The organism is Thermococcus sp. JCM 11816, from assembly GCF_055396515.1.
This window is the reverse complement of sequence record NZ_AP043741.1, coordinates 1,695,123-1,749,465: the sequence shown is the minus strand read 5'-3', so window position 1 is coordinate 1,749,465 and position 54,343 is coordinate 1,695,123. Positions and strand designations below refer to the sequence as shown.

Here is a 54,343-nt window from a genome sequence, read left to right as displayed (position 1 = left end):
CCGCCAGGGACGTACTAAAAGAACTGCTGGAGGGTTAAGCGGGAGAAAGGATATAAACACCGAACACGAAAGTATGGACACCAATCACACGTTACTAACTCAAAAGTGGTGATTACATTGGATCAGGCAATCCCCAATGTTGAATTCGTGGACTTCTCACATCTAGTCGAGACAATACAGCCAGGTGAGACGGTACTGATAGAGCACAGGACATCATACGTCCCAGAATTCACGTTAAAACTGGTCGCAGATTACACCAAGGAGAATGGAGTACCTCTCGTAATAGACGACAATTTTGACACGCTGTACACTCTAATCCTCCACCTCAGGCTCATGGGCGTGGAAGTCGACCTTGACCATGCATACGTCATAAAAACTGGGGGAACTCACAATATCGGAGGAAAAGTCAAGCGGATAGAGTTCCATCCTGACCCGAGGGTGTACCTTAGAAACTACATCAACGCAAGTGCTGAGATTTTGGTTGAGGGAAAAACACCTGCGATAAATCTGGTTCTTGGGTTAGAAAACATCCTTATGATCATGCGCGATTCCAGGGACTTCTACCGACTTCTGCTAAGCCTCCAGAGATACGTTGGGAACAAAAATAGAATTGCACTCTACCTGATAAACAGGAACATAGTCGAGAGCATGATGCCCGGCTTCTTCCTCCCAGAGCTTGAGAGGATAGCGACTACCGTCATCGAAACGAACTCCTACCCCACCGGTGCGATTCTGACGTTTAAAAAGAGTATTAATCCTGCCGTGATAGGCACCACTGTTGGAATAGACGTGGGGGGGATCGTTAGTGGAGAACGAAACCAGAACCCATGATTATTCAAGAATCCCATTTTTCCAAGGCGAGAACCTTAAACCAGGTAGTCTTGTTCTTATTGAAAACATCTCCTCCCCAGGTGCGAAACTGAGCTTCTATGCACTTCTAAAGGTATCCAAGGAAAAAGGGATTCCCCTGATCGTGGAAGATATATTCGACACCCTCCCGATTTACGTAAAACACATTGAGCTGATGGGTTTCTATGTCCCATCGGAAAGCATTAACGTCATTAAAGTGGCCGGGATAGATAGCGTTGGGAACGTCGTGGAAAAGCTCTCATTCGAGGCCGATCCAAACTTCTACATCCCGAAGAAGGAGAGAGCAGTTTCAAAGATTGTCGGAGATAATACTCCCCACATCCTCCTCATTCTCGGCCTGGAACGGTTGTTAATGTTCCAGCGCAATCTGCGTGACCTGTATCCAATAGTGAGGTACTTCAGGGAAAACCTAAACTCCCCGAACAGGGCCACGGTAAGCATCATAGAAACACCCGTCCTGAATAGCATTAAGCCAAACCCATTACCAATGCTCGAATCAGTCGCCTCTTCAGTTATAGAGCTCTACATGGAAAATGAGGCACTGATAGTACGTCCCAAAAAGGCCCTCTCACTATTTACCGTCAATGCTGAGAGGTTCAAAGTCAGCCTGGGCGACATCGTTGAGGTGCTGAGGGAATGGTAAGGATACTCGGGAGGAAACGACATAAAGGGGAAATAATAGCGTCAAGGTACCCCGTTGGAAAGTTCAGGGTCGAGAAAGTCCTAAAAGTCGCGTTCAGAGAGGTTTTGGTGGGGGAAGTCCTCGAAGGGATTATATATCCCGGCTACAAGCTCAAGGGGTCGAGCGTTGGGGTCATCAGGGCTATTGAACGAGAGCACAGAAAAGTTGACTTTGCCGTTGCTGGAGACAAAGTTGCCCTTATGATGGAAAGCCCAACAAAAGCCGAGGAAGGCCAGATTCTTGAGGTTTACCAGTCGTGAGGTGGTTAAGATGATAATCTGGGACGACCACTTCCACGTTGACCCGTACCACGGTCTCTTTCTGGAAGCGGTGAAGCAGTTCCACAGGGCGGGGGGAACACATCTCGTCGTTGTTTACAAAACAGCCCACGACTACGGATTTCCAGGACTTAGGGCTGAGGACTTCATGAAGGCGATGGATTTCCACGTTGAACTCGTCGAAAAGATAAACCGGGAGACGCCGGTTAAGGCCTATGCCGTCGTTGGAGTCCACCCGGCTGAGTTCGACTACCTAGCGAGGCAGAAGGGGCTTGAGTACGCCAAAAACGAAGTTATGAAAGCCCTGGAGTACGCCCAGAAGCTCTGCCTCGAAGGAAAGGCCATAGGCATAGGAGAGATAGGAAGGCCCCACTACGAGGTTCCAGCGGAGATCTGGGAAGCGAGCATAGAACTGATGAAGTACGGGATGAGCTTAGCGAAGGAAGCTGACTGCGCCGTCCAGCTCCACACGGAAAGCTTCAACGAGGAGAAGTTCAGGGAGCTTGGGGAGTACGTGAAGGAAGTCGGGATAAAGCCCCACAAGGTCGTCAAGCACTTCTCCCCACCTCTTGTGAAAGTGGCAGAAGAAGTTGGGGTCTTCCCGAGCGTCATAGCGAGCAGAAAGAACATCGAAGAGGCAATAAAGCAGGGAAACCGCTTCATGATGGAGACCGACTACATAGACGACAAAAGAAGACCCGGAGCCGTTCTCGGGCCAAAGACCGTCCCCAAGAGGACGAAGGCCTTCCTCCAGCAGGGCATATTCACTGAGGAAGACGTCTACAAGATTCACGTCGAGAACCCGAAAAAGGTGTATGGAGTGGAAATAGAGGGGTGAACTCAGGAGAAAAGCTCCAGCGGAGAGTAACCCTCCACAACCTTCTTCACTTCCAGCTCCATCCCGAAGGCGTTTGTAATGGTTCCTTCCTTGGCCGCCCAGAGGCCCGCGGGAAGAACCAACACGTCCCCATCGAGCTCCCTCTCGGCCCTTCCAATCACTACGTAGGCCTTGCTCTCCGGGATTCCGACTATTCCAGCCCTTATGAGTCCGGCGGCGTTAACTCCCTCGTGGAGGATGAGCGTCGGGGCTTCGAGAGGCTCCGCTGGCCCCTCGAGTATAGCAACCTCGTAGTCTTCCTCGACCACATCCTTGTCCTTCAGCAGGAGCTTTAGGAGCGGGTACTTCTCGGGGTCGGCCTTCAGGAGAACGCGCTTTGCCTTTCTAATGTCTTCGAAAGTCGCGGTTGAAAGCCCTCCCTCGACCGTTGAGCCTATGGGAATGCCGCGCTTCTCGGCGAACTCCTTAAAGAAGGCTATCTCCTCGTTGGTGAGCTCCGGAGTGAGTATGAGCGCGTAGTCCCTCTCGGCTATGAACCTCCTAGCCTCCTCCCAGCTCACGGGCTCTCCGTTTAGGAGTGGTCCAGCTAAGTCCTCGGCCCAGGGTCTCATGAAGCGGCAGACGTCGCAGAGGTGTCCGTTCCAGCCCTCCTCAACCCTCGAAGCCCTAACGAGCATGCCGTCGTAGACCTCTATGTTCATCTCGCACGCAAAGGAACACCCGTTGCAGACCGTTTTAACGGGAGTTGTCTTCCACGGGCCGGGCTTGAGGAAGGGAAGCTTCTCGGTTATAGCCCCAACCGGACAGAGGTCTATCATCTCGCCGATGAAGACTCCTTTAGCATCCCCGAGAGTGTCGCCCAAGGGCGGAGAAATCATCGTCTTGAAGCCCCTGAACATGTAGTCAACGACGCCCTCCCCCGCAACCTCGTGGGTGAAGCGGACGCATTGGCCGCAGAGGACGCACTTGTTGTTGTCGAGGACTACGAACGGGTGGCTCTCGTCGAGCTCGAACCTGTTCCCCTCCCCCTCGAAGGCGTCCTGCCTCGCGTTGTAGAGCGTGGCGTACTCCCGCAGCTTACAGCGGAAGACCTCCATACAGCCGCAGCTCATACACCGCTTTGCCTCCTTAAGAACCTGCTCCTCCGTTAGGGGAGGCTCAACCTCCTCGAAGTTCCTCTTCCTGACCTCTGGGTCGAGGAGTTCCACCTTCGCCCTCGGCCTTCTCTCAACGTGCTCGTAGTCTTTCTCGGTGACCTTCTTCCAGTGGTTGTATGGCCTGAGGTCGAAGAGAACCCTGTAAAGGTCTTCATCACTCAAAACTTCCTCGATGTGCTTCTCGGGTTCAAGCAGAACTTCCCTCGCCTTCTCAAGCTTGCCCTTGAGGTAGAGGTCTATCATTATCGCCGCCCTTCTTCCGGTGGCGATGCTCTCTATGACGGTCGAGGGACCGAGGACGAGGTCTCCACCTGCGAAAACTCCAGGAAGGTTTGTCTGAAGGGTTACATCGTCCACAATGGCCTTCCCGCGCTTGGCCTCGATGCCGAGACTCCTTAGGAACTCCTCGTCGCAGTACTGGCCTATCGCCAGGATGACGTTGTCGGCCTTAACGCGGAACTCGGAACCCTCTATTGGTATCGGCCTCCTCCTGCCGCTCGCGTCAGGCTCGCCGAGGCGCATCTTTATCAGCTCGACCTCCTCAACTTTGCCGTCTCCAAGAATCCTGATCGGGTTCGTGAGGAACAGGAACTCGATGCCCTCCTCAATGGCCTCCTCGACCTCGCGCTCGTTGGCAGGCATCTCCGCCTTGGAGCGGCGATAAACGACGGTAACCTTAGCCCCGAGCCTCAGAGCCGTCCTTGCCACGTCCATTGCCGTGTTTCCGCCGCCGACCACTATGACGCGCTCGCCGAGCTTCACTTCTTCGCCAGTGTTGACCTTCCGCAGGAACTCTATGCCGTGCATCACTCCCTCAAGCTCCTCTCCCGGGATGCCCATCCTCCTGCTCTTCCACGCCCCGACGCCGAGGAAGACGGCATCGTACTTCTCCCTTAACTCATCAAGGGTAACGTCCCTCCCGAGGGCAGTATTTGTCTTCACTTCAATGCCCGTCTCGATGACGGTCGCGATGTCTTTGTCGAGAACATCTCTCGGAAGCCTGTAGGGTGGGATTCCATAGCGCATCATGCCGCCCAGCTCGGGCATGGCCTCAAAGATGGTGACCTCGTGGCCCATCGTGCGCAGGTAGTAGGCGCAGGCGAGACCAGCTGGCCCGCCTCCGACGACGGCGATGCGCTTCCCAGTCGAAGGCGGAATTTCGGGCATCCACGGGCCGTGCTCAAGGTCGTAGTCAGCGGCAAAGCGCTTCAGCTGCCTTATCGCCAAGGGCTCGTCAACGAGATTCCTCCTGCAGGCCTCCTCACAGAAGGCAGGGCAGACCCTTCCGAGGACGGCAGGAAGAATGTACTTCTCCTTCATCAGCTTCACGGCCTCGTGGTACTTGCCCATCGCTATGAGCGCTAAATACCCCTGAACGTCGCTGTGGGCCGGACAGCCGTCCTGGCACGGCCCTATACAGTCGCCGTAGTGGTCTGAGAGGATCAATTCAAGGGCGGTCTTCCTCATCGAGATGACTTCATCGGCGAGCGTTTCAACGCTGAGGCCTTCCATAGGCTTGAGGGTGCAGGAGGTTGTAACGCCCCTCGGCGTGCTCACGAGACAGAGACGACAGGAGCCGTAGGGTTCAAGCTCTTCCGTATAGCAGAAGCCCGGGACGTGGGTAATCTCCCTTAGAAACTCTATGAGGGGCTTTCCTTCAGGAACCTCCGTTTCCTTACCGTTCAGGATAATCTTGACCATCACTCCTCCCTCCCGGTGAGAATCTCTATGGCGTTGAAGCGGCACACCTCGTAGCAGGTACCGCACTTGATGCACGCCTCTTGATCGATGAAGTGAGGCTTGAGCCTCTCGCCGCTGATGGCTTTAGCCGGGCAGAAGATAGCGCAGGCGGTGCAGCCCGTGCACTTATCCGTTATTATGACGTACCTTATGAGCGGCTTGCAGACCTTCGCCGGACAGCGGCCGTTTATGTGCTCTATGTATTCTTCCCTGAAGTAGCGGAGCGTCGTTAGAACCGGGTTCGGGGCGGTCTGCCCGAGACCGCAGAGCGAGCCGGCCTTAACCTGATAGGCGAGCCGCTCAAGCTTTTCAAGGTCCTCCTCGGTCGCCTCTCCCCTCGTGAACCTGTCGAGTATCTCCCACATCCTCTTGGTGCCTATACGGCAGAAGGTGCATTTACCACAGGACTCCTTCACCGTGAAGTCGAGGAAGAACTTGGCGACGTCAACCATACAGGTGTCCTCGTCCATAACCACCATTCCGCCGCTTCCCATTATCGCTCCCGTTGCATTCACGCTCTCGTAGTCAACGGGAGTGTCGAAGAGCTCCTCTGGTATGCAGCCGCCGGAAGGCCCGCCGAGCTGAACAGCTTTAATCCTCTTACCCGTCTTCGTCCCGCCGCCTATCTCGTAGAGTATCTCCCTAAGCGTGATTCCCATCGGAACCTCAACGTTGCCGCCGTGCTTTATCTTGCCCGACAGTGCGAAGACCTTGGTGCCCTTGCTCTTCTCCGTCCCAAGGGAGGCGTAAGCTTCCCAGCCGTGCCTTATTATCCAGGGCACGTTCGCCCAGGTCTCCACGTTGTTTATGTTGGTTGGTTTGCCCCACAGGCCCTTCTGGGCAGGATAAGGCGGCCTCGGCCTCGGCATTCCGCGCTTGCCCTCGATGGAAGCAATCAAAGCGGTCTCCTCACCACAGACGAAGGCCCCAGCACCTTCCTTTATCTCAATGTCAAAGGAAAAGCCAGAACCGAGGATGTTCTCGCCCAGAAAGCCCCTCTCCCTGGCCTGTTTCAGGGCTATCTTTAACCTTCTTATCGCCAGCGGGTACTCGGCACGGACGTATATGAAGCCTTTGGTAGCTCCAATCGCGTAGGCGCCGATTATCATTCCCTCGATCACGCGGTGTGGATCCCCTTCAAGGACGTTCCTGTCCATAAATGCCCCAGGATCGCCTTCGTCGGCGTTGCAGACGATGTACTTCTCGTCTCCCTTCGCTTGGCGGGTGAACTTCCACTTCAGGCCGGTGGGGAAGCCCGCGCCTCCCCTACCCCTCAGGCCAGACTTGGTGATTATTTCAATTATCTCCTCCGGATCCATATTAAGGGCCTTTTTGAGGGCCTCGTAGCCGCCTGCCTGGATGTACTCGTCTATGTTCTCGGGGTCGATGTAGCCAGAGTTCTCGAGGACTATCTTCTTCTGCTTGGCGAAGTAACCATCCACGTCCCACGTCTTCCTCTCGCCGTTCTCCCACCAGTCGCGCTTGACTATCCACTCCTTTATGAGCCTCCCGTTGATGACGTGCTCCTCTATGATCCTCGGAACCTTCTTTGGGTCAACGTGGCCGTAGGTTATGATTTCGTCCTCAGTGATTATGTCCACGAGGGGCTCGCGGTAGCACATACCGACGCAGCCGACTATCTTGAGTTTGATGTTGAGGTTCCTCTTCTCCAGCTCCGCCTTAATTGCCTCGTAGGTCTCCCTGGCACCGGCCGCTATACCACAGGAGTTCATGCCGACCGCTATGGCCTTGATCTCAGACATCGAGCTTCCCCTCCTTGAGTTGCTTGACCAGCTTCCTCACCTTGTCGGGCGTGAGCTTGCCGAAGACCTTCTCGTTGATCATTATGACCGGAGCGAGGCTGCAGCAGCCGAGGCACGCAACCCTTTCAAGCGTTACGAGGCCATCCTCTGTGGTCTGCCCCTCCTCTATGCCGAGCTCCTCCTTTAGGGCCTGAGCTATGTTGACGGCACCGTTGACGTGGCACGCTGTCCCGTGGCACACCTTCACCACGTACTTCCCGAGCGGCTCAAAGCGGAACTGCGCGTAGAAGGTGGCAACGCCGTAGACCCTGCTGAGCGGAATTCCAAGGTAGTTCGCAATCTCCTCAAGAACTTCCCGCGGGAGATAGCCGAAGCGCTCCTGCGTCCTCTGAAGAAGGGGGATGAGTGAGCTCGGCTCGGGTGGATAAGAGCGGATGTAATCTAAGCCAGCCCCCATTTTTCTCACCCATTAATCACATGTTAGAGAAATCTGAGCGGTGATGTTTATAAAAGTGCACTAAAGTACAAGTTTTTAACAAAAAGTTTAGAACACTAAGTTCAAATCCCCACAGACAAGAAAAATAGAGCAGACTACAAAACTGATTTTACCACTCTCAAGGTTCCTGGCTTTCCGACCTCTCCTTTAACCTCGAAGACCTTCCCGAAGAACTTCTCTACCACCCAGACGTTCGTGACGAGATGGTTCGTTATCTCGCTGACTCCAACCTCGCCGCCCGCGAAGGCCAGGAACGGTATGAGCTGGTCGCCGAGAAACCTGTCCGCTGCCATTCCCGTCTTCAACGCCTCGATGAGCTCATCGGCGGCTTCTCCGCCTACGACCTCAGCCGGCTTCCCCCTCTTCCCCAGTGCATCCCCACCGAGCCTTAGCTGGTCCGTCTCGGCCCAGACCACTATCCCGCTCCCCGGGCCGAGAGAGCGAGAAACCTCGGTCTCTATCTCAACCGGCGCGCTGTAAACTGCACTCAGCCTCTCCTTAGCTGCTTTAGCCTGCCTCTCCGCGACGTGGGCCGGAAGGTTCGTCGCGTGGCTTATCCCTGCAAACTGTTCTATCCTTTCCCACTTCAGGGCTTTCAAAGGCTTCTTTTCTTCCCAAGGCTCGACCCTACCCACTACCAGCCCGCCACCCTTGGGGTAGTGGCCGCGCCTCTTTATCTCAAGCCCGACTTTTAGGCCCATCCTTTCGAGAGCGTAGAGAGTAACGTGCTTGAGATAATCGACCGGCGGGCTCCAGGGGACGTCCGTCCCTCCCGTTATCTCGAAGCTGCCACCGATGAACGCCATAGCTGGAAGAAGGGCCTGAAGGACGAGCGTAATGCTCCCAGCGGTTTTTATGGGAACCCGTACGTGCTTTGGCTCTGCCTTCCCGGGAATGAACTCCAGCTCGGTCGAGCCGACGCTTGCCCCCTTGACCTTCGCGTTGCTGAGTTCTTTTAGAGCGAGAATACCATGGAGGTGCTGGGGTCTCAGTCCGGGGTTCGGCCTGTTTGCGCGGATGTTGTAAATCCTGACCGGCTTGCCCGTGATCACCGAGAGTGCAACGCTCGTCCTGAGTATCTGACCGCCGCCCTCACCGTAGGAGCCATCTATCTCAATCCACTCCATACTCTCACCCGATAGGTGTTGAGAGCCAGCCCTAAAAACCTGACGAAAGTGTTTTCAGTGAAAAGTCCGACCTTTCACTGGTGGAAGAATGGACGAGCTTGAGTTCTGCCTGAAGAGCATAAGCTACCCCCTCGGCATGCTCCTCGAAGGGAAGGAGCGCAAAGCTGGAGATGTCGTGAGAGTTTCAAGCAAGGCCATTACCCTCCCAAAAGTCCCGTTTGCTGCACTCTGCTACTTAACAGGCGTTGCTCTCTTCGATTCACTGGAATTGGTTGATAAGAAGAGGCTGGCTGAGGACTACGAGGGGTTGGAGACCTTTAAAAAGAAGCTCCTCGCCTCAAAGCTCGGGGAAAGCCTAAAGCCATATCTCACAAACCCGGGCCTCTTTATTTCCCCGTTTGAGAGGCTCTCCTTTGACTGGCTTGAGTTCCAGAGGAGAAAGGAGAAAGTTGAGCCCTATCTTAAGAGACTGAGAGAACTAGTCAAGGAAAGTGGAAGCAGGGATGAATACCTCGAAAGGACTTCGTTCGTGAAGGAACTAACCGTTGATGAGGGACTACTTTTAGGGTATTTTGCGGAGAGCGAAAAGGAGCGCGAGCTGATAATCTCTGCACTCGGAAAGCACAACCCTGACTACCTGGAAATGGCGAAGATGTACTTCAAAGCCCTTCAAGGTTGAGTCTAACTGCCAGCTTAAGGGCTTCTTCCCTCTCCACTTTCCACTTCTCCACGATCGCCTCAACAAGGCGAACGAGTGCTCTAACGTTCTGCATATTGAGCTTTTCAGGGGGATACGCGGAGAAGAGCGAAGGATCAACGTCGACTCCGAGTCTTGAGGAGAGTTCCGCCGAGAACTCCTCAACCGTGAGCGGCGGCAATCTCACGACAACCGCAAAGTCGAGAAAGGAGTATCTCCTCGCGTCTTTGGTCTCGACCACGACTGGATAATCCCTCTCCTCGGCGAGAAGTTCGGCGACTTTCTCAACGGGTGGCTCTCTGAGAAGGAGAGCGTTTTCAGGAAGGAACTCCGAAATGTCCCTGCCAGAAAGGTTCTCCACGAGGGTGTCAACCCCCAGGGAGAGAACCTCCTCGGGCTCGGGAAGACTCCCGGTTTCCTCTTTTTGCGGCGGTTTCTCAACCTCTTTTCCAGCGATTGAAGAGTACAGGCTCTCACTGACGAGAGTTATCTGATACAGCGTTTCAACGCCGTCCAGGTAGAGGATGCCGTTGGAGAGTAGCCTAAGACCAAGCCTGGCAAGTGCCGAGCTAAGGGCCGTCTCGCTTCTCGTTGTTATAGCTTTTCTGTCGCCAACTGGTTCAGTTCCCCTGCTTACCAGCCGGTAGTCGGTAGGGAAGAGGCCCTTCGCGTTGAAGAACTCCTCAAGGACCTGCTTGGCCCTCTCCTCACTGACGGCATAGATTCGGACGAACTCAACGCTGTCCCTCTCGTCCACCCCTATGAGGACGACGGCATCCCGCCGCTCCTTTGGAAGGAGTATGTTCTCCATTTTCACCGCCTTCGAGAAAATTGGAAGATTAAAGGCTCATGGCGCCGAGAAGCTCCCCGTTGTCGATGTTTATTATCTGCACTTCCCTCTTTCTGGTATCGAGGAGAGCAACGCTCTTCACCCCAGTTACATAGCCGCAGACCTCTCCAGGGTTCACGAGGACGGTTCTACCAACTTCCTGTATCTCGTACCTGTGGGTGTGGCCAACGACAACGACGTCATAGAGCCTGCTGTGGGCGAGGGCCTTGACCAAAACCTCGTTCGTACCGTGCGTTACGGCGATCTTCATCCCATCGGCCTCAAGCTCTATCAGCTCGTCGTATATTCCAAGCGCCTCGTAGAGACCCTTTCTCTCGCCGTCGTTGTTGCCAAAGACGCCCTTGAGAGGTGCTTTAAGTTTCTTAAGCTCCCTGGCAACGAAGGGCGCAACGTAGTCGCCCGCGTGTATAACCAGGTCAACGTTCCTCTCGTTGAAGAACTCAACCGCCTTCCTTATGGCCGGCAGGTTGTCGTGTGTGTCGCTCATAATCCCGATCAACATCTCTGACTCACCTGGAGTAATTTAGGGAGAAGGCTTATAGGGTTATCGTGAACTGCCCTGACAGAATGATCAAAAATGGCCAGCCAATCTCGGTTCATTCAGGCCCAAATGTATTCGGGAAGATTTATTAGACGACGTGACAATCCTTGGAAAGGTGCAAATCATGTTCACGGGTAAAGCCCTCATAGCCGTCAAGGTCATGAAGCCATTCGGAGACTGGAAGAGCGGAGATATCGTCCTCGTGGAAGACTGGAAGGCGAGAGAGCTCTGGGAAGCGGGGGTAGTTGAGATAGTTGACGAGACGGACAAGATAATCGGCGAGATCGATAAGGTCATAGCGGAGGAAAGGGAGAGCGAGCCCCTGACTCTCCTTCCGGAGGGACTCTACGAGAGGGCCGAGTTCTACGCCTATTACCTCGAGAACTACGTGAGGCTGAACCCAAGGGAGAGCGTCGATACTATAAACGTCAAACTCACCAAACTTGCGAACCTGAAGAAGAAGCTGAGGGATCTAAAGCTCATAAGGTTCAACAAGATTCTGAAAGCCGTGATGCTGAGGCCAAACAGCCTGGAACTTCTCTCGAGGCTCGCGCCCGAGGAGAGAAGGATATACCTCCAGATGTCGAAGATAAGAAACGAGTGGCTCGGTGATGCCTGATGGACAGGGAAGAGATGATAGCACGCTTTGCCAAGTTTCTGCGGGAGTACGTTGACGATGAGGGCAACGAGGTCTACATAAACCGCCTCAAAGACCTCCTCACGGTCACACCAAAGCGCTCGCTGGCAATCGACTGGGCACACCTTAACTCCTTCGATCCCGAGCTTGCCGATGAACTCTTAAACAACCCGGAAGAGGCCATAGCGAGCGCCGAGGATGCCATCCAGATAGTCCTGAGGGAGCCGCCTCTCCTCGTGGAGAGAGAGTTTAAGGTCCACGCCCGCTTCTACAACCTTCCAAAGACCCTCCTCGTCAAGGAGCTCGGGAGCGAGCACATAAACAAGCTCATCCAGGTAGAGGGAATTATCACCCGTGTCAGCGAGGTCAAGCCCTTCGTTGAGAAGGCCGTTTTCGTGTGCCGTGACTGCGGCAACGAGATGGTGAGACTTCAGAGACCCTACGAGAACCTCGTTAAGCCGGCCAAGTGCGACGCCTGCGGAAGCAGAAACATAGAGCTTGACGTTGATAAGAGCCGCTTCCTCAACTTCCAGAGCTTCCGTCTCCAGGACAGGCCGGAGAGCCTTAAAGGCGGCCAGATGCCGCGCTTCGTTGATGCAATACTCCTTGATGACCTCGTGGATGCAGCCCTTCCCGGCGACAGGGTTCTCGTTACCGGCGTTCTGAGGGTCATCCTGGAGCAGAGGGAGAAGAGGCCGATATTTAAGAAGATTCTTGAAGTAAACCACATTGAACAGCTCAGCAAGGAAATAGAGGAACTGGAAATTTCTCCCGAGGACGAGCAGAAGATAAGAGAGCTGGCAAAGAGAAAGGACATCGTTGATGCCATCGTTGATTCGATAGCTCCAGCCATATGGGGCCACAGGATAGTCAAAAAGGGGATAGCTCTGGCACTCTTCGGCGGCGTCCAGAGAACCCTTCCAGACGGGACGAAGCTGAGGGGAGAGAGCCACGTCCTTCTGGTTGGAGATCCTGGAGTAGCCAAGAGCCAGCTCCTCCGTTACGTCGCCAATCTGGCTCCAAGGGCTATTTACACGAGCGGGAAGAGTTCATCGGCGGCGGGCCTATGTGTTGCACCGGATTCAATAATCAAAACGAATCTTGGACAGTTCAAAATAGGAGAGCTGGTTGAAAAGGCCATACCAGAAAAAGTTCAGGACTACAAGAGCGTTAATGCCGAAAAGCTCGGACTCTACATTAAAACACTGGATGGTGATATGAGAGTCCTTAGACTGTGGAAGCTCAGAGCCCCAGAGAAGCTGATAAGAATAGAAGGAGACGGATTGAGTATTACAGTGACACCCGAGACCAAGCTCCTGACTCCCAACGGATGGGTAGAGGCCAGAAACGTCGATGGAGAAGTCGTCACTGAAAATGGCCCAGTCAAGGTCTCCAAACAGGAAATTGAATCTCCCCACGATTACGTCTATGACCTCACCGTTGAAGGTTCCCACAGCTTCATAGCAAACGGTTTCGTCGTCCACAACACTGCAGCAGCAGTGCGCGACGAGCTCACTGGCTCCTGGGTGCTGGAAGCAGGTGTTCTGGTATTAGCCGATGGTGGGTTTGCCTGCCTCCACCCAGACTCCCGCGTTCTCGTTGATGGGAAATACCAGCGCATAGAGGATCTTTTTGAGCTCCAGAAGTCGTACAAAGCGCGCTCGGGCAACGAAATCGTAGACATTCAGGAGAAGAACATGGAAGTAGTAGCCCTCGACCTCTCCACCCTAAAGACAAGAAAAAGCACAGCCACTATAATCCGCAGGAAGCCGTGGAAGGGCGACTTAATCCGCTTAAAGCTGCGCTCAGGCAACGAGATAACTCTAACCCCCGACCACCTGCTGATAGACGGAAACACGCTGGAGTGGAAAGAGGCGGGGAAGTTCAAGGTTGGCGACAAAATACAGGCCGTAGATGAGAACCTGAACCCAAAAGCCGATGAGATCATCTCAATTGAACGCGTGTCCTACGAAGGCTATGTATACGACCTCTACGTTCCGGGAGAGCACAACTTCATCGCAGAGGGGATAATCGTTCACAACTGCATTGACGAGTTCGACAAGATGAGCGACCGCGACAGGAGCGCGATACACGAAGCGCTGGAGCAGCAGAGCTACCACCACGACTTTGAGCTCCTCTTAGCTGACGGCAGGAAGGTAAAGATAGGAGAGCTCGTTGATAAGCTCATCGAGAAGAACCGCGATAGGGTGATACTCGGCAAGGACACGGAGATACTTCCCGTTGAGGACATCGAGCTTCTGGCTTACGATCTCGAGAAGAGGGAGATAGTAAAGGTCAAAGCAGACAGGGTTAGCAGGCACAAGGCCCCAGAGAGGTTCATAAAACTCCGCTTCTCGAACGGCAGGGAGATTACTGTAACGCCCGAGCACCCGGTTATGGTGTGGGAGAACGGGGAGATAACCGAGAAGCCCGCCGAGAAGATCACACCCGGGGACATTGCTCTTGGCGTTCTCAGGTATCCCATTCAAGTGGATGGAAAATTTAAAGAACGCTACAGAGACATGAGAGAAGCCGAAGATTACCAGGATTATCTCTACTCTCGAGGAGTGGTCTCGAAGATCAAGAGAACTGGCATATACTTCACTGTTGAAAAGGCCAGGAGAGCCCTTCCAAGGGAGCTTGTAAAACCGCTGATCAATGCAGGCAAGATACTCCGAGTAACACAGACACCAAAAGAGCGCGCCAGCTTCAATCAAAAGCTCGTGAGGGAAAACATCATCGAAGGTTATCTTCAGAGGATTATAGAAAGGATGGATGAGCTTGAGAGGCTCTCCAGAGAAGACCCCGCGAAAGCCCTTGAACTCCTGCCAAAGACCCAGCTTTACTATAAGTACGGGATAACGTACGGAAAACTCAAAAAGCTCGCAGAAGCCAGAAATTCCTGGGCAGAGGGCATAATACAGAGTGCGGTTGCGGAGAGAATCTCCCTCGCTAAGAGGGAGCTGGAAGAGTTCTTCAAGTGGTGGAACGCCAACGTGAACTTCCTGAAGGTGAAGTGCGTCGAGGAGATCAAAAACGACCGCTGGGAGTGGGTCTACGATGTTACGGTTGAGCCGCACCACCTCTTCGTCTCCCATGGATTAGTCCTCCACAACACAATCAGCATCTCCAAGGCCGGAATTACCGCAACTCTGAACTCAAGAACGACCGTCATAGCGGCGGCCAATCCAAAGTTCGGAAGGTTCAACAGACACAAGAGCCTCCCGGAGCAGCTCGACCTCCCGCCGACCCTTCTCAGCCGTTTCGACCTGATATTCCTGCTCCTCGACGAGCCCGACGAGAAAGTAGACGCCAGCATAGCCGAGCACATCCTCAAGGTCAGAAGGGGCGAAGCTGAGGCGGTGACGCCTAAGATACCCTACGATCTGCTCAAGAAGTACATAGCATACGCCAGAAAGAACGTTCACCCTGTTCTGAGCAGAGAGGCAATGGAGGAAATAAAACGCTACTACGTCAAAATGAGAAAGGGCCTGCGGAGAGGAGATGAAGACGGCGTCCAGCCAATACCGATTACCGCCAGACAGCTTGAGGCCCTCATCAGGCTCAGCGAGGCCCACGCGAGGATGAGATTGAGCGAAACGGTGACGAGAGAGGACGCGAGGGCGGCGATAGAGATAATCGAGGCAATGATGAAGACGATAGCCGTTGACGAAGAGGGCAACCTTGACGTCTCAATCCTCGAAGTCGGCAAGAGTTCAAAGAAGATAAACAAGATTGAAAAGCTTGTGGACATCATAAAATCCCTTGAGAGCGAGGGAGAGTTCGGAGCGCCGGAGGAGAAAGTTATAGAGGCCGCCAAGCAGGCAGGGATAGGAACCAAGGCGGACATCGAGAAGCTCCTCAACGAGCTGAAGAGCGACGGCAGGGTCTATGAACCGAGAGCTGGATTCTACCGCGTCATCTGACAAAGGTTATAAAGCGAAGTGAAGAGGTAAGTAGGAGGTGAGAAAATGAGCGAGAAGGTAGACTTTTACGACTTTGAGAAGCTCCTCGATAAGGCTTATGAAGAACTCCCGGAGAACGTCAAGCACCACCACTCACGTTTCGAGGTGCCGCCGGCACAGGTCACGATAGCCGGAAACAGGACGATCATAGAGAACTTCGTGGACATAGCCGAGGCCATGAACCGCGACCCGAACCATCTCCTCAAGTTCATCCTGAGGGAGGTCGCTACCGCTGGAACCCTCGAGGGCAGGAGGGCAATTCTCCAGGGACGCTTTACGCCGTACCTCATAGCAAACAAGATGAAGAAGTACCTCAAGGAGTTCGTTATCTGTCCCGTCTGTGGAAGCCCAGATACGAAGATTATCAAGAAGGGCCGCTTCCACTTCCTCAAGTGCGAAGCCTGTGGTGCTGAAACACCGATCCAGCACCTCTGAAGTGCCTTTTCTCCACTTTTTGTATCACTCTCGGTGAAAAGAGAGTTGTGAAAAACGCTTTTAAACTTTACAAATAACAAAGGTCAGCAAAAACAGGGGGAGTTCTCATGAGCATGGAGGAGAAGCTCAACGAGCTGTATGAGAGGAAAAAGAAGATTCTGGAGATGGGTGGCGAGAAGGCCATCGAAAAACAGCACGCAAAGGGCAAACTAACGGCCAGGGAGAGGATTGAAAAGCTCCTTGACCCGGGAAGCTTCGTCGAGATAGGAATGTTCGTAAAGCACCGAGGAACTGAGTTCGGCCTCGACAAGAAGGAACTGCCCGCCGACGGCGTCATAACCGGCTACGGAACCATCGACGGAAGGCTCGTCTTCGTCTACGCCCAGGACTTCACGGTTATGGGCGGTTCCCTCGGCGAGATGCACGCGGCGAAGATAAAGCGCATTATGGAGCTGGCCCTCGAGGCAGGGGCTCCGGTCATAGGCCTCAACGACTCCGGCGGAGCGAGGATTCAGGAGGGCGTTGACTCGCTCAAGGGCTACGGCGAGATATTCAAGATGAACACCCTTCTCAGCGGTGTGGTCCCGCAGATAACGGCAATCATGGGCCCCTGTGCTGGCGGAGCGGTTTACAGCCCGGCAATAGGAGACTTCATCCTGATGGTGGACAGCGATTCCAGCTTCATGTTCATCACCGGGCCGCAGGTCGTCAAGGCCGTTACGGGCGTTGAGGTGACCCCCGTCCAGCTCGGTGGTGCTATGATACACGCCCAGAAGAGCGGCCAGGCCCACCTCATAGGGAAGAGCGACGAGGAAGTTCTCGCCCTCATAAGGAGGCTCCTGAGCTACCTGCCGTCAAACAACATGGAGAAGCCGCCGCGCGTTAAGACGAACGACCTGCCCTTCAGGAAGACCGAAAACCTGTACAACATCGTTCCAGATGACCCGAACAAGGGCTACGATGTGAGACAGGTCATATACGAGATAGTTGACCGCGACGAGAACGGAAACCCTGACTTCCTTGAGATACTCCCGTACTTCGCCCCGAACGCCGTGGTCGGCTTTGGAAGGATGAACGGGCAGACTGTTGGAATAGTCGCCAACAACCCGATTTACTTCGCAGGTGTTCTCGACATAGACAGCTCGGACAAGATAGCTCGCTTCGTTAGAACCTGCGACGCCTTCAACATACCCATAGTTACCCTCGTTGATGTCCCTGGCTACCTCCCCGGAACCGACCAGGAGTACCGCGGAATCATCAGGCACGGAGCCAAAGTCCTCTACGCCTACGCCGAGGCAACGGTCCCAATGGTCACCGTCATCCTGAGGAAGGCCTACGGTGGAGCATACCTCGCCATGGGAAGCAAGCACCTTGGTGCCGACTTCGTCTTCGCATGGCCAACTGCGGAGATAGCAGTCATGGGTCCCGAGGGAGCGGCCAACATTATCTTCAGGAAGGAGATAGCTGCCGCAGAGAACCCGGAGGAGGTAAGGCAGCAGAAGATACAGGAGTACCGCGAGAAGTTTGCCAACCCGTACGTTGCCGCTGCACGCGGCTACATTGACGACGTCATAGACCCGGCCGAAACCAGAGCGAAGATAATCCTTGCCCTCGAGGCTATGGAGAGCAAGAGGGTAAAGCTCCCGCCGAAGAAGCACGGCAACATACCGCTGTGAGGTGTGAAGGATGGACATGACCCAGCTCGTCGAAGGCGGGTGGATAACGGTAATAGGCGTTACAGTCGTCTTCACAATCCTCGGAATCCTGGCTTTGGTTCTCTACTTCGTGGGCTGGCTCGAGAGAAGGTTGGTGGAGAGGGAAAAGCCCGCCACCGCACCCACGCCAGCCTCCACCCCTGCCCCGGTGGAGGCCAGGCAAGAGGAGAAGCCGAAGATACCGCCGAGAGACCTGGCCGTTATCACAGCGGCCATACTCGCTTACACGGCCGAAAAGGCCAGCCAGCTCAGGCCCCTGCCATTCAGGAGGAAGGTCTCAGATGCCTGGCGCCTCTACGGCCTCCAGACCCAGATGGAAGATGTTGAAGACTTCAACTACGAGATAGGGAAGTGGTGAGAATGGCGAAGGTTAAGGTCATCGTTGAGGGTGTCGAATACGAGGTCGAGGTTGAGGAACTGCCCGGAGGAAAGTTCAGGGTGAGCTTTGAGGACAAGACCTACGAGGTCGAGGCCAAGGGGCTTGGAATAGACATGAGCGCTTTAGCAAGTGCCCAGGTCTCTGCTCCGGCCCCTGCTCCAAGTACCCCCTCTGCACCGTCTCCGGTTCCAGCTCCCGCACCAGCGCCGGCAACTCCATCACCGGCTCCAGCCGCCGCTGGTGAGGGTGTTGTCACCGCCCCAATGCCGGGCAAGATCCTCAAGATACTCGTGAAGGAAGGCGAACAGGTCAGGACCGGACAGGGACTCCTCATTCTTGAGGCAATGAAGATGGAGAACGAGATTCCAGCACCAAAAGACGGTGTCGTAAAGAAAATCCTAGTCAAAGAAGGCGACACCGTAAACACCGGCGACCCACTAATAGAAATAGGGTGAAGGACTATGGCAACGTTCGTTGACTTCATCAACACCCTCGGCCTCCTCCACCTCACGGTAGGGAACGTCGTAATGATCCTAGTGGGCCTGACGCTCGTCTATCTGGCTATCAGGTACGAGATGGAGCCTCTCCTGCTCCTCCCGATAGGCATAACGGCGGTGCTCGTTAACCTGCCGCTCTCCCATGTAGCCAACTGGCCGGTGGCCGTGAACCTGCCCGAGAACGTCAGCGACAGCATCTTCAAGACGATAGCCTACATGAGCGAGCACTACGGTGAGCCGGGACTCTTCGACCTCATCTACTACCTCCTCATCAAGACTGAGGTAGTTCCACTACTCATATTCTTCGGCCTCGGAGCAATGACCGACTTCGGACCGATGATAGCGGATCCAAAGACGGCCCTCCTCGGAGCGGCGGCGCAGATAGGTGTCTTCATGGCCATGCTAACAGCCCTGGCTCTCGGCTTCAACCTCCACCAGGCGGCAAGCATAGGCATCATCGGCGGTGCCGACGGGCCGACGACTATCTACTTAACCACCAAGCTCGCCCCGGAGATACTCGCGGCAACGGCGGTTGCGGCCTACTCCTACATGAGCCTAGTTCCGCTTATTCAACCGCCGATCATCAAGGCCCTCACAAGCCCCGAGGAAAGGAAGATACGCATGGAGCAGTTGAGGCCCGTGTCAAAGAGGGAGAAGATACTCTTCCCGGTCATTACCATGATCGTCATTGGACTGCTCGTCCCCAGCGCCGCGCCGCTGATAGGAATGCTCATGATAGGCAACCTCTTCAGGGAGAGCGGTGTTGTCGAGAGGCTGAGCAAAGCGGCACAGGAGGAGCTGATGAACATCGTCACGATCTTCCTCGGCCTCGGCGTCGGCTCAACGATGCGCGCTGAGAGCTTCCTGACAGCCCAGACCCTAATGATACTCGGACTCGGTGTCGTCGCCTTCGCCAGTGCAACCGCTGGAGGAGTTTTCTTCGGCAAGATCATGATGAAGCTCAGCGGCGGAAGGATAAACCCGATGATAGGCGCCGCTGGAGTTTCGGCAGTTCCGATGAGTGCAAGGGTCGTCCAGAGGATCGCGAGGGAGGAAGATCCAGGCAACTTCATCCTCATGCACGCCATGGGGCCAAACGTCGCTGGAGTTATAGGAACGGCAGTCGTTGCAGGTGTTTTCCTCGCCCTTCTGGGCTGAGCATTTTCCCTTCTCCCATCTTCCAAAACATTAAAATACAAAGAGGGCGCTTTAGATAGAGCGGTGGTGAAAATGAGGGTAAAGACCCTGATGACGAAGGACCCGGTTGTAATTCAGCTACCTGCAACGAGGGAATACGCCATCGAGCTGTTCAGAAAGCACAAGGTACGCTCATTCCCCGTCGTTGGAAAGGACGGAAAGCTAGTTGGTATAGTCAGCATCAAGCGCGTCCTCCTCCACCCTGATGAGGATCAGCTGGCGATGCTCGTTAAGAGGGAAGTCCCAACCGTCAAGGCAAACGATGACCTGAAGAAAGCCGTTAAGAAAATGCTTGAAATGGACTACAGGCGCGTCGTTGTGGTTGACGATGAGAACAGACCCGTTGGCATTCTGACAGTTGGCGACATCGTGAGGAGATACTTGGCAAAGAACGAAAAGCTCAAGGAAGTAACGATAGAGCCTTACTACCAGAGAAACGTCAGCGTCGTATGGCGCGGGACACCGCTAAAAGCAGCCCTCAAGGCCCTCCTCCTGTGTAATGCAATGGCCATACCGGTAATAGACGACGACGGAAACCTCATAGGCATGGTGGACGAGACTGACCTCCTCAGGGACAGCGAGGTCGTTAGGGTAATGAAGAGCACCGAGCTGGCAGCTTCCAGCGAGGAGGACTGGATACTCGAAAGCCACCCAACACTGCTCTTTGAGAAGGCGGAACTTCAGCTTCCAAAGAAGCCAGTCGAGGAGATAATGAACCCCAATGTCGTTGTGGCGACACCCCACATGAGCGTCTACGACGTTGCCCAGAAGATGGTCAAGTACGAGATAGAACAGCTTCCCGTCATAAGGGGACAGGACGAGCTCGTAGGCATCGTAAGGGACATGGACATAATAAAGGTAATCCTGAATAAGTAAAAGGCTTTAAGCTTTCCTCCCTTCTTTACTTTGGTGATGTTCTTGAGGGAGATCAAGGTTTCCCTTATCGGTTTTGGAAACGTTGGAAGGGCCACGGCAGGGGTTCTTCTCGAAAAGGGCAGGCTTTTTGAGGAACGTTACGGAGTAAGGATAAAAGTCGTCAGCATTTCAGACACCAGTGGAACCGTCTGGCTTCCCGAGGGGATAGACCTTAGGGAGGCCCTTCTCGTTAAGGAGAACTTCGGCAGGCTCTCCGCGTGGACCAACGACTACGAGGTCTACGAACTAACTCCCGAGGAGATAGTCGGGGAGGTTGACTCGGAGATAGTCGTGGACGTCACCAACGACAAGGAGGCCTGGACGTGGCATCTCAGGGCATTGAAGGAAGGAAAGGGCATCGTAACGAGCAACAAGCCCCCCCTGGCATACCACTACCGAGAGCTTATCGACGAGGCCGAAAAGAGGGAACTTCCCTACCTGTTTGAGGCGACAGTGATGGCCGGGACGCCGATAGTGGGCCTTCTTCGGGAGAACCTGCTGGGTGATGACGTCCAGAGTATCGAAGCCGTCCTCAACGCGACAACGACTTTTATCCTGACCCAGATGGAGATGGGTCTGAGCTTTGAGGAGGCACTTGCGAAGGCCCAGAGACTTGGGATAGCCGAGAGAGACCCGAGTGGCGACATACTCGGCATAGACGCCGGCTATAAGGCAACTATACTGCACTGCCTTGCATTCCATCCGATAACGTATGAAGAGATAGAAGTCAGGGGAATAGCAGAAGTCACGGAGGGAGATATTGAAAGGGCAAAGGCGAAGGGAAAGACAATCCGGCTGGTTGCGAGGATAGAAAAGGGAAACGTTGCCGTAGAACCCGCCGAGATACCGAAGGAAAGCCCGCTTGCGGTGGAAAGCCACGAGAACGCGGCAGTCATAAAGACCGACCTCCTTGGGGAGCTCCTCATAAAAGGAGCGGGAGCGGGGCTCAAGGAGACCGCCAGCGGTGTCGTAAGTGACGTGATTAAGGCGGCGCTCAGACTAGTTTGAGCTTCTCTCCCTCGAACTCGATCAAAACGGAGGGAAAGAAGCGTCTCGGCACCAGATAAACCGCAATTACCTTCCCACGAACCTCGATTGTGTTTTCGCCTGGAAGAAGGGGGAAAGTTTTCCTTTCTTCACCTTCAACCACAACCTCAGAGAAGTTCCAGCTTGGGTATATCCGATAGACCGAGCCCCCAACATCGAGTTCAACGGCAGGGATGCCGAGTCTGTCGAGGAGAATGAAGAAGAGTCCAATAGTCAGAAACATCAGGAAAAGTCCTGGGCCGAAGATGAGATAGCTCACTATGGCAATGACAAAGTCCAATAACGCGGGGCGCACAAGAAACCTGCGTCGCCTTTCATCAACAAGGCGGATCTTCCGCATCGACCCAAACTCTTTTTAATGGTTCATATACCTTTCGAACGGTGGAAGCATGGAGCACGTCATAGCCCTGCATCAGGTCTACGCGGAGCTGATATTCAGAGGACTTAAGACGGTGGAGCTCAGGAAGAGCAGGGCCTTCGGTGAGGGAGACATAGTCTTCCTCTATGTAGCAAGGGGAAACCCCTACGAGCTCAGGGATACCCTGAGGAGGCTTGGCCTCCACGAGGAGCAGACTCTAACGCAGAGGGGGACGATAGCGGGCGGCTTTGAGGTAGGCGAGGTTATCAAGGCCGACTTAGAGACCCTCTGGGAGATGACAAAGGACACCAGCGGGCTAACGTTGGTTCACGGAGAGAACGGTAAGAGGTGGCTCGGCAATTACATAAGGGAGTACGGCTACGCCTTCACGATAGAGAGGCCGTTCCTCTTCAAGGAGCCGATGAGCAGGGAAGAAATGAAGGAGCGCTATGGAATCCACGTGGAGGGCATAATCCACCTCTCAAGAAAAACGAGAAAGCCGTGGGTGAGGGCCCTCATTGAAGACCTTCTCGCGAGGGACGTCGTTTACCTCTAACTCTCATCAGGGTTTCCTTCGCCAGTGTCCTTCCTCTCCTCTTGAGTGCCCTCTTCCTCGACTTCCGGGACGAGAACGTACGGGCCAAGGCTCAGCTTCTTTATTTCCTCCTCGGTCAAGAGCCTGCTTTTCACCTTCTCGCCTATAAGGGCGCTGTTACCGAGCGGGTCCATTATCCTCACTGTTATCGGCTTCTTGCCTTCCTTAACGTCCTCGATGTACTGGAGTATCTCGTCAGCCTTCTTAACGGCCTCCTCGTCGCCCTCCTGCCTCCTGAACTCCCTGGCCATTAGGAGGGTCTCCCTGACCCTTTCAAGGACTCCTTCAACGTTGGTGATAAAGCCCTCCGAGGCCGGGCCAGGCTCGATCTTGACGCCGATTTCGTCAAGCTCTATAGTACCGCTCTTGCTTCTGACAACACGAGTGAAGAGATCCTTCTCCTCCTCGACTTTGACAGTGTAGAGCTTCGGCGGTCTGTCCTCAAGGATCATGACGTCGGCGTTGCGGTAGCCACACTTCTCGCAGATTATCGTGCTCTCCATGACCTTGCCGAAGTAGGGTATATCGTGAATGTGCTGAATGGCCTTGAGGGTGCCCTTCCCACCGCAGATTGGACAGTCCCCAAGTGAGATAACCTGAACCTCGCCGAGATCCTCGCGAACTTCAACTTTCTGTCTCTTCTCGCCGTTTTCACCCATGAGCATCACCGAAGCTAAAGTACCGAGAACCGTTTATAAATTCATGGTAGGGTTGAAGAAGGGCGAGATAAAAGATAACCTCACTTGGCGATTCTTATATCGTTTGGCAGGAGGATGAGCTTTATCTCATGTTTGCAGACCTTGGCGGCCTGTCCGTCGAGGGCACTGACCATACCCTTGAGCTGCTGGACGACCTTCTCGAGTACATCGGGCCTCTTCTCAAGTGGAGTGAGGTCAACGAGCACGATGTTGCCGTTCTGGAGCTCCCTGGACACCTTTTCGAGGTCTGAGTAGCTGGTGACAGTTATCTTGTGCAGATACCTAAGCTGAGGTTTAACGAGCTCCTTAGCAAGAACATCCTCCTCAACAGGGATGACCTCAACCTCCGTCCTCGTGGGAGCGGGAGCCCTTTCACCTTTAATCTCCTTCTTTATGCTGGGAGGCTTTACAGTTGGCTTTATATCCTTCTTTTTTAAGCTGTCAAACAGTCCCATAACTATTCCCCCCGATTGACCGTGAACTGTCTTACTTTTTGATGTTTTCCTTTATAGCTCTTTCCCAAACTCCGATGGACTCTCCTCAAGAAGCCTGAACAAACCTATGAACGAAAGCACAAACGCGGTCAAACCAAACACAACCACCACAAAGCGAACCGGGGTCTTCCCCCTAACGGTAATGAGATACAGTCCCCAGACAACGAGCGCCAAGCCCCACATGGCAGTGGTCAGAAGAAGATCCTTCTTGCGCTCCTCGCGGAGGAGGAGATAGAGCGTCCTTGCCGCGAACCCAATGAAAACTACCGCCGCCAGTGCCATAATGACGTCCATAGCGACCACCCAAAACAGAAAAGAAGAGACATCAGGCCCTTCCGACGGCCTTCAGAACTTTCTCCCTGATCTCGTTGCCCTTCTTCAGGGCAACTTCGAGGGCGTACATGACTTCCTCCATCTTAAATGCCCCTGCCTCGCCCTTCTGGGCCGCTGAGATGTGTCCCGTCTCGTCGGTCGTTATAGTAAGCCTGCCGTCCATGACGCGCTCCTCGTCGAGGTTCGGGTCAACGACTATGGAGTTACCGATCTTGGCGAAGGTTACAGGGATTGGGACGTGGTTAACCGGGAGAGGCTCGTACTCGTCGAGTATCTCAACCTCGCCAGTTTCTTCGTTGTAGTTGACCTTTGGCAGCTTTGTGCTGAGGAGAGCCGCTATTGCACCGATTCCGCTGGCGTCGAGGAGGTTGCCGCCGTGGTCGAGAACGTGAACGTCTATGAATATAACCCTGACGAGCTTGCCAGGAACTATGACGAGCTTCTCCAGGTCAACAGCCTGACTCTCCCTGATTCCCCTGTCAACGACGCGCGCCAGTTCGATTGCGTTCTCGTCCGGCGGGCCGGGTTCAAATGTCGGTGAGGCGAGCGGGACGAGCTCAACGTTTGTCGTTATGACGCCCCTGTCGGGCAGGTCGGGGAAGGGTTCGCCAAGTTCAGCCTTAATGCCCACTAGAACTTGGGTGTCACCCAGCCTGACCCAGGCGGAGCCCTCGGCCTTCTCGATAACGTTGACCTTGATCTCAAGGTCGCGGTAGTCCTCAAAGGAGCGGCCGTCTATTCTCTTGCCCTCGCGGAGCAGTTCGATGATGTGATCGCGCATTATGCTGGCCATGACTTCCATCTCACTCATTTCCCTCAACCTCCTGGGCTATTTTGAGGTACTTTTCCTTGAGGGCCTCCCTCTGCTTCTGGTAAACGGCCTTGGCGCCCTTTATGGCAAGTCTCACTGCCTCAAGGAACTCATCCTTCGTCAGGTAGCCGTCCATCTGGAGGAGAGTTATGTCGTTCTTGAGCGGCATTATGGCAACCGGTACGTCTGCCTCTCCATAGTTGTCCTCCTCCTTGTTGAGGTCGAGAACTATCTCGCCGTCTATCTTTCCAGCGGCGCACGCGGCAACCAGGTCTTTCATCGGAATACCTGCATCAGCCAGAGCTAGCGAAGCGGCCGTTATTCCAGCAACCCTCGTACCGGCATCCGCCTGGAGTATCTCGATGAAGACGTCTATGGCAGTCCTCGGGAACATGTGAAGGAGCAACGCCGGCTCAAGCGCACCCCTTATGACCTTGCTTATCTCAACGCTCCTTCTGTCCGGCCCGGGCTTCTTCCTCTCCTCAACGCTGAAGGGCGCCATGTTGTACCTTACCCTGAGTATAGCCCTGTCCGGCCTCTGGAGATGCTTGGGGTGTATCTCCCTCGGGCCGTAGACAGCGGCCAAAACCTTGTTCTTGCCCCACTCAACGTACGCCGAACCGTCGGCGTTCTTGAGGACGCCAACTTCCATCTTGATAGGCCTAAGCTCGTACTTCTTTCTACCATCAATCCTCTTACCGTTCTCATCGATGAGCTTTAATCCTTCAGGCCTGCCCATCATCTTCTCCACCCTCTTCTCCGTTAACCTCGGGGATTTCCTCTATTACTCCCTGCTCCTTAAGCTCCCTGAGCCTGCTAAGGAGGAACTCCTTAACGCGATCGGTGAGGCCCTGGGTGTGGCTCTCCCTGTCAACCTTGAGTATTGCCTCGATTGCGAGCCGCTCAAGCTCGTCGTTCTTTCCGCTGACCCATACCCATCCATTCTGCCCCACGATTATCCTCGTTCCAGTTAGGGTCTTTATCATGTTGATCATCGAACCGCCCTTGCCTATGAGCCTGGGGACTTTGGACGGTGTTATTGTGACGAGCTGGCCGCCCCTGAGCGGTCCGCCCTTGAAGGGCATTCCTTTAGTTGTGAGGTCAATCTGGTTTACCTCGTTGAAAGCCTTAACTTTGGCGTAGATTATGTCCCCGATGTCGAATATCTTCCTCAGGTCGGTCTTGAGCAGGTCTATCCTCTCCTCAACGGCATCCTGAACCCTGAGGCTCGCCTGGTATGGTGCTCCGATGTCCACAGTCCAGCTGGAGAACTTGACGTCAACGATCTTCCCCAGGACATTGTCCCCAACCTCTGGGATATAGGGGCCTTCGAGTGGTATGACCCTTATCACGTTTCCCCTGATCTCAACGAGGCCGATGACGGTGGAATAGATTGCGTTGCCTTCCCTGAAAGTCCCTCTTCCGTTCTTAAAAGGCCCCTGGGCGAGTAAAGTCCCAGGGACAACGAGTTCTCTGGGTTTTACAAAAATCTTCTTCATAGGCCCTTCCTCTCTAACAGTTTAGTTATCGCTTCGCCCTTTGTAAGGGCGTTGAGCTTTTCATAAAACTCCTCCTCAACTCCACCGGGTATCTCAATCACGAACATCCAGGAGCCGTCGCTTCCCCACTCTTCCCTCTTGATGTTGCCGAACTTCCTGACCTCTCCATAGGCCCTCCCAACGTAGTCTCCAGGTATTTTGACTGCTATAACCTTGACCTCAAGCTTTAGCGGGAGTATCGGCCTTATAGCCTTGATGACCTGTGGAACTTGAGCCTCGGCATCCTTGAATATGTCAATGTGCACTCCTGCCTCTTCCATGGCCCTGAGAATTCTGTCAACCGGGTGGGGATAGCCCGTCCTCGGATCAACTGCGTGCCTGTGGATCACAGTGGCTATGTAGCGCTTTTTGTCCTCAAGCATCTGCCTCCTCTGCTCAGCTGTCAGCTGAACCTCACCCTTTCGGAGGATTATCTTGGCGACTTCGTACGGGTCGCTGGTGCCGAATATTTTCTCCATCTCGTGCTCGCTCGCCTTGTCACCCTTGTGGGCGTCCTTAAAAACGTAGGGAGTGGCGAGGATCTCCTCTATCGGAACGTCCTTGCCCTCCTTGAAGTCCCTAGCCAGGTAAGGATCGACCAGTATCTCGAAAGTCTCACCATGGGTCTTCAGACGGGCGATGACGGCCTTATCAACACTTATCGGCATCGCCCGTCACCTCAGTAGTTCTGATCGAGTTCGGAGTAGTCTTCCTGTTTCTCCTCAACCTCTTCCTCCTTAACTTCCTGGAGGATCTCGTTGAGGTACTTCTCAAGCTCCTCCCTCGGGAGCTTCTTCCAGCGCTTCTCGTCCATGGTTATGTAGGCAACCTCTATACCCTCAGCAGTTGGCTCTTCGAGGGTCTTCGCAAGGGCAAGGATTGCGAGCTTTATGGCGTCGTCCTTCCCGATGTCGTCCCTGTAGTGCTCCTCGAAAATGGCCATGGCGGTGTTCCTGCCACTTCCTATGGCAACTGCTTTCCACTCGAAGTAGGCGCCGCTCGGATCGGTCTCAAAAAGCTCGGGCTTCTCGTTTACGCCCGCCATAAGCAGGGCGGCGCCGAAGGGCCTCACACCACCGTACTGGGTGTGGGCCTGCTTAAGGTCGCATATCTTCTTCACCAGAACGGTGAGCGGGACGGGTTCGCCGTAGGTGAGGCGGTAAATCTGGGCCTCAAGCCTGGCCCTGTCAACCAAAACCCTGGCATCGGCAATAATGCCGCTCGGAGCGGCCGCTATGTGGTCATCAATAAGGAATATCTTCTCATAGCTGCTCGGTTCGATGAGCTTGCTGGTGATCCTCTTCTCAACAGCGAGGACAACACCGTCCTTCCACTTAACACCGACAGCGGTTGCTCCCCTCTTCACTGCCTCCCTGGCATAGTTGACCTGGAAGAGCCTTCCATCAGGGCTGAATACCGTAATCGCCCGGTCGTAACCGGCCTGCGGTGGTACAAACGCCATTTCACATCACCTCTATTCCCTTTACTCCTTTAGCTTACTCTACGGGCCATCTATTAAGCTTTTCTATTCTCCCCTAAAAGCGATGACCGCCATCCTCCTGGCGGTTCTCCTCGCAAGCTCCAGCGGGATGAAAGACACTGCAAAGATGACCGCTCCCAGTATCAGGGATGCTGTCCACCCCAGGGGCTTAAAGATAATGAGTCCGAACCCTACTAGGAGCAACAGCAGGCCCGCGAGGAGAAGCTTTCGGTAAGCAATTTCGAGTTTTTTAAGTTCTTCACTCATGCTCCCACCGGGGGACTTTTTAAGATGGGTGGTTTTAAGTCTTTGGTGGTTCTATGGGCTGTCCGTTCTGCAGTCCAAAAAGGGAAAACCTGCTGTACGAAGATGAGCTGATAAGGGTAATCCTCGATGAATACCCAGCGAACAGGGGGCACGTGCTTGTCATCCCCAGAAGGCACGTCGAGACGTGGGAAGAGCTGGACGAAAAAGAAAAAATCGCCCTAATGCAGGGCGTTGACCTCTCCATGAAGGCCCTGAAACAGGCCCTAAATCCCGACGGCTTCAACGTAGGCATTAACCTTGGACAGGCGGCCGGTCAGACAGTCCCCCACATCCACATTCACGTTATTCCGAGATGGAAGGGAGACTGCAACAGGCCGAGAGGCGGAGTGAGAAAGGCGGTGTTGGACATCGAGGACGAAAACCTGAACAGAAAAGAGCGCTGGGAGAAAAACAGGTTAGGGAAAGACGAAGTAGACTCCTTACGGAGGGCCTTTCTCAGTCTCCTAGGAGAGGGTACTTAGCCTCGTTCTTTCTGATTTTCCTGCCAACGGCCTCATCCAGGTCTATTCCAAGCTCATGCGCCAGGAGTACGAGGTAAATTATGACGTCCGCTATCTCATCCGCGACCTCCTCCTTTTTCTGAGGATTCTTTACAGCTTCGAGGATTTCCTCATCGCTGAGCCACTGAAAGTGCTCGAAAAGCTCTCCCAGCTCAACCACAGCGGAGATGGCCAGATTCTTTGGTGTGTGGTACTTTTTCCATCTTCTAGCGTCCCTGAATTCAACGACTATTCTTTCAAGCTCACGGAAGTCCATACCCATCACCTCAGTAGAAGTGAGCCTCGCTATTCCTGAGGAGCTCAAGAAGTTTGAGGAACCTCTCCAGCTCCTCCCTTGAGAAGTGCTCTTCGGCATCCGTCTCTGGATCGAGGGATAGAAGAAATTCCCTGGCCTTTAAGAGGTCGTCCAGATCCTCCTGGAGCTCAATGGCCCGCTGGGTGAACTCCAGGCTCGTGTAGGGTGTCTCCATAGCCCTCTGCTGGTTGGCAACTATGGCGATCTTAAGACTCGCTATGGCCTCGTCAAGGATTTCCACCAATTCTTTTATTTTCATAGACCTCACAAAGGATTCGTGCTCTAGGTATTTAAAGCCTGCGAGAATACTTTATAAGGTTCAACGCAAATACAATAACAGGTGTCCACGAATGGACTTCGCGCTTTTCATGGAAAGGTATGGGTACAAGATTCTCCTCGTGATCATGCTCTCCATCGTGTTTGGAATCATCGGAATATTCGTTGGTGCGGTGTTTGTGACCTTGAAGTCATACGGTCTATACGTTGGGGGAATGATACTTATAATCACATCGATTTACGCATTCACAGTTAGAAGGAAATACTTGCAGTCTTACGGTGACGCAATGGGCAAGTACTTCTACGACCCGAAGCAGGGAAAGAGACCTTAATAAGTCGAATATTTTTCGGCTTTTTTGGGTGTTTTCCTGAGCATAGAGTTTTAACCTTATTCACGGAAAGCCTACGGTGGTCATCGTGGAGGCTCTAAAGAACGCTCCTTCTAACGCTTCACTCGAGGTCTCGGCTAAAAAAGAGAGAAAGCTCCTCATGGGAAACGAGGCGATTGCCTACGGCGCACTTGAGAGTGGAGTCGTCTTCGCCACGGGTTATCCAGGAACACCCTCAACTGAAGTCATCGAGACGATAGCGAGGCTGAAGCCGGAGGTCTTTGCCGAGTGGGCGCCGAACGAGAAGGTAGCCTTAGAAGAGGCCGCTGGAGTGGCTTATACTGGGCTAAGGGCCCTCGTTACAATGAAGTGCGTCGGCCTAAACGTTGCCGCCGACCCGCTCATGAGCCTCGCCTACTCCGGCGTTGAGGGTGGGCTTGTAATACTTGTCGCGGACGACCCCGGGCCGCATACGAGCCAGACCGAGCAGGACGACCGCTATTATGGCAAGATTTCTCTCCTTCCCGTTCTTGAGCCGGCTGATCCTCAAGAGGCCCACGACATCATAAAGTACGCCTACGAGCTGAGCGAGCGCTATAAAGTCCCGATAATCTTCAGGACAACGACGAGGGTGAACCACACAACGGCCGACGTCGAGGTCGGCGAGTTCGTCGAGCTTAACAGGAAACCCGTCTTCAAGAAGGACATTGAGAGATACGTGAGGGCCAGCATGGAAGGCAACAGAAAGAGGCACAAATGGCTCAACGAGACGCTGAGGAAGATCGAAGAGGAGTTCAACGAGATACCCTTCAACTGGGTCGAAGGGAAAGAAGACGCCAAGCTGGGAATAATCGTTGAGGGTGCCCCCTACAACTACGTGAAGGAGGTTCTCCCAAAGATAAACGCCGACTTCAAGGTTCTCAAGCTCTCAACTCCCCATCCGCTCCCGAAGAAGCTCGTTGTGGAGTTCCTGAAGACCGTTGAAGAGGCGATAGTAATTGAGGACGGAGCCCCGTTCCTTGAGGAGGAGGTCAAGATAGCCGCCTACGAGGCTGGCCTGAACGTTCCAATCTACGGCAAGAGGACGGGGCATCTTCCGCTTGAGGGCGAGCTTACGCCTTCGCTCGTTAGGAACGCCCTGCTGAAGGTCATCGGCGAAGAAAGTGAGGAATACGTAAAGCCCGAAGAGGTCGCCTACGCCGAGAGCTTAGCTCCGAAGAGGCCGCCGGTAATGTGTCCCGGCTGTCCTCACCGCGGCTCATACAGGGCAGTACTCGATGCCCTCAGAGACCTCAAGCTCGGCCGCTACAAGGTTCCTATTCACGGAGACATAGGCTGCTACGCCCTATCCCTCCTCCCGCCGCTTGAGGCCATCTGGACCGAATACGTTATGGGTGCGAGCATAAGCCTTGCCAACGGCCAGAGCGTCGTCATGGACAAGAAGATAATAGCGACCATCGGCGACTCAACCTTCTTCCACAACGGAATCCAGCCGCTCATAGATGCCGTCTACAAGAACCTGAACGTCCTGGTGATGATACTCGACAACAGGACGACGGCGATGACGGGCCACCAGCCGCACCCGGGAACCGGCGGAAGCGAGACAGGAAGGAAGTTCAACGAGATAGACATAGAGGCCCTTGTGAAGGCTCTGGGAGTCAAGTACGTCAAGACCGTTGACCCCTACGACCTCAAGGCGACGAGGGAGGCAATAAAGGAAGCGATGCAGATCGAGGGGCCTGCGGTTATAATAGCGAAGCGCGAGTGCGTCATTCCCGTGATAAGGCGCGGCCAGATCGGTGAGAAGCCGATAGTCATCGAGGACAAATGTACCGGCTGTAAGGCCTGCATACTCCTTACGGGCTGTCCAGCGCTCGTCTACGACCCTGAAACAAAGAAGGTCAGGATAGACGAGCTCCTCTGTACTGGCTGTGGAGTCTGCAACCAGACGTGCCCGTTCGACGCCATCAAGTTCCCGAGCGAGCTGAAGAAGGGGGCCTAGCCCCTTACAATTTTTAAGAAGGGAACGTTGTCAAAGTCGCTGTCAAAGGTTGCTATTTTCGTTATTCCGTGCTTAACGCACGTTGCAACGATTATAGCGTCGTTTGGAAGAAGTCCGTACTCCCTGGAGATATCTTTTAAAATCTCAAAATCGTCTTCCTCTTCCACAACTGTTATTCCAGAAAGCTGCACAAGTTCCATAACCGTGGAGTAAGCCTGCTCAAGCAGATACTGCCCTTCTTTTAGCTTCGCGAACTTCTTTGCTTCATAAACGTTCGTTATCCCCTTATCGCGGGCCAGTCTTCTGAAGACAACGTACACAGCCTCGTTTATTGCGACTTTGGACGTTACCTTCTCAGGCAGTTCAAGAATTCTCTCAGCGTTCTCGCTCATGGGCGTCTCAAAGAGGTACGAATAGAGCACGTTGGTGTCAATATAGATCACCGAACTCAGCCTCCAGCTCGTAGGCTTTGAGTTCTTCCATTTCGGCCTTACCCAGGATACCCCTCAATTTTCTGAAATCCTCAGAGGTCTTTCTCTCTAGATTTTTTCTCATGAGCTGGAGTTTGACGACCTCGAGCTCAACGAGTCTCCTAATTTCCTCGGGATCAACGTCAGCAGGAACGGTTATCTTAACCGTTACGGTAGGCACGCTCCCTCACCTAGGAACATTAACTCGGGGAGACCTTTAAGTTTTGTCCTCTAAAATAAGCACTGCAGACCACCAATTTTTCCCCGCGAGCTGGAGAAGGGGGCCTAGCCCCCCTTATTCTTTCCACACCTCAAGCACCATGTATCTTCTCACAAGCGGATTGGGATAGAGTTCCCAGCTTATCCCATCAGTATCCGCCTCGATTTCTCCGAAGAGTCCGCCCTCTCTCGGGTCGAGGCTCTCTCCGTATATCTCCCCGGGTTTTATATCGACCTTCATGTACCTAGGCAACCCGACTAAGACCTTTCCGTTCTTCCTGGCGTATTCTATTGCCCACTTGGCAGTGTATATTCCGGAGTATATCTCGGCTATCCTGACGGGAACGCTCCACTTTCCTATGGCAATTACCTCAATCCCCGTCTCTTCCCAAAGCTTCTTTGCCAGCGGCTGGAGGTCTTTAGCGAGATCCTTCCAGACTTCCTTTCCTCTGTCAGTTATGCCCAGCGCCTCTATCGTAGGTTCATCGAGCTTCCTGACCTCTATTCCCCCAATTGTAGAGTCAAGGTGCACGACGTCGGGTTTAACTTCCCTGGCAAGTTCAACGGCCAGATACGCCTCGTCCCTGATGGCCTGCCTGCCGCTCATGTCGTAGTTGAAGGGGTCAGCGTACTTGACCCTGCTCAGCGAAGCCGTTCTGTAGGGCTTTTCAACGAGCACGGCGACGGTCGCTATCAGCCCTATGGGGTTATATGCATCATCAAGAAGTGCACCACCCGTGTCAGCAGCGACTATCCTCATGGTAACCACCGAATACCAATATACTCTCACGTCCAAACTACTATGGGGTATCAATATGGGAGACGCCACGATTTATGAAGTTTTGGGAAAGTACGTTGATGGCCTCGCAAAAGCTACTCCAGTCTGCATCGCGTACGAGAGAGCGCTTCTGAATGGGGGGCTGATAACACCCGCAGAAAAAACTGTCAAATTTACAGTTTTCATGTACTCCCAAACCTTAGAGGTCGATGCCATATGGAGTGAAGACCACCTTGGAGGGCTTTCAATAAGGGGCACTCCCGTACTTCATCAGAAGGGGTCAGTGGTCACTCTGCAGTTCCCTATACGAGAAGGAGAAGTCCTGGTAGAGCTGATGGGTGGAAGGGAAATAGGGAGAGCCCTACGGAGAGTGTCATCGTTTTGTATCGAGGGAATTGGAACAGTGATGTGGGTCAGAGGTTAGTCCTCGTCACCGCTCGGAACTCGGCAAACTCATCATTCCCCGAAGCCTCTCGAGCTCTTCCCTTAAAGACCTTACCTTTTCTTCGCCAAGAGCACTCCCCGAGTACCTCCGTATCGCATCCTCAAGCTCTGGGAACCCACCAAGAAATCCTGGAAGCCGCTCGGGTGGAACCAGCATGCCAGTGCTCCGATACATCACCATAGCTGCCAGGGAGTAAAGGGCGTTTAGATACGACTCGTAGGCACCGCTGTAGTCTCCGCGGGAGAACATCCTATCGCCTTCAGCAATTAGCTTTTCAAACTTCGAGAGCAGCTCTTCCATCCCAACCACCGGGAGGTTTTTATAATCCTGACTAAATAAACCCTCCGGGAAAACATGAGGGCTGAAACTGCAGTTTGGGCGGCTGTCATTGCAGTTATCTTATACGTATCATGGAGGGTTATTCTTCCCTTTCTTGAGCCGCTTTTCTTCGGGCTTATTCTAGCCTACGCTTTCTATCCTATCCACCGAAGGTTGAGAAAATTCGTTGGAAACCGTGAGTCAGCGGCCTTCATCAGCTTTACCTTCCTCGTTCTCGGAGGAACCTTAACGTTTGAACTGGCAATGATGTCACTAAAGCTGGCCTCATCGTTTGCCGGGAGCATAAGGGACGTCCTTAACTGGATTCTAACCCTCCCCCTTCCAGAAGACGCCAGGACTTTCATTCTCAACATCAAAGCTGAAGCAACTACGAGAATAGCCGAGTACGTCTCAAGCAGGGCGTTTTCGATACCGCTGTACGTAATTCAACTCACCGTGTTCTTTCTTGCCTTTTATTACGGGCTTGCTTATTCCGACCAGATAGCACGAACCATCAGAGAACTCCTGCCGGAAGAAAACCGGGAATTGGGCGAGGAAATACTCTCAAGCGTCCACAAAACTCTCTCTGCCCTCGTGAGGGCATGGCTCCTTCTGAACGTTGCGAAGGGCATCCTGATGACACTTGGATACATAGTCTTTGGCGTTTCTGACGTTTACACCGCAGTCATAGCTGGTTTCCTGACTTTCGCGTTCTCCTTCGTGCCGCTCTTCGAAGGCTGGATGATATGGCTGGCGGCGGCCATATACTTCGCCCTCAACGGGATGTACCTCCACGCCATCGGCATCTCAGTCTACGGCGCCTTTCTGGTCTCGCCGATGCCGGACTACACAATAAGGCCCATGCTCGTCGCCAGAGACACAGAACTGGACGAGACCCTGGTCTTCATTGGAATGGTGGGCGGAACATGGGCCATGGGGCTTAAGGGCATAATAATCGGCCCAATCGTGCTGAACGTATTGTTAGTCCTCATAAAAGAGTGGAAAAAGCTCACAGAATCTTCACACCAGCTTTCTTCATCTCCTCAAGGGCCTTCTTCTCGTCCTCGGGGTTGATGCCCTTAACGGCATCGCTCAGGAGGTAGGTCTCAAAGCCGTGCCTGACCGCGTCGAGGGCTGTTGCCTTCACACAGTACTCAGTGGCAACACCGCAGATGTAAACCTTCTCAACGCCGTTCTCCCTGAGAATCTCCGCGAGGTTCGTACCTTCAAAGCCCGAGTAGGCCTCCTTATCAGGTTCGGTCGCCTTTGAGATTATTATGGTGTCCTCTGGCAGGTCCACAACGAACTCCGCTCCAGGAGTGTTCTGAACGCAGTGTGGTGGCCAAGGACCGCCCCTCTCCTTAAAGCTGATGTGGTTCGGGGGATGCCAGTCCCTCGTGGCCACTATGAGAGCACCCTTCTCTTTGAACTTCCTGATGTACTCGTTGCATTTGGGAATGATGGTGTCGCCCTCCGGTACTGGGAGCGCCCCCCCTGGCATGAAGTCGCGCTGCATATCAACAACTATGAGGGCCTCCTTCGGCATCGAGCTTCACCCACTCGTGTATTGACATTGGGGCTTAAAAGGCTTAAACGGAACTCAGAACTCTGGAAGCCTGTCCCTGAACTTCGACATATCCACTCCTTTCTCCATGCCGAACAGGTACGCTAAGATGGCCTCGTCGAGGTCTCCGTAGCGTTCGCGCATCTTCTTAATGCCCTCCAGAACCTCAAGTTCGCTCCAGCCAAGGGAGCGGGCAATATAAGAGACCATCTCACCGAGCAGGGAACCAGCCTCTTTCTCTTCTTCCAACTTTTCAATAACGACAAGGAGTTTCCCTTCACTCTCCTCCAGAAGACCTTCTTCGATCCATTCCTCGATGGCCTTTTTGGCCTCAGTGGGCGACATCCTTCTGAGCCTGAAGCTGAGAATACCAACTAACTCGCTCTTCGTGAACTCAGGGGAGCCTTTAATCTCGATGGCCTCCTCAAGCGGGTGCATATCCATCAAACTTATTACCTTCCCAGATTTAATAAACCTGGTGGTTGGAATGGAGATAAGGACGCATAAGCTCGCCTCGGAGAGGCTTCTTGGAAAGCCCGTGAAAGTTGGACCGCCCGAAGCTGAAGTCATTCTGGAAACTACAGAGGAGATGGCCGTTGACGAATACGGACTCGTTCACGGCGGCTTCACGTTCGGGCTGGCCGACTACGCAGCGATGCTGGCCGTGAACGAGCCGACGGTCGTTCTCGGAAAAGCAGAAGTGAGGTTCCTCAAGCCTGTGAAAGTCGGGGAGAGGCTTCTGGCGAGGACAAGAATTTTAGAGAACTCAGGAGGGGGTGTGGGGGACGGAACGTCCCCCCAAAGGAAGAAAGTGGTGAAGGGTGAAGTCTTCAACGAAAAAGGAGAAAAAGTGTTCGAGGGGACGTTCCACTGCTACGTCCTGGAGAAGCACGTGCTGGAGAAGGGTTAAGAAAGCAAAACAACCGCTCCAAACAAAGCCGCCTGGAGAACGCAGAGAGCAGTAAGAGTCCAGACTAAGGGGTTGAACTTCTCACTTTTACGGAATTCTTCTTTTCTGGCCAGTAATATCGACAGAACACCGAAGGTCAAAAAGGACAGAAAGCCTACTGCATCCATGCGAAACGCCATTAGCAATGAGAGAGTCAGACTCAGAACGCCGACCGCAGTTAGAAAGGGAGCGATGGCCCCTAGATGCTTGATCTTCTCGGGATAAAGCAGGCCAGCGAGCAGGAAAAACGACAGAGGTACTGGAAGGTAGAGGAAGAATATAACGATCATCAGACCAAAGGACACATACCTACCCTCGTTCTCAGCTGGAAGTTGGGGGAGTGAAAATCTAGCGTGGAGAACCATCAGTATCTCGGCCACCAGCATCAGAACTCCGATGGTTGCGAAAAGTACGGGGAGTGCTCTGAACCTCTTGCCCTTCATCAGTGGTAATTAGACAGAAACTCTTTTATACATTTCTATCGAAATCCGATATCGGTGTTCGATATGATAAAGAGGGTTCTCCTCGGCTTCATGGGCATCCATATACTCCACCACGCGAGCAAAGGAGAGGTGACGGGCTCGTTCATGATGGAAGAGCTGAAGAGACACGGGTACAGCGTGAGCCCTGGCACGATCTATCCGCTCCTTCACAGGATGGAGGAGTTGGGCCTGCTGGAGAGCCAGTGGGGAGTCAAAAACGGAAAGCGCGTCCGACTTTACAGGACGACACCCGAGGGGGAGGAGCTTCTCAAACGGGCAAAGGAAAAAGTCCGTGAGCTGTGCTCAGAACTCTTGGAGGAGTGAGCCATGGAAAACGGAGAAAAGGGTAAAAATGAGCGAAAAATCTTTGGAATAAGCTGGAACGTCTTCCTGCTCGGAATAGTCAGCTTCCTGAACGACATGAGCAGCGAGATGATAAGCCCGATAGTGCCGAGCTACCTTACCGACGTTCTCGAGGAAGGCAAGCTTATCAGCGGTTCGATTATGGGTGCCATAGAGAGCATGAGCTCCCTCTTCAAGGTGGCGTTCGGCTACGTAAGCGACCGCTTTAGGAAAAGGAAGGCTTTCGTATTCATCGGCTACGCACTCTCAACCCTCGCCAAGGGGGCCCTGGCTTTCACCCGCTCTTGGTGGGACTTTCTGACGCTGAGGGCACTTGACAGGATAGGTAAGGGAATAAGGACGGCGCCGAGGGACGCTCTAATAGCCGAGTCAAGCGAGAAAGGTAAGAGCGGCAAGTCCTTCGGCTTTCACAGGATGATGGACACGCTAGGAGCAGTAGCTGGCCCGCTCGTCGCCATAGGCATCCTCAAGCTCCTCGAAGGCCTGCCGGTTGAAAAGGCCTACCGCTACGTCTTCCTGCTGTCAGCAGTTCCGGGGCTGATCTCACTCTTAGTTATTCTGCTCTTCGTTAAGGACAGAGGGGCTGAGGTCAAAAAGAAGATAACCGGAATCTCAACGCTCAGGGACAGAAACCTGCAGCTCTTCCTCGCGGTCGTTGCCCTTGGAGCTCTCGGAAGGTACAGCTACGCCTTTACCCTCTGGAAGGCGGAGGAGCTCGGCTACACGGTCGTTCAAGGAATGGCATTCTACGCCCTCTTCAACACAATCTACGCGCTCTCGGCATACCCAATAGGCATCTACTCTGACAGGCTCGGGAAGAAGAGGATGATAACGGCTGGCTTTGCCGTTGCAGCCTTGGCTTCCCTAGCCTTTGCCTACGCCAGAGACCTGGCAACTCTGGTTGGTGCGTCCGCCCTCTACGGCCTCTACATAGCGATTGAGGACACCGTTCCGAGGGCTTACATGGCAGATCTAGCCAAGGACTACGAAAAGGGTACTATAATAGGTGCCTACCATACAGTTTTCGGTCTCTTCGTGCTTCCGGCTTCGGTGATAGCTGGCTACCTGTGGAAGACGTATTCCCTGACATACAGCTTCCTTTTTTCCGCGGCGATGAACCTGCTGGCACTCGTCCTTATGTTGCTCGTCCCCGAACGCTGATGTCATTTTGACAAACTTTTTTCCAACATTCCCATATTTTTTGTCAAAAAGACTAAAAAGGGAAGGACGTAGAAGATGCGGGTGGGGACATGAAACTTCTGGTTCTCGGCACGGGGGGCACCATAGCGAGTGCAAAGACGGAGATGGGATACAAGGCAGCGCTCAGTGCAGATGATATCCTTCAGCTGGCGGGCATTAGGCGAGAAGACGGTGCCAAGATAGAAACCCGGGACATCCTGAACCTTGACAGCACTCTCATACAGCCAGAGGATTGGGTGACTATCGGACGGGCGGTTTTTGAGGCTTTTGATGAATACGACGGTATAGTAATAACACACGGAACAGACACACTCGCCTACACTTCTTCCGCCCTTAGCTTCATGATAAGGAATCCGCCGATACCCGTTGTTCTGACCGGTTCAATGCTCCCGATAACCGAGCCAAACAGCGACGCACCCAGAAACCTTAGAACGGCACTCACCTTTGCAAGGAAAGGATTTCCCGGGATATACGTGGCTTTCATGGACAAGATAATGCTCGGGACGCGCGTTTCTAAGGTTCACTCCCTCGGCCTCAACGCCTTTCAGAGTATCAATTACCCAGACATAGCCTACGTGAAGGGTGACGAAGTCCTCGTTAGACATAAGCCCAGAATTGGGAATGGTGAACCATTGTTTGATCCAGAGCTTGACCCTAACGTTGTTCATATCAGACTTACTCCGGGGCTTTCACCGGAGGTTCTTAGGGCAGTCGCCAGGGCCACAGATGGAATCGTCCTCGAGGGTTACGGGGCCGGAGGAATTCCCTACAGGGGCAGAAATCTCCTGGAGGTAGTCTCTGAGACAGCGAGAGAAAAACCTGTTGTCATGACTACGCAGGCTCTCTACGGGGGAGTTGATCTGACGCGCTATGAAGTCGGGAGAAGGGCCCTTGAAGCCGGCGTGATCCCAGCGGGCGACATGACAAAGGAAGCGACTTTGACAAAGCTCATGTGGGCGCTGGGACACACCAGAGATCTTGAAGAAATCAGAAAAATTATGGAACGAAACATCGCGGGCGAAATCACTGGGAGTTAAGCAAGCTTTTTCAGCTCATCATCTCCCACGATAAGGGGTCTCTTTGACTCAATGACATAGCTGAGCTCCCAGGTTACCTCGCCTTTGTTCATCAGCTCGGCGTAGCGTCTGGCCTTCTCTTCTGCCTCTTCAAGGCTCTCAGCCTCAATGATCCTCCTCACATACCACTTCCTGTCTCCAAAGCGGAGCTTGAACTCTGCCATGAACATGGGCACCACCGGAAAACCTAACGTTCACGTGCTTAAAAAGTTTGAGAGGCTACATAACTCAAAGCTCGGCGGCCATGTAAACGCCGTCCCGCTCAAAGGCCTCGTAGGTTTTCGTGCCTTCCTTTGTGTGCAACTCAACGACCACTTTTTTGGGCCTCTTCTCAACTTCGACTTCAACCTTTCTGTCGCTGAGAACCTGAATGTAGGCATCTCCGCGGCGCTCGAACTCAAAGACCAGGGTGTCTCCGTCCCAGCGGTGTCCCCTAAAATCGACACCGCCCATCCGAAACGTAACTTCCAGGGTAACCTTCATGTTTGTACCTCCAGTACTGATAGAGGGCGGGAGTTATAAACGTTGACATTCTAAAGCCCAAACGCGCCTTTTATGCCGTTGATTATCATCTGAACTGCCATTGATGTCAGGATCAGACCCATCATCCTCGTCATCACCTTGATCCCGACCCGTCCAAGCCGGGCCTTTATCCTGTTGGCGGAGCAAAGGACGAACCAGACGGTAATCCCAATCAGGATTATCGTCAGAATCACCGCGAGCCTCTGAAGGTTGGTCGTGCTTTTGGCCATGTAAAGCATAACCGTCGTTATCGCACCCGGGCCGGAGATAAGTGGTATCGCCAGCGGAATTATTGCAACTTCCTCAAGAGTCACAACTTCCTCGCTGAACTCCTCGGTTTCTTCGTTGCTGATCTTTACCGATGACAGCTTTCCGGAGAGCATATCGAGGGCCATCCTGAAGAGCAGTATTCCACCTGCTATGGCAAACGCATCTGTGCTCGACCCGAAGAACTTGAATATCCACTGCCCGAGCAGGGCGAAGACCACAAGGGTTGCAACTACCGATATGGCTGTCTTAGATGCGATCTCCCTCCGCTCCCTCCAGGACAGGTCGTGGGTAACGCTCAAAAAGACGGGGACTGCACCCACGGGGTTCGTTATCGCAAACAAGCCTCCGTAGAGAAGTATCAGATACTTGAGAAACTCCACCACTTCTAACATGCCACCACCAACACCGATATGTTAAAGCAGTTAAAAATGTCCCGCCCAATTGAGCAGTTACAACAAAAACTTTTTAAGGCCAAAAATTACTTCTTATTGATGTATTATGGGACACACAATCTATTATAATACTTCGATACAAAAATGGTACGGATTCAAGAAATTCATGAGGAGAGTATGTTCTGGCGTTGGTTATCAGTTAAAAGAAGAGAAAGGAACTCTCATAATATTTCCCCAGAAGAGGGGCGTCGAACCCCTCAGAATCAAAAAAGAGGGGGATGGCTTCGCTAAGACCAACCTAATCGAGCCAGAGCACTCGATATACCTGCTGATACTTCACTCGGTTTCGTCCTTTGGCTCGGTCTCCGTTTGGGAGGATTGAGTGTCAAGGTAAACTTCAAGTATCCTAATGGGTCTGGAGCTCCTGAACACCCGCTCTTCCACGAGTAGCTTAACAACAACCCCAGGCTCGGCATCAGGAACCGCGGGCACCCAGTAGTAGCCGGGTTTAACGTTGGCTGCCATGTCGTCGTGGACAAAGACCTTAACCAGGTCGTTCTTGACTTCCTCGACGACGCCGTAGGTGTAGTCCCTGCCGTAGCGAGACTTAAAGTAGTGACGGAAAAGGATAACTACAAGTCCAATAACGCCAAGGTATGCGTAGTACCAGTAGGCATCCAGAGATAGCCTCCTCAAAAGTACGTATCCCACATACGAAACAAAAGCTATGGTGCTAACCACAAGATAGAACACCCGATAAGCCTCAAAATCCAAAATGTAATCAGAGTACCGCACGAGAATAAATCTCAAAACTAGGAAATAGAAAGCGCTGAGAATTATTAGGGCTAGAAAGTAACCGAGATAAGCTACAACCACGCCGGTTACTAGGTATCCTAAGAATATCAACTGGAGCAGCAAACTAGTGACCTCATGGGGAGTCATCCACTGTTTTTGTATTGGCCACGACTTGGGTGGACGAGCTGAGGGGATTGGCTTGAGCATCATTTTCATGACTCCAGCAGTTCTTTTAGCAACTTTCTCTACTCTCTCCCCAATACTATAAAGGATATCTCCCACGTCCAATTTCATTCACCCGGATGCATTATCAAATAGGGCCTTTTTAGTATAATTATCGAGTTGGAACCGTCGCTGTTCAGGACTAACAGGCGTTCCGGTAACATTACAGCTATACGGGGGAACTACGCATTTGAGGAAGTAGTAGTCAACACTGTCATAGTTATCTGGGATTGAGCCCCCAATGCTCTGAATAGCACCTAGAAGCGCTTTATCAATAGTTCGGTTAGGAACAATAAACGTTGTAAGGCCCACAGGAGTGGGCTTCATCCCAAGGGCATTTTGAAAAGTCTCAGCAAGATGAAGATAATAGCTGTGGTGGCCATTTGGATTCGTGTTCACAGTTCCTTCAAATCTCTCAAGCACAGTCGGATAGTATACTCCTGCAGAGGCATTGTCATAGAGTCCTACATAGCACCAGTTCAGGACAAGTTCGTTTATATCCTCAGATTTGTTGACATTATAGTAACCATATTCTTCTCCAGGATACGGAATTCTACATGGTTCTATTATTCTTGTGTATAGACCGTTCAGCATTCTAACAATGAACGGATCTTCAAAACCCTCAACACTTACTATCGAGTACACGTAACCGTTGGCGGGAAAATCGCCCGAGTACCGTACTCTACCTGAGCTATCAGTTATTGTTATATTCCTTAACTTCACTCTAACAGCAACGTGGAACGAGTCAACAGGCCCGATAAGCATCTCCATGTGAGAATTAAAAAGTTCCTCCGGGGTAGATGGCTCAATACTCATCCCCATTGAGGAGAGATAATTAACAAAATTAGAATACCAGGACTCCAGAGTGACACCCCCCATAGTAGGACTGATATTCCCACCTATTGTTCCATACTTCATAAGCTCTTCTAGGGCTTCAGATGCATTTGAGACAAAGCTGTGGTTGATAACGTACTCAGTGAGGGCGATGTATGCCCTCTTGAAGCTCAAATCAACGGCATTCTGAAGGTCGTCCCTTAGGGTGACAGTGCTGAAATACTGCCTCTCCATCAGACCCCTCTCAGCTTGATTCACAACGACGGCGCTGGAAATGCTCTCGTAAGTTGCGGCAAGGAGAAGGAGTGGTATCAGGAGGAGCAGCACGGTCATGTTTATTAGGTACCCCCTGCGCATCAGCCTCCCCTCCATATCCTCAGGGTAACTGTAATGGGCTCAATGGACGTTGGAACGTTCCTGATGCCAATGGCCTTCCCCTCAATCCCAACCAGCCGGATCCTTATGGGGTTCTTACTTCCACCCGGAATGTATCTACTGTCCCCGAGATGCTCCTTCCACAGCCTCTCGTCCGCCCCCAGCTGCAGGAAGAGGCGCACAATTGCATCGTCCAAGGCATATTTTGAGGGATCCAAATCCTCAACAGATTTTTTGAGGGGGGTATCCGAGGGCTTGCAGTTCCCGACTATGACGCTGTCTCTAGTGCCATCACCGTTTCCAGTTAGGTCGTACCAGTATGTTAAGTTATACCCACAGGCATTGTCTTGGGCGTAGTAGGTGAAAACTTTTCCATAGGGGGCGTAGCCGTTGAGGAAATAGTGGACGATTGCGCGACTTACCGCGGGCCTGAAAGTATAATAGTCGTCTGTACTCTCGATTTTAAACTTATTAATTGAACCATTAACCATTATATCCTTTGAGATTTTCGTGTATGCAACGCGGATCAGGTATACATCTAGGGGAAAACTGAGAAACTCCGTTTGATCTGGTCCTTCGCTTAGGGTTATATTATTAGATGTGTCAATCAAACCAGGAGTATAGATTATTCCTGTCCATACATCAACGTACCAGGGGATGGCCTTTCCGGGGAGGTAGTAGCTGAAGTGCATCTCGGTGTCATCTAAGGATTCCAAGTCGTGAGTCTCCTCAATTGGAATGTAAAATCTGCTCCCAGTAACCGTGGGATTGTATGATATTCTTATCCACGAGTAGGGGTACCCATAGAGTATCCTTTTGTTGTTCCATTCACGATGATAATCTTGCCCCGCATATAAAACTGAATCAAGGCCGTATTCGGCATCGAGCATGATAACGAGGTTGAAATTCTTTCTGGAGAGGCTTTCCAGGGTAGTGTACCTTAGCAGTCCCCTCATTATGGTTGAATTGCTAATATAAAGGTTGTTTCCTATGATGCTCGTGTTTTCATAGATTAAATTAAGGACAGTGCCGTTGGAGTAGTAAACCCTAACTTCATGTACCCCACTAAAGGTAAGGTTCATCTCAATCCCCGTTACATTACCCGGGACGAAGATGGAGTTAAGATAGTAGATACCAGTACCTTTGCTAGTTACATCGTAGAGTTTTATTAACCCAGGGTCATCGGCGTGCGGCGTTGAGGTTACGTAACCCAGATCAACCCAGCTACCGCTTCCCAGGCCAACTTCACGAGAGTCGTCATAACGCGAGACTTTCAAATACACTGTATTAGTTTCTGGCCATATTGAGGATAGGGGTATCGTAAGGTTACCTTCGGAGTTCTTCCAAGTCTTGTTGTTGAATTTGATTACATCAAAAACGTTCCCGTCTTGTCTAGTGTACACGCTGAGTACTCCATACCTTGGCCTAGTATCGGAGGGAAGGTCTATATCAAATTTAATATCAATGTTATTGTTATTGTAATAATCCTCATCTCTACAGGAGTAGCCTGGTATAATTTCAGCATAAACACCCCTTATGATTCTCGCTGTTCTGGTATATGCCTTAGAAGACGAGATAACCCAGTGCCCCCCTAACCAACTCCGCTTCCATTTCCGAGTTATTTCCACATAGACTCCCGAGTTAAGAACGATACCCAGCTGGTCCCCACTGGGGTATTCAAACAAAATCTTAGTCACTTTATATTTCCTCGTATTGCCAACACTACTCAAGTATGAAAGATATAGCTTTAAACTATACCCATCTTTAGATAGAGTAACACCCCCTTTGTATGATACACTCCACCCACCTAAATCGACGTTTAAGTCCACAGTACCACCACTGTACCTTCCCATAACCCGGAATCTTCCAGAAGAAACTTGAGTTGGTTTGCCTGAAGGCGTCTGGTACTGAATGGATAAAGAATTAACGGATAGGGTATAAAAATTGTAATCATGTCCACCCGGCCGGGGATTGGTGCAATACCCTCCTCCAGCAAGAACCCTCTGGATTCCGACGAGCTTTCTCTGCTCTGTCAGGACCTTCGTCAGATAAGCCTTCGCAACATAACCCCTAGGGCTCTGGTTGAAGAGATAACCACTGACCATCATCGTAGCCGTTCCGACGTCACTGGCATTCTCATAGGAGTTGTCAAACGTGAGGAAGGGATCCGTGTAGTTGTTGATTATGAGCTGATATTTGTAGCCCCCAGCTAGATCCCTCAATATTTCACCGAGTATTAAACTTGCGTATCCTTTAAACTCAGGATGCTTGACTGAAAGTGCCCAATATGTGGCCGCTATCTGGAGGGGAGGCATCTTTGGATCAACGTACGTTAGATTTAGGGTTCCATTGGAAATCCACGTATTGATAAGCGAGGGAGAGACGAGCTGGTCTAGGGGAACAGTCCTCAATGTTTGGAGGATTCCTTCTGCAAGCTGTTTGTTTTCGGCACGCAACTGAGTAGCGTAAATACTAGAAGAGTTCTCCGTTACTGCAACTACGCTAACCAAAACGAGAGAAACCAGTACAAGGGAAAGAATAGCGTCAAGAGTGAACACAAAACCCCTTCTCATATCACTCACCCCATACCCAGAGTTTTAAAATGGCCACACGATAAATCGGCTGCATAACGGCACCAATATTACCAACGTCCTCAATCTTGACCTGTGGGAACGTGTTATGATACACCCACAGTGAGAACGTTATACCCTCACCCATCTTAGATGAGGATGGTACAAAGCACTTCATGGGAACGATAAGGCTATTTCCTGTCCTCTGCACTACACAGTCTTGAGGGGCTTCAGTATAGTTGAACTTCGGGATAAGGGTCAAGAGTCCATAGTACAATTTAGAGTTATTTCTAACAACGACCATCACAGTATACCCAACGTATTCCCCGGTACTGAACGAGGAGATAAGGGTGAAATTACCGTCGGAATCCGGAACAGTCACATTGAGTGCCCCGAGAGGCATCCATGAAAACATTCCCTCATAAAGCAAAACTTTTTTATTGCCCGCAACGGTATAGCTCTGGTTGTACGTCCTATATGACACCCGAACAGTCCTCTCCGAATGCTGGATCCACGTTGAGTTTTCCATAGATTGTTCAATTAAGTTTTCATTGCTCACAAAAAATCCGCCCACCATAGAGATATTAACCCAAGCAGATTTTTCTGGAGAAAACTCATAAGTTACGTTAACGCTAGTAACGTTAATACTAACGGAGCTACCCTCCCCAGAGGCTCTACATTCGGGATACTGGAATTCCGGAGCGGGGGGCATAAGCAGGGAGGGGAGATCGAAGTCAAATGCCTCGTCCTTATCAGGGGGAAGAGATAACGAGCCTGTGCCGTTAATCTGGATGTCAAAGTTCCAGTTAACGGACATCATTTCAAATTCTATTTGATAAAACCATCCTTCCCAAAAATCATCCCAGTAATAATACCCAAGGAGAATCTCGTTGTTATAAATCAATACGTCTCTGTGCTTCCATCTTCCTGTCATTAAGTTGTACCTGTATCCATCAAAAGAATAGCTACTCTGGCTTGTCCCAGTCCCATTCATTGCGTACCATGTGTCGCCTTTGGCATAGAGCCATCCATTTACGTAAAAGGGATTCCCAGACTCAAGCCCGATAGGAGGCTGAGTATCGTAGTACTCGTAAACATTTCCCTTAACTATCAAAGTCCCCCTTACAGTGAGTTTGCCCGAAACATATAGGTTGCCATAAACGATAAGTTTACTGTTCCAATCTATGGTAAGATCTCCATCAACATATAAGTTACCATAAACAACCAATCTTCTGCCCGAATCAATTGTCAAGTCGCCATTAACGTGAAGATCTCTGTGGAATATATTAGTTCCCGCTACCTTCATATCCCCATTGATAAACGCGTCCCCGTATACATCAACAGTAGTACTAGGATTCTGGGAAAAGTCCCCATTAACGTAGAGCTCGTCTTCAACCTTTAAGTTCCCAGATGGCAAACTCAATGAGCCATTGACAAAGGCCGTTCCTCCCACGTAGACTCTAAGACTTGACTGTCCATTAAAGTTTCCATTTACAAAAAGGTTTCCCCCAACCCACAGCTTCCCACTGTTTCCAACAGTGGCATCGCCACCGACATAGAGGTCATTAGAAACGTTGACGTTGCCGTTGCTCTGAACATCCAGACTACCGAGAGAGTAAAGACTCTCATTAACCGTTAAGTATCCGCTTGATCGAACAGTCGTATCACCATACACATAAAGGTTTTTACCAAAAGTTGCATGTCCATTTGATCTAATATCAAGAGCTCCGCCAATATAGGAGTCATCTTTTATATTGGTAGCATAACCACTGCTTCCTATATGGGCATCTCCCGTAACGTAGATAGCAGAAGTCGATAGCCATCCAGCCGAACCAACATCGAGACTGCCATTAACAGCCAAATATTGGCTTATATTAACCTTAAAGTTGTCCCCAATCTTAGTATTTCCATATACACACACGTAATATGGATTGTAATAACTACCAAACGAAACTCCCCTATGAGTAAAATCAAACTCCCCTTGTGAACACTGGGAAGCGTTTATCAGGACAGGTGTGTCCGAGTGGTTTCCAAGCTCACCCACGCTACATGCCGTCAGTAGTTCAGCACCTGAAACAGGGGATATTGTATAGTTATAAACTAGTTGGACAGATTGATTTGGCATGGATACCATCAACTTAAAATTATATCCGTTGGAGAGATCCCACAGAGCGCTCTGAAGAGAGGGATTTCCAGCTTTCACCCCCTCAACAAGGGCCATTACTTTTGAGTAATCCAAATTGTTACCCCTAAGCGACCTTAAACCAGGAACAATTACCGAAGCTATGTTCTTCTCCCAGTCTTCAGGTTCCCCAGGACTTCTCGTTAAAACATCCAGCATGTTCTCGGCTATGTTCGCCCTCTCGTACCAGCCAACGAGGGAAGTTATCTCGTTCTTAAGGTTCTCAGAGGTCGCTGAAACAGTCCCAACCACCATTATTATTATGACGAGTGACAGCATCGCATCCAGGGAAAAAATCTGTCCCCTCCTCACGGGAACTCCCCCCACTCGTCGTTCACGCTCACGTTCAGCACAACTTCAATACCGCCGTAGTACAGCTTACCGTCCCTCTCGCCGAAGCCCCTGATTTCCTTCAGGGACTCAACCATGGCCTCGCCGACGGCGCCCACGAGTTCTTTATCTACCGTTGAGTTACTCTCGCCGAGGGTTTTAAACTTAACCAAGACTGTCATACTGTCTTCCGTTTCATTCTGGACTTTCAGACCCTCGAACACAAACCTTCCAGATAGGTAATCATAGTAGGCGGTGATATTATCATTAAGGCAGTCAAACTCAGTCCTGTTCTCGGCTATCACTCCAACGCTGACGTACGATGCGACGTCCGAGGCGACCGACCTAATTCCCGCCAGGACAGAAACTTCGGAGTTGTTCTGCATATAGGAAGGGAGAATAACGACTACCCCCATGAAGATAACGGCCATTATGAACAGCATTTCAAGGGCCGTCTGGCCCCTACTTCTTAACGCGGACATCAATGGCACCCGCCGTTTGGTTGTAGGTGGCGTAAACCCAGAGATCTGGGGACGTCGAGTTCAGCGTAACATTGGTAGTCGCCACGAGGGGAACGGGGAGGTTCTGATAGACCCTGTAGTGTTCACCCCCTATTACCGCCGAGACATCTAGGCGTCCAGATGTGGAGTTGAGCACGACGGTTATTTTATCGCCAGCCCTAAGGTTCATCGGCACAGTTTTTTTAACGGAAAAGCCAGGCCCGGAAGAGTAAACTTTAGTCACTGTGTCCCTGAGATCAATCGCAAAGACCTTGAGCTTTGACGTCTTGTCCGTGAGCTCCGCACTCTCGACCTGGCGGGACGCAAGGGAAACTAGGCTGAGCACGGTGAGGGTAATCAGGGTGAAGGCAAAGATGACGTCAATGCTCAGCTGTCCGCGTCCCATCACGACTCACCTGGGTTGATGTAGATGTGTATCTCCCCAGCGGTCTCGTTATAGGTCCACATCTCGTCTTGATGCGGATTCCACCCCGGAGTCCACTCCACAACTATCTTCAGGTAGGAAGGCAACGTCTCGGGGGGAATTACAAGACCATAGACAGTTGTGGAGGTGCTCGACCCATCAAGCTTAATTTGAGTGCTGTTCCCAAAGGTGGAGTTCCAAACGGTAGAGTTCCCGAGGAGGTTGACGGCGTATAAGGATCTGCTCCAGAATACGCTCTTATTGTCGCCACTCAGAGCAGCGTTTGTTGTTCCCGTTCTGTTTATGATCGTAATATAAACCCCATAGTCACTTCCATAGGGCCCATAGGTGATGAATATTCCAGGATCAGTAACGCTCCACGCTCTCTCAAGATAGGAGGGGTTCCTAAGATAAACCAGCTTGACGTAGGATGTAGCCTTGGATCCCGGGCCCTGGGCATAGACCTGGCTGATCGTGTTCGAGATCGTATTTGCAAGGTTTTTCTCCTCAAGGGCCGTCTGGATTTTGAGAGTTTCGACCGATGGAGTACCCTCGCTAAACGACGTGTTCCGTATGGAGTACAGGAGTAGTATCGTAAACAGCCCGAAGATTATTATGAACTCAAGCGATATCTGACCCCTTCTCACAGATGTTCCCCTCCGTTCACTACCCAATACGGCACCCTCTATTTAATCATTGCCCTCCACTTCTACAACAAAAGTACCAGAGCGCTGGTTAAACGTTTTGACGCCAAAATAATCGTTTCCAAAGAGCTTAAAGCGATAGTTCTCAGGCCTTAGCCCATGCCTTCTCACGAGTTCGGCCATCTCATCTATGAAGAGCTGAGTCAGTTCGTAGTAGCTGAGATCCATTCTATCCCTAATCCACCATCTAAGGAAAAGAACCAGCGGAGCAATTGACAGAACTGGGAGTATGACGAGAGACCCGGATAACACCAAAAGGCCTGTTGAGACCGCAATGACAGCACCATATAGGGCATAGGCAGTTTTTTCGGCCTTCTTCAAAGTCTTTACCTTCTTCACTTTAGCCTCCCAGATGTCAAGAAGGGCAGGATTGTAGAAGTCAAAGGCCGTGTGTCTCTTCCCTTTCGCTATTCTCTGCCTGATTAGATCATCCCAGTCATCCGTGTAGTATATGACTTCCCCACGAAGCCTGGCCCGCTCGGCATCTATGGAGGAGATTATCCTGATGATATCCTTCGCACTCTCGTGGGCTATGTGGGAATAGACGGACTTCTCATCGAGGTCGAGGGCAGCTTCAACAGAGTCCTTTACTATGCTCATCGGGATACCTCCCGATACTCTGCAAATCCCTCAGGATCGTCTGAGCCTGTTGCCTCCAAACTTGGGTATACATCATCAAAGTCGGGAAGGCCAGTGAGCAGTTCCTTCTTCTTTGTTTCGGCCTCGCTCTTTGCCTGCATGAAAGACCTTGCGTATTCCTTAGCCGTCCTGACGATGTTCTCAATGCTCTTGCTCTCGTATATTCCACTCAAGAGCGTGACGACCTCGACGTCCCTTTCCCGAGGATCCGGGTAGAACCCCCTGAATATCTGCTTGCCCCTTATTTTCGATGTGAGATAATCCAGTGCCTCAAAGATATCGCTGGCCTTCAAAACCTCTGGCGGTCCGTGGATGGCGACAAGACCGTAGAGGGCAGATTCAATGTTCGCATCCAGGTAGAGCCCCTCGCTTTCAAAGGACTTGATGATGAGCCTGGAGAGGTTCTTTACCTTGGAAGCGTCTGCTTTGGCATAACCTACGGTTGCAAAGCTACCAAATGCCTTCAGAACGAACTTCAGGTCGCTCGCGTCGAGGGTCTGCTCACCGGGCACGTCCACGAGAGCAAGCAGGGAGGCTATTCTCTCGACAATGGTGTAGTTTATCTTCTCGTAGGCACTGCTTATATCGTCCCCGCTCTCCTTGAGCTTGTTGTTGTCAATGGCTATGATTGAGTCCGCTACCTTGGAGAGCTTGTCTATCGTTATAGCCGCGTTTATTGTTGGCCTTATCCCTTCCTCCTTTAGTGGGAGCGCCCCGATGGCAACGACGAGAGAGTCCGGGTATTCCTCCTTGAGGGCCTCTGCCAAAACCGGAGTTCCCCCTGCACCAGTCCCGCCGCCGAAGCCGAAGGTAAGGAAAAAGATGTCCACGTCTTCGTAGCCAACGATGGAACCTATCTTCCTCATCACCAGCGGCAGGTCGCGCTTCATGGCCTCTCTTCCAAGCAGAGGGTTGGCATTAACTCCCTTGCCCCCAGTTATGCTCTCCCCTATGAGTATCCTCCTGTCGTGGGGAATGTGCTTGAGGTATTCCAGGTCTCCCCTGGATGTGTTCAGCGCGATTGTATCAAAGTCAACCAGCGCAAACAGATCAGCTATCTTCGTCCCGCACTGTCCAACTCCTATTATCAAGGCCCTCAAGACGTTATCACCCCTCGAAAAGTATTTTGACTTCATCAGGAGTTATTGCGCCGTCTCCATTGAGATCCTTAACGCTGAACATCACGTAGGCACCGTGCAGATACTTGATCATCGTTGGGTTAACGATCAGGTCAATCGCCGGGAGAACTTCCTTCTCGGCCAAGAGCACTAGAACATAACCGTCCTGGGTTCTTCCAGGGATTATAGCTACTAGATTCTCCTTTGAGTACTTTTGACCATTTATCTCGACGTAGTTGCCCGCAACAGAGATATTGACATAGGGGTTGTAGACGCTTGTGTCAAAGCTACCGAATGGACCAACAAAGATGTGATTGCCCGTGAGTTCTCTGCCCATGTCGCCCTCTTTGAGGAGCGGTACGCCGCCAAAGGACTCAATTATTCCGCTGAGTTTCTCCGCCGCGGAGGCATAATCCGGGCTGTAATGAATGTACCAAGTTCCGCTGCCCAGCTTGCTAACCACGGACGAGATAAGGACAGGCGGCAGGAAGCCCGACTCCATGGCAAACTTGAATGCCAAAGCCTTTTCTACTATCCTGTTGCTGTTCTTTATCCCCTGGAGCAACGTACTCGCCATATCAAAGTAGTTCAGGTCATATCCATGCTCTCTGAGCAGTTCGAGCGCTCTAACAGTGTACTCAATCGACGGAGAAGCCGTTGAAACCTGGCCGAGGATGTTTACGCTCTTCTTATAGTGACCCCAAAAGCCATCCTCAAGCCTCTGAGCGAGGAGCCAGTCGAGGTGGGGCTTAAGTTTGGCCTCGTCCACCGTGTCTGAAAGAGCCTCAAGGACTAGCAGGGTAGTCGGTACGTCAGGGGTACTCATGATGGTGAACGGATAGTTTATGAGCAGTCCCCAGCCGCCGTCAGTAAGGGAGAGCAGCCAGCTAGCGGGAGCATTAACCCCAGTAATGTTGAATGCCTTGAGTAAGTTTATTCCCATCGCCGTCTGGAGGGGCTGTGGTATTGAGAAGAACCCCCTCCAAGCGAACTCTGAGTACCTGTATTCGTTTATGAAATCAATGACGGATTGCCTCTCCTCGGGAGGCATATCGGAATACCTGGCGAGGATTAAGGCAGTATAGTAAAAGTCCTGGGTGAGCATACCCTCTGTCTCAACCTCTTCCATAGCGGACTTCAGATGATTTTCTGCCCATGCCGTTGCCTTGTCAATTGCAACCTGAGGCTTGGGAGTGCAAAGGCTCAAAAATTCGAGGGCATAATAGGTTGGCTTGGCCCGGGAATCTTCTCCGGGGGTGTAACCCCAGCCACCATCAGGGTTTTGTAGCGAGAGAATTTCATCACACATCTGGGAAACTGTCGGATATTCCTCACTGGAGATGACGTCTGAGAGAGAAGCAAAGGCCATGACCGCAAAGGAGGTAGGAGTGACGGAATCCAGCTCAGGGAGAGGCCAAATTGGCTCGGTGAGGACGAAGGTCTCGTTATGGGAGCCGAGGCTCTCCAGTATCACCAGAGAACGTGGAAGTTCTGAGGTCATGTTTTCAGTATACAGCGTGAGAGCGTACGTGAGCATGGCCCTTTCAGTGGGTTTTAGCTCTCCTGAAAGCATGGCGTAGGCAGTTTCAATAAGAGCAGAAACGTTGGCGTAGCCGATATAGTGGTACGCAATAAGCTTAAGAGCGACCATCTTGGGGGATGTCTCATTAATGGACTCCAGATAAGAGACGGCCTTGGATACAGTCGAATCCTCAATGGTGTATCCGTTTGCACCCAACCCCCATAGCGCGACAACCGTTAAGTAAGGCTCCGCAGGGGTTTTCGAACCGTATCCCCATCCCTGACCATTGAAGGAGTCTAAAAGGTATCTGACACCAGATTTAATTTCACCGGAAACGTCAATGGTCTTAAGGGGGAGATCTTTCACAGCCCCCAGGGCCGCCAGTGCGTATCCCGTGTCGAGGGGGTTACTGATTTCATTCGGGTAATAACCCCACCCACCATCGGAGTTTTGAGCGTTTTTAAGGTAATCAACAAGCTCCAGAATAGAGCTTTCAACCGTGGACTGATTCTCAACTTTTCCATAGAGCGAAGCCATGGCCATCAAGAGCAGAGACGAGTCCCTAACGTTATTGACGTAACCCTGGGCACTAGAAAGGTAGAGCACCGACTCGTCCAACATTGAGGCGCTTGCAACGGGGGCAGTAATAATCATCACAGTAAGGATTACAAGCAGCACCCTCGAATTTGCACACATACCTTCACCACCTAAGGGAAACGTTGTCATGAGAATAAATAAAAGTTTCCCATAGAATTCCAGATTAACAATGGGAAATCAAAAGGAGAAATCAAAACTCAATCACTCAATCTTTAATGAACCTTCCGTTCAGACCTCGTCCCTGCGGATCAACGTCGTCCCTCATTATGAGGACGACCCTGCTCGGCTCGTACTCGTCCTCAATGTGGTAGCCAGGGAGGTGCTTTACCAGCTCCTCGGCGAAGGCCCTTATCTCCTCGTGCCTCGGCATGTTGTTTATCGTGAGCCTGTTCCTTGAGAAGCCCACGAACATGTAGGCCTTGGCCTCGACGAACATCGGGTTGGCGAGCCTTATGAGCTTGGCGTAGCCTTCTGGATTGTGCATGTTCTCCCCCTTGACGAGGGTCAGCCTTATCACAGTCCTCGTCTGGGCGTCGCTCATAAGCCTGAGGAACTCCTTTATCCTCTCCCAGCCGTCGGGGATCATGGGGACGTTGACGCGGTTGTAGGTCTCAAGGTCTG

At 52.2% G+C, this 54,343-nt stretch carries 65 protein-coding genes (2 of these 65 only partly in view); 26 read left to right on the top strand and 39 right to left on the bottom strand.

Annotation, left to right across the window (positions count from 1 at the left end; all coding sequences use genetic code 11):
* The 5 genes from ACZ5TN_RS09705 to ACZ5TN_RS09685 form a co-directional block, all read left to right on the top strand.
* On the top strand, positions 1–38 hold the final stretch of the coding sequence (locus tag ACZ5TN_RS09705) for an alanyl-tRNA editing protein (protein ID WP_464916621.1). The gene continues 1,183 nt to the left of window position 1, outside the view; the window shows 38 of its 1,221 coding nt (coding positions 1,184–1,221); the start codon falls outside the window, past its left edge; its stop codon occupies positions 36–38.
* Positions 39–117: 79 nt separating this feature from the next.
* Complete coding sequence (locus tag ACZ5TN_RS09700; RefSeq protein WP_464916620.1) at positions 118–831, top strand: DUF257 domain-containing protein; 714 nt, start codon at positions 118–120, stop codon at positions 829–831.
* Positions 806–1,513, top strand: a complete 708-nt coding sequence (locus ACZ5TN_RS09695; RefSeq protein WP_464916619.1) for a DUF257 domain-containing protein — start codon at positions 806–808, stop codon at positions 1,511–1,513. Before ACZ5TN_RS09700 ends, ACZ5TN_RS09695 begins: the two co-directional genes overlap by 26 nt.
* Positions 1,507–1,812: a tRNA-binding protein Pbp11 gene (gene pbp11, locus ACZ5TN_RS09690; RefSeq protein WP_464916618.1), complete on the top strand. Its 306-nt coding sequence runs from the start codon at positions 1,507–1,509 to the stop codon at positions 1,810–1,812. Before ACZ5TN_RS09695 ends, pbp11 begins: the two co-directional genes overlap by 7 nt.
* 10 nt (positions 1,813–1,822) lie before the next feature.
* Positions 1,823–2,668 (top strand): TatD family hydrolase, encoded by an 846-nt coding sequence (locus ACZ5TN_RS09685; RefSeq protein WP_011250562.1) that lies wholly within the window; start codon positions 1,823–1,825, stop codon positions 2,666–2,668.
* Between the two features lie 2 nt (positions 2,669–2,670).
* Here ACZ5TN_RS09685 and ACZ5TN_RS09680 read toward each other — a convergent pair whose 3' ends face one another.
* The 4 genes from ACZ5TN_RS09680 to rtcA all read right to left on the bottom strand — a co-directional run bounded on the left by ACZ5TN_RS09680 (position 2,671) and on the right by rtcA (position 8,951).
* Entirely contained in the window at positions 2,671–5,526 is a 2,856-nt protein-coding gene (locus tag ACZ5TN_RS09680; RefSeq protein ID WP_464916617.1) for an NAD(P)-binding protein, read from the bottom strand.
* Positions 5,526–7,328 carry an NADH-quinone oxidoreductase subunit NuoF gene (gene nuoF / locus ACZ5TN_RS09675; protein ID WP_464916616.1) on the bottom strand — a complete coding sequence of 601 codons (1,803 nt, stop codon included), beginning with the start codon at positions 7,326–7,328 and terminating at the stop codon, positions 5,526–5,528. Before nuoF ends, ACZ5TN_RS09680 begins: the two co-directional genes overlap by 1 nt.
* Entirely contained in the window at positions 7,321–7,785 is a 465-nt protein-coding gene (nuoE, locus tag ACZ5TN_RS09670) for an NADH-quinone oxidoreductase subunit NuoE (protein WP_011250565.1), read from the bottom strand. The genes nuoF and nuoE overlap by 8 nt, the downstream gene beginning before the upstream one ends.
* Positions 7,786–7,919: 134 nt before the next feature.
* Positions 7,920–8,951, bottom strand: a complete 1,032-nt coding sequence (gene rtcA / locus ACZ5TN_RS09665; RefSeq protein ID WP_464916615.1) for an RNA 3'-terminal phosphate cyclase — start codon at positions 8,949–8,951, stop codon at positions 7,920–7,922.
* 88 nt (positions 8,952–9,039) lie between these two features.
* On the opposite strand from rtcA, the gene ACZ5TN_RS09660 reads away from it, so the two are divergent.
* Complete coding sequence (locus ACZ5TN_RS09660) at positions 9,040–9,630, top strand: hypothetical protein (RefSeq protein WP_464916614.1); 591 nt, start codon at positions 9,040–9,042, stop codon at positions 9,628–9,630.
* Here ACZ5TN_RS09660 and ACZ5TN_RS09655 read toward each other — a convergent pair.
* Both ACZ5TN_RS09655 and ACZ5TN_RS09650 read right to left on the bottom strand, forming a co-directional pair.
* On the bottom strand, positions 9,611–10,459 hold the full coding sequence (locus ACZ5TN_RS09655) for a hypothetical protein (RefSeq protein WP_464917611.1): 849 nt from the start codon (positions 10,457–10,459) through the stop codon (positions 9,611–9,613). The two genes, ACZ5TN_RS09660 and ACZ5TN_RS09655, sit on opposite strands and share 20 nt — an antisense overlap.
* A gap of 28 nt (positions 10,460–10,487) precedes the next feature.
* Positions 10,488–11,000: a metallophosphoesterase gene (locus ACZ5TN_RS09650; RefSeq protein WP_011250569.1), complete on the bottom strand. Its 513-nt coding sequence runs from the start codon at positions 10,998–11,000 to the stop codon at positions 10,488–10,490.
* A gap of 163 nt (positions 11,001–11,163) precedes the next feature.
* Between ACZ5TN_RS09650 and ACZ5TN_RS09645 the strand changes: the two genes are divergently transcribed.
* The 9 genes from ACZ5TN_RS09645 (at position 11,164) to ACZ5TN_RS09605 (ending at position 21,787) form a co-directional block, all read left to right on the top strand.
* The gene (locus ACZ5TN_RS09645; RefSeq protein ID WP_464916613.1) at positions 11,164–11,658 is read left to right on the top strand and encodes a hypothetical protein; all 495 of its coding nucleotides are present in this window, start codon (positions 11,164–11,166) and stop codon (positions 11,656–11,658) included.
* Entirely contained in the window at positions 11,658–15,602 is a 3,945-nt protein-coding gene (locus ACZ5TN_RS09640) for a DNA replication licensing factor (RefSeq protein WP_464916612.1), read from the top strand. The genes ACZ5TN_RS09645 and ACZ5TN_RS09640 overlap by 1 nt, the downstream gene beginning before the upstream one ends.
* A gap of 45 nt (positions 15,603–15,647) precedes the next feature.
* Positions 15,648–16,076: a translation initiation factor IF-2 subunit beta gene (locus ACZ5TN_RS09635; RefSeq protein ID WP_011250572.1), complete on the top strand. Its 429-nt coding sequence runs from the start codon at positions 15,648–15,650 to the stop codon at positions 16,074–16,076.
* A 107-nt stretch (positions 16,077–16,183) separates the two neighbouring features.
* A complete protein-coding gene (locus ACZ5TN_RS09630) occupies positions 16,184–17,752 on the top strand; it encodes a carboxyl transferase domain-containing protein (RefSeq protein ID WP_011250573.1) in 1,569 nt (522 codons plus the stop codon).
* A gap of 16 nt (positions 17,753–17,768) precedes the next feature.
* Complete coding sequence (locus ACZ5TN_RS09625; protein WP_464917610.1) at positions 17,769–18,149, top strand: OadG family protein; 381 nt, start codon at positions 17,769–17,771, stop codon at positions 18,147–18,149.
* A 2-nt stretch (positions 18,150–18,151) separates the two neighbouring features.
* The gene (locus ACZ5TN_RS09620) at positions 18,152–18,625 is read left to right on the top strand and encodes a biotin/lipoyl-containing protein (protein ID WP_464917609.1); all 474 of its coding nucleotides are present in this window, start codon (positions 18,152–18,154) and stop codon (positions 18,623–18,625) included.
* Between the two features lie 6 nt (positions 18,626–18,631).
* Positions 18,632–19,825, top strand: a complete 1,194-nt coding sequence (locus tag ACZ5TN_RS09615; protein WP_464916611.1) for a sodium ion-translocating decarboxylase subunit beta — start codon at positions 18,632–18,634, stop codon at positions 19,823–19,825.
* A gap of 72 nt (positions 19,826–19,897) precedes the next feature.
* On the top strand, positions 19,898–20,740 hold the full coding sequence (locus tag ACZ5TN_RS09610) for a CBS domain-containing protein (protein WP_464917608.1): 843 nt from the start codon (positions 19,898–19,900) through the stop codon (positions 20,738–20,740).
* 42 nt (positions 20,741–20,782) lie between these two features.
* Positions 20,783–21,787: a homoserine dehydrogenase gene (locus tag ACZ5TN_RS09605; RefSeq protein ID WP_464917607.1), complete on the top strand. Its 1,005-nt coding sequence runs from the start codon at positions 20,783–20,785 to the stop codon at positions 21,785–21,787.
* Here the strand turns inward: ACZ5TN_RS09605 and ACZ5TN_RS09600 are convergent.
* Positions 21,774–22,166, bottom strand: a complete 393-nt coding sequence (locus ACZ5TN_RS09600; RefSeq protein WP_464916610.1) for a hypothetical protein — start codon at positions 22,164–22,166, stop codon at positions 21,774–21,776. The genes ACZ5TN_RS09605 and ACZ5TN_RS09600 overlap by 14 nt on opposite strands.
* Before the next feature lie 49 nt (positions 22,167–22,215).
* Here ACZ5TN_RS09600 and ACZ5TN_RS09595 point away from each other — a divergent pair, with 49 nt between their 5' ends.
* Positions 22,216–22,740, top strand: a complete 525-nt coding sequence (locus tag ACZ5TN_RS09595; protein WP_464916609.1) for an ASCH domain-containing protein — start codon at positions 22,216–22,218, stop codon at positions 22,738–22,740.
* Here ACZ5TN_RS09595 and ACZ5TN_RS09590 read toward each other — a convergent pair.
* From ACZ5TN_RS09590 to ACZ5TN_RS09550, 9 genes are all read right to left on the bottom strand, one after another.
* Positions 22,737–23,438 (bottom strand): ZPR1 zinc finger domain-containing protein, encoded by a 702-nt coding sequence (locus ACZ5TN_RS09590; RefSeq protein ID WP_464917606.1) that lies wholly within the window; start codon positions 23,436–23,438, stop codon positions 22,737–22,739. The two genes, ACZ5TN_RS09595 and ACZ5TN_RS09590, sit on opposite strands and share 4 nt — an antisense overlap.
* A gap of 80 nt (positions 23,439–23,518) precedes the next feature.
* Positions 23,519–23,932, bottom strand: coding sequence for a cell division protein SepF (locus ACZ5TN_RS09585; protein WP_054840242.1), 414 nt, complete (start codon positions 23,930–23,932; stop codon positions 23,519–23,521).
* A gap of 51 nt (positions 23,933–23,983) precedes the next feature.
* Positions 23,984–24,265 carry a hypothetical protein gene (locus tag ACZ5TN_RS09580; protein ID WP_464916608.1) on the bottom strand — a complete coding sequence of 94 codons (282 nt, stop codon included), beginning with the start codon at positions 24,263–24,265 and terminating at the stop codon, positions 23,984–23,986.
* A 31-nt stretch (positions 24,266–24,296) separates the two neighbouring features.
* On the bottom strand, positions 24,297–25,115 hold the full coding sequence (gene rrp42, locus ACZ5TN_RS09575; protein WP_464916607.1) for an exosome complex protein Rrp42: 819 nt from the start codon (positions 25,113–25,115) through the stop codon (positions 24,297–24,299).
* Positions 25,108–25,857, bottom strand: a complete 750-nt coding sequence (gene rrp41, locus ACZ5TN_RS09570; RefSeq protein ID WP_011250585.1) for an exosome complex exonuclease Rrp41 — start codon at positions 25,855–25,857, stop codon at positions 25,108–25,110. The genes rrp42 and rrp41 overlap by 8 nt, the downstream gene beginning before the upstream one ends.
* Positions 25,841–26,614, bottom strand: a complete 774-nt coding sequence (gene rrp4, locus ACZ5TN_RS09565) for an exosome complex RNA-binding protein Rrp4 (RefSeq protein ID WP_011250586.1) — start codon at positions 26,612–26,614, stop codon at positions 25,841–25,843. The genes rrp41 and rrp4 overlap by 17 nt, the downstream gene beginning before the upstream one ends.
* Entirely contained in the window at positions 26,611–27,321 is a 711-nt protein-coding gene (locus tag ACZ5TN_RS09560) for a ribosome assembly factor SBDS (protein ID WP_011250587.1), read from the bottom strand. The genes rrp4 and ACZ5TN_RS09560 overlap by 4 nt, the downstream gene beginning before the upstream one ends.
* Before the next feature lie 11 nt (positions 27,322–27,332).
* A complete protein-coding gene (psmA, locus tag ACZ5TN_RS09555) occupies positions 27,333–28,115 on the bottom strand; it encodes an archaeal proteasome endopeptidase complex subunit alpha (RefSeq protein ID WP_464916606.1) in 783 nt (260 codons plus the stop codon).
* A 63-nt stretch (positions 28,116–28,178) separates the two neighbouring features.
* Entirely contained in the window at positions 28,179–28,400 is a 222-nt protein-coding gene (locus tag ACZ5TN_RS09550; RefSeq protein ID WP_011250589.1) for a hypothetical protein, read from the bottom strand.
* A 53-nt stretch (positions 28,401–28,453) separates the two neighbouring features.
* Here ACZ5TN_RS09550 and ACZ5TN_RS09545 point away from each other — a divergent pair, with 53 nt between their 5' ends.
* Positions 28,454–28,921: an HIT family protein gene (locus tag ACZ5TN_RS09545; protein WP_464916605.1), complete on the top strand. Its 468-nt coding sequence runs from the start codon at positions 28,454–28,456 to the stop codon at positions 28,919–28,921.
* Here ACZ5TN_RS09545 and ACZ5TN_RS09540 read toward each other — a convergent pair.
* Positions 28,896–29,216: a nucleotide pyrophosphohydrolase gene (locus ACZ5TN_RS09540; protein WP_054840240.1), complete on the bottom strand. Its 321-nt coding sequence runs from the start codon at positions 29,214–29,216 to the stop codon at positions 28,896–28,898. The genes ACZ5TN_RS09545 and ACZ5TN_RS09540 overlap by 26 nt on opposite strands.
* A gap of 10 nt (positions 29,217–29,226) precedes the next feature.
* Positions 29,227–29,514 (bottom strand): hypothetical protein, encoded by a 288-nt coding sequence (locus tag ACZ5TN_RS09535; RefSeq protein WP_011250592.1) that lies wholly within the window; start codon positions 29,512–29,514, stop codon positions 29,227–29,229.
* 91 nt (positions 29,515–29,605) lie between these two features.
* On the opposite strand from ACZ5TN_RS09535, the gene ACZ5TN_RS09530 reads away from it, so the two are divergent.
* Both ACZ5TN_RS09530 and iorA read left to right on the top strand, forming a co-directional pair.
* Positions 29,606–29,863 carry a hypothetical protein gene (locus ACZ5TN_RS09530; RefSeq protein WP_464916604.1) on the top strand — a complete coding sequence of 86 codons (258 nt, stop codon included), beginning with the start codon at positions 29,606–29,608 and terminating at the stop codon, positions 29,861–29,863.
* A gap of 85 nt (positions 29,864–29,948) precedes the next feature.
* The gene (gene iorA / locus ACZ5TN_RS09525; protein ID WP_464917605.1) at positions 29,949–31,862 is read left to right on the top strand and encodes an indolepyruvate ferredoxin oxidoreductase subunit alpha; all 1,914 of its coding nucleotides are present in this window, start codon (positions 29,949–29,951) and stop codon (positions 31,860–31,862) included.
* Here the strand turns inward: iorA and ACZ5TN_RS09520 are convergent.
* The 3 genes from ACZ5TN_RS09520 to ACZ5TN_RS09510 form a co-directional block, all read right to left on the bottom strand.
* Positions 31,859–32,305 carry a PIN domain-containing protein gene (locus tag ACZ5TN_RS09520; protein WP_464916603.1) on the bottom strand — a complete coding sequence of 149 codons (447 nt, stop codon included), beginning with the start codon at positions 32,303–32,305 and terminating at the stop codon, positions 31,859–31,861. The genes iorA and ACZ5TN_RS09520 overlap by 4 nt on opposite strands.
* Complete coding sequence (locus ACZ5TN_RS09515; RefSeq protein WP_011250596.1) at positions 32,292–32,513, bottom strand: hypothetical protein; 222 nt, start codon at positions 32,511–32,513, stop codon at positions 32,292–32,294. Before ACZ5TN_RS09515 ends, ACZ5TN_RS09520 begins: the two co-directional genes overlap by 14 nt.
* Before the next feature lie 114 nt (positions 32,514–32,627).
* Entirely contained in the window at positions 32,628–33,311 is a 684-nt protein-coding gene (locus ACZ5TN_RS09510) for a DUF4152 family protein (RefSeq protein WP_464916602.1), read from the bottom strand.
* A gap of 55 nt (positions 33,312–33,366) precedes the next feature.
* On the opposite strand from ACZ5TN_RS09510, the gene ACZ5TN_RS09505 reads away from it, so the two are divergent.
* A complete protein-coding gene (locus ACZ5TN_RS09505; protein WP_464916601.1) occupies positions 33,367–33,753 on the top strand; it encodes a hypothetical protein in 387 nt (128 codons plus the stop codon).
* Positions 33,754–33,759: 6 nt separating this feature from the next.
* Here the strand turns inward: ACZ5TN_RS09505 and ACZ5TN_RS09500 are convergent, their stop codons facing one another.
* Positions 33,760–34,083 (bottom strand): hypothetical protein, encoded by a 324-nt coding sequence (locus ACZ5TN_RS09500; RefSeq protein WP_464916600.1) that lies wholly within the window; start codon positions 34,081–34,083, stop codon positions 33,760–33,762.
* Between the two features lie 45 nt (positions 34,084–34,128).
* Here ACZ5TN_RS09500 and ACZ5TN_RS09495 point away from each other — a divergent pair, with 45 nt between their 5' ends.
* Positions 34,129–35,166 carry an AI-2E family transporter gene (locus ACZ5TN_RS09495; protein ID WP_464916599.1) on the top strand — a complete coding sequence of 346 codons (1,038 nt, stop codon included), beginning with the start codon at positions 34,129–34,131 and terminating at the stop codon, positions 35,164–35,166.
* On the opposite strand, the gene ACZ5TN_RS09490 is transcribed toward ACZ5TN_RS09495, so the two are convergent.
* Positions 35,102–35,638, bottom strand: coding sequence for a nicotinamidase (locus tag ACZ5TN_RS09490; protein ID WP_464916598.1), 537 nt, complete (start codon positions 35,636–35,638; stop codon positions 35,102–35,104). The genes ACZ5TN_RS09495 and ACZ5TN_RS09490 overlap by 65 nt on opposite strands.
* 54 nt (positions 35,639–35,692) lie before the next feature.
* The gene (locus ACZ5TN_RS09485; RefSeq protein WP_464917604.1) at positions 35,693–36,094 is read right to left on the bottom strand and encodes a DUF2240 family protein; all 402 of its coding nucleotides are present in this window, start codon (positions 36,092–36,094) and stop codon (positions 35,693–35,695) included.
* A 49-nt stretch (positions 36,095–36,143) separates the two neighbouring features.
* On the opposite strand from ACZ5TN_RS09485, the gene ACZ5TN_RS09480 reads away from it, so the two are divergent.
* Positions 36,144–36,566, top strand: a complete 423-nt coding sequence (locus tag ACZ5TN_RS09480) for a PaaI family thioesterase (RefSeq protein ID WP_011250603.1) — start codon at positions 36,144–36,146, stop codon at positions 36,564–36,566.
* On the opposite strand, the gene ACZ5TN_RS09475 is transcribed toward ACZ5TN_RS09480, so the two are convergent.
* The gene (locus tag ACZ5TN_RS09475; RefSeq protein WP_464916597.1) at positions 36,563–37,048 is read right to left on the bottom strand and encodes a hypothetical protein; all 486 of its coding nucleotides are present in this window, start codon (positions 37,046–37,048) and stop codon (positions 36,563–36,565) included. The genes ACZ5TN_RS09480 and ACZ5TN_RS09475 overlap by 4 nt on opposite strands.
* 63 nt (positions 37,049–37,111) lie before the next feature.
* On the opposite strand from ACZ5TN_RS09475, the gene ACZ5TN_RS09470 reads away from it, so the two are divergent.
* From ACZ5TN_RS09470 to ACZ5TN_RS09460, 3 genes are all read left to right on the top strand, one after another.
* Entirely contained in the window at positions 37,112–37,411 is a 300-nt protein-coding gene (locus tag ACZ5TN_RS09470; RefSeq protein ID WP_011250605.1) for a PadR family transcriptional regulator, read from the top strand.
* 3 nt (positions 37,412–37,414) lie between these two features.
* Positions 37,415–38,611 (top strand): MFS transporter, encoded by a 1,197-nt coding sequence (locus tag ACZ5TN_RS09465; protein WP_464916596.1) that lies wholly within the window; start codon positions 37,415–37,417, stop codon positions 38,609–38,611.
* A gap of 89 nt (positions 38,612–38,700) precedes the next feature.
* On the top strand, positions 38,701–39,687 hold the full coding sequence (locus ACZ5TN_RS09460; protein WP_011250607.1) for an asparaginase: 987 nt from the start codon (positions 38,701–38,703) through the stop codon (positions 39,685–39,687).
* Here the strand turns inward: ACZ5TN_RS09460 and ACZ5TN_RS09455 are convergent.
* Genes ACZ5TN_RS09455 through snatA form a run of 3 tightly spaced genes read right to left on the bottom strand, consistent with a single transcriptional unit; the run spans position 39,684 to position 40,910 of the window.
* Positions 39,684–39,896, bottom strand: coding sequence for a hypothetical protein (locus ACZ5TN_RS09455; protein ID WP_011250608.1), 213 nt, complete (start codon positions 39,894–39,896; stop codon positions 39,684–39,686). The two genes, ACZ5TN_RS09460 and ACZ5TN_RS09455, sit on opposite strands and share 4 nt — an antisense overlap.
* A 58-nt stretch (positions 39,897–39,954) precedes the next feature.
* Positions 39,955–40,209 carry a hypothetical protein gene (locus ACZ5TN_RS09450; RefSeq protein ID WP_011250609.1) on the bottom strand — a complete coding sequence of 85 codons (255 nt, stop codon included), beginning with the start codon at positions 40,207–40,209 and terminating at the stop codon, positions 39,955–39,957.
* Positions 40,210–40,259: 50 nt separating this feature from the next.
* Positions 40,260–40,910, bottom strand: a complete 651-nt coding sequence (gene snatA, locus ACZ5TN_RS09445; RefSeq protein WP_113708152.1) for a neutral amino acid NAAT transporter SnatA — start codon at positions 40,908–40,910, stop codon at positions 40,260–40,262.
* 106 nt (positions 40,911–41,016) lie between these two features.
* Here snatA and ACZ5TN_RS09440 point away from each other — a divergent pair, with 106 nt between their 5' ends.
* Entirely contained in the window at positions 41,017–41,292 is a 276-nt protein-coding gene (locus ACZ5TN_RS09440; protein WP_464916595.1) for a TonB-dependent receptor, read from the top strand.
* On the opposite strand, the gene ACZ5TN_RS09435 is transcribed toward ACZ5TN_RS09440, so the two are convergent.
* The 11 genes from ACZ5TN_RS09435 to twy1 all read right to left on the bottom strand — a co-directional run.
* A complete protein-coding gene (locus ACZ5TN_RS09435; protein ID WP_232500644.1) occupies positions 41,247–41,912 on the bottom strand; it encodes a DUF2101 family protein in 666 nt (221 codons plus the stop codon). The two genes, ACZ5TN_RS09440 and ACZ5TN_RS09435, sit on opposite strands and share 46 nt — an antisense overlap.
* Positions 41,913–41,999: 87 nt before the next feature.
* Positions 42,000–43,118 (bottom strand): hypothetical protein, encoded by a 1,119-nt coding sequence (locus ACZ5TN_RS09430; RefSeq protein ID WP_011250613.1) that lies wholly within the window; start codon positions 43,116–43,118, stop codon positions 42,000–42,002.
* On the bottom strand, positions 43,118–45,709 hold the full coding sequence (locus ACZ5TN_RS09425) for a hypothetical protein (RefSeq protein WP_011250614.1): 2,592 nt from the start codon (positions 45,707–45,709) through the stop codon (positions 43,118–43,120). The genes ACZ5TN_RS09430 and ACZ5TN_RS09425 overlap by 1 nt, the downstream gene beginning before the upstream one ends.
* A gap of 1 nt (position 45,710) precedes the next feature.
* Entirely contained in the window at positions 45,711–48,200 is a 2,490-nt protein-coding gene (locus ACZ5TN_RS09420) for a translocation/assembly module TamB domain-containing protein (RefSeq protein ID WP_011250615.1), read from the bottom strand.
* On the bottom strand, positions 48,197–48,700 hold the full coding sequence (locus ACZ5TN_RS09415) for a hypothetical protein (RefSeq protein ID WP_011250616.1): 504 nt from the start codon (positions 48,698–48,700) through the stop codon (positions 48,197–48,199). Before ACZ5TN_RS09415 ends, ACZ5TN_RS09420 begins: the two co-directional genes overlap by 4 nt.
* The gene (locus ACZ5TN_RS09410) at positions 48,681–49,124 is read right to left on the bottom strand and encodes a hypothetical protein (protein WP_011250617.1); all 444 of its coding nucleotides are present in this window, start codon (positions 49,122–49,124) and stop codon (positions 48,681–48,683) included. Before ACZ5TN_RS09410 ends, ACZ5TN_RS09415 begins: the two co-directional genes overlap by 20 nt.
* Complete coding sequence (locus ACZ5TN_RS09405; RefSeq protein WP_011250618.1) at positions 49,124–49,789, bottom strand: class III signal peptide-containing protein; 666 nt, start codon at positions 49,787–49,789, stop codon at positions 49,124–49,126. Before ACZ5TN_RS09405 ends, ACZ5TN_RS09410 begins: the two co-directional genes overlap by 1 nt.
* Positions 49,790–49,831: 42 nt before the next feature.
* Positions 49,832–50,446 (bottom strand): hypothetical protein, encoded by a 615-nt coding sequence (locus ACZ5TN_RS09400; protein ID WP_464916594.1) that lies wholly within the window; start codon positions 50,444–50,446, stop codon positions 49,832–49,834.
* Positions 50,443–51,585 carry an FtsZ/tubulin family protein gene (locus tag ACZ5TN_RS09395; RefSeq protein WP_011250620.1) on the bottom strand — a complete coding sequence of 381 codons (1,143 nt, stop codon included), beginning with the start codon at positions 51,583–51,585 and terminating at the stop codon, positions 50,443–50,445. Before ACZ5TN_RS09395 ends, ACZ5TN_RS09400 begins: the two co-directional genes overlap by 4 nt.
* A 7-nt stretch (positions 51,586–51,592) precedes the next feature.
* Positions 51,593–53,341, bottom strand: coding sequence for a prenyltransferase/squalene oxidase repeat-containing protein (locus tag ACZ5TN_RS09390; RefSeq protein WP_464916593.1), 1,749 nt, complete (start codon positions 53,339–53,341; stop codon positions 51,593–51,595).
* A gap of 586 nt (positions 53,342–53,927) precedes the next feature.
* Positions 53,928–54,343: the 3' end of a 4-demethylwyosine synthase TYW1 gene (twy1, locus tag ACZ5TN_RS09385; RefSeq protein WP_011250622.1), read on the bottom strand. It continues 586 nt past the right edge of the window; the window shows 416 of its 1,002 coding nt (coding positions 587–1,002); the start codon falls outside the window, past its right edge — the gene reads right to left on this strand; its stop codon occupies positions 53,928–53,930.

Coding starts and splice junctions, on each gene's coding strand:
- ACZ5TN_RS09590 (WP_464917606.1), bottom strand. CDS start 23,438: ATGGGTGAAAACGGCGAGAAGAGACAGAAAGTTGAAGTTCGCGAGGAT.
- ACZ5TN_RS09480 (WP_011250603.1), top strand. CDS start 36,144: ATGGAGATAAGGACGCATAAGCTCGCCTCGGAGAGGCTTCTTGGAAAG.
- ACZ5TN_RS09545 (WP_464916605.1), top strand. CDS start 28,454: ATGGGCTGTCCGTTCTGCAGTCCAAAAAGGGAAAACCTGCTGTACGAA.
- ACZ5TN_RS09460 (WP_011250607.1), top strand. CDS start 38,701: ATGAAACTTCTGGTTCTCGGCACGGGGGGCACCATAGCGAGTGCAAAG.
- psmA (WP_464916606.1), bottom strand. CDS start 28,115: ATGGCGTTTGTACCACCGCAGGCCGGTTACGACCGGGCGATTACGGTA.
- ACZ5TN_RS09585 (WP_054840242.1), bottom strand. CDS start 23,932: ATGGGACTGTTTGACAGCTTAAAAAAGAAGGATATAAAGCCAACTGTA.
- ACZ5TN_RS09455 (WP_011250608.1), bottom strand. CDS start 39,896: ATGTTCATGGCAGAGTTCAAGCTCCGCTTTGGAGACAGGAAGTGGTAT.
- ACZ5TN_RS09490 (WP_464916598.1), bottom strand. CDS start 35,638: ATGCCGAAGGAGGCCCTCATAGTTGTTGATATGCAGCGCGACTTCATG.
- ACZ5TN_RS09410 (WP_011250617.1), bottom strand. CDS start 49,124: ATGGGACGCGGACAGCTGAGCATTGACGTCATCTTTGCCTTCACCCTG.
- ACZ5TN_RS09450 (WP_011250609.1), bottom strand. CDS start 40,209: ATGAAGGTTACCCTGGAAGTTACGTTTCGGATGGGCGGTGTCGATTTT.
- ACZ5TN_RS09580 (WP_464916608.1), bottom strand. CDS start 24,265: ATGGACGTCATTATGGCACTGGCGGCGGTAGTTTTCATTGGGTTCGCG.
- ACZ5TN_RS09535 (WP_011250592.1), bottom strand. CDS start 29,514: ATGAAAATAAAAGAATTGGTGGAAATCCTTGACGAGGCCATAGCGAGT.
- ACZ5TN_RS09400 (WP_464916594.1), bottom strand. CDS start 50,446: ATGAGCATAGTAAAGGACTCTGTTGAAGCTGCCCTCGACCTCGATGAG.
- ACZ5TN_RS09530 (WP_464916604.1), top strand. CDS start 29,606: ATGGACTTCGCGCTTTTCATGGAAAGGTATGGGTACAAGATTCTCCTC.
- ACZ5TN_RS09685 (WP_011250562.1), top strand. CDS start 1,823: ATGATAATCTGGGACGACCACTTCCACGTTGACCCGTACCACGGTCTC.
- ACZ5TN_RS09650 (WP_011250569.1), bottom strand. CDS start 11,000: ATGTTGATCGGGATTATGAGCGACACACACGACAACCTGCCGGCCATA.
- ACZ5TN_RS09435 (WP_232500644.1), bottom strand. CDS start 41,912: ATGCTCAAGCCAATCCCCTCAGCTCGTCCACCCAAGTCGTGGCCAATA.
- ACZ5TN_RS09610 (WP_464917608.1), top strand. CDS start 19,898: ATGAGGGTAAAGACCCTGATGACGAAGGACCCGGTTGTAATTCAGCTA.
- ACZ5TN_RS09550 (WP_011250589.1), bottom strand. CDS start 28,400: ATGAGTGAAGAACTTAAAAAACTCGAAATTGCTTACCGAAAGCTTCTC.
- ACZ5TN_RS09655 (WP_464917611.1), bottom strand. CDS start 10,459: ATGGAGAACATACTCCTTCCAAAGGAGCGGCGGGATGCCGTCGTCCTC.
- ACZ5TN_RS09485 (WP_464917604.1), bottom strand. CDS start 36,094: ATGCACCCGCTTGAGGAGGCCATCGAGATTAAAGGCTCCCCTGAGTTC.
- ACZ5TN_RS09540 (WP_054840240.1), bottom strand. CDS start 29,216: ATGGACTTCCGTGAGCTTGAAAGAATAGTCGTTGAATTCAGGGACGCT.
- ACZ5TN_RS09425 (WP_011250614.1), bottom strand. CDS start 45,709: ATGAGAAGGGGTTTTGTGTTCACTCTTGACGCTATTCTTTCCCTTGTA.
- ACZ5TN_RS09495 (WP_464916599.1), top strand. CDS start 34,129: ATGAGGGCTGAAACTGCAGTTTGGGCGGCTGTCATTGCAGTTATCTTA.
- ACZ5TN_RS09625 (WP_464917610.1), top strand. CDS start 17,769: ATGACCCAGCTCGTCGAAGGCGGGTGGATAACGGTAATAGGCGTTACA.
- nuoE (WP_011250565.1), bottom strand. CDS start 7,785: ATGGGGGCTGGCTTAGATTACATCCGCTCTTATCCACCCGAGCCGAGC.
- ACZ5TN_RS09600 (WP_464916610.1), bottom strand. CDS start 22,166: ATGCGGAAGATCCGCCTTGTTGATGAAAGGCGACGCAGGTTTCTTGTG.
- ACZ5TN_RS09635 (WP_011250572.1), top strand. CDS start 15,648: ATGAGCGAGAAGGTAGACTTTTACGACTTTGAGAAGCTCCTCGATAAG.
- ACZ5TN_RS09680 (WP_464916617.1), bottom strand. CDS start 5,526: ATGGTCAAGATTATCCTGAACGGTAAGGAAACGGAGGTTCCTGAAGGA.
- ACZ5TN_RS09510 (WP_464916602.1), bottom strand. CDS start 33,311: ATGAGGATAGTCGCTGCTGACACGGGTGGTGCACTTCTTGATGATGCA.
- ACZ5TN_RS09505 (WP_464916601.1), top strand. CDS start 33,367: ATGGGAGACGCCACGATTTATGAAGTTTTGGGAAAGTACGTTGATGGC.
- rrp4 (WP_011250586.1), bottom strand. CDS start 26,614: ATGAAGAAGATTTTTGTAAAACCCAGAGAACTCGTTGTCCCTGGGACT.
- ACZ5TN_RS09470 (WP_011250605.1), top strand. CDS start 37,112: ATGATAAAGAGGGTTCTCCTCGGCTTCATGGGCATCCATATACTCCAC.
- ACZ5TN_RS09465 (WP_464916596.1), top strand. CDS start 37,415: ATGGAAAACGGAGAAAAGGGTAAAAATGAGCGAAAAATCTTTGGAATA.
- ACZ5TN_RS09645 (WP_464916613.1), top strand. CDS start 11,164: ATGTTCACGGGTAAAGCCCTCATAGCCGTCAAGGTCATGAAGCCATTC.
- ACZ5TN_RS09595 (WP_464916609.1), top strand. CDS start 22,216: ATGGAGCACGTCATAGCCCTGCATCAGGTCTACGCGGAGCTGATATTC.
- ACZ5TN_RS09475 (WP_464916597.1), bottom strand. CDS start 37,048: ATGAAGGGCAAGAGGTTCAGAGCACTCCCCGTACTTTTCGCAACCATC.
- nuoF (WP_464916616.1), bottom strand. CDS start 7,328: ATGTCTGAGATCAAGGCCATAGCGGTCGGCATGAACTCCTGTGGTATA.
- ACZ5TN_RS09640 (WP_464916612.1), top strand. CDS start 11,658: ATGGACAGGGAAGAGATGATAGCACGCTTTGCCAAGTTTCTGCGGGAG.
- rrp41 (WP_011250585.1), bottom strand. CDS start 25,857: ATGATGGGCAGGCCTGAAGGATTAAAGCTCATCGATGAGAACGGTAAG.
- ACZ5TN_RS09630 (WP_011250573.1), top strand. CDS start 16,184: ATGAGCATGGAGGAGAAGCTCAACGAGCTGTATGAGAGGAAAAAGAAG.
- ACZ5TN_RS09440 (WP_464916595.1), top strand. CDS start 41,017: ATGGGACACACAATCTATTATAATACTTCGATACAAAAATGGTACGGA.
- snatA (WP_113708152.1), bottom strand. CDS start 40,910: ATGTTAGAAGTGGTGGAGTTTCTCAAGTATCTGATACTTCTCTACGGA.
- ACZ5TN_RS09430 (WP_011250613.1), bottom strand. CDS start 43,118: ATGCGCAGGGGGTACCTAATAAACATGACCGTGCTGCTCCTCCTGATA.
- ACZ5TN_RS09615 (WP_464916611.1), top strand. CDS start 18,632: ATGGCAACGTTCGTTGACTTCATCAACACCCTCGGCCTCCTCCACCTC.
- ACZ5TN_RS09560 (WP_011250587.1), bottom strand. CDS start 27,321: ATGCCGATAAGTGTTGATAAGGCCGTCATCGCCCGTCTGAAGACCCAT.
- ACZ5TN_RS09415 (WP_011250616.1), bottom strand. CDS start 48,700: ATGTCCGCGTTAAGAAGTAGGGGCCAGACGGCCCTTGAAATGCTGTTC.
- pbp11 (WP_464916618.1), top strand. CDS start 1,507: ATGGTAAGGATACTCGGGAGGAAACGACATAAAGGGGAAATAATAGCG.
- ACZ5TN_RS09620 (WP_464917609.1), top strand. CDS start 18,152: ATGGCGAAGGTTAAGGTCATCGTTGAGGGTGTCGAATACGAGGTCGAG.
- ACZ5TN_RS09660 (WP_464916614.1), top strand. CDS start 9,040: ATGGACGAGCTTGAGTTCTGCCTGAAGAGCATAAGCTACCCCCTCGGC.
- rtcA (WP_464916615.1), bottom strand. CDS start 8,951: ATGGAGTGGATTGAGATAGATGGCTCCTACGGTGAGGGCGGCGGTCAG.
- rrp42 (WP_464916607.1), bottom strand. CDS start 25,115: ATGAGTGAGATGGAAGTCATGGCCAGCATAATGCGCGATCACATCATC.